Below are 56352 nucleotides of genomic sequence, written 5' to 3'. Positions count from 1 at the left end.
GCGCTCATCCGCAGGACGGCGGAGAAACCCGGGGAAGACCTCACTCGCCGCGCGACCACTCCTCCTGCAGGCGGTCGGCCGCCTTCTTCGGGGTGATCCGGCCATGGGCGACGTCGAGGATGACGTCACCCTCCACCCGCTCCAGGAAGGACTCGTCGGGGACGTTCAGGGAGCCGCCGTCCTTGACGAGCTCCTGGATCGCGGCGTAGCCCTCCTTGCCCTCCGAGTCGGCGAAGACGGAGGAGTCGATCCGGAAGTCCTCGCGCGCGGGAACGAGCGCCAGGTCTCCGACCCAGTCGGAGACCCCCTCGCCCACCGTCAGGAACTCGATCAGCGTGGCCGCCTCGGCCACGTGCTTGGAGCTCTTGGGGATGGCGAGCCCCACTTCGGCCGTACTGCGGACGGCGGGCTTGGAGCCCTGCAGGACGGTCGGGAAAGGTCCGGCGCCGATCTCCTTGACGGAGATCTTCGCGGTCTTGCGGTAGGACGCGGACAGCATCGGGCTCCGGCCCGAGCCGTCCACCAGGAACAGGGCCTTGCCCGAGCGGAAAAGCTCGGCCGGGCGGTCGCCCTTGAGCGCGAGTCCCGACTTCGCCAGTACGCCCCTGTCGAACAGCGACCTGTAGGCGGTCAGGGCCGAGACCACCTCGGGGCCGTTCCACGGCCTGCCGCCGGCCAGCAGTTCGTCGGAGAGGGTGGGGTGGCTCTGGCTCGCGATGGTGAACAGCAGCTCCTCCTGCCGGCGCGGCTCGCCGGAGAAGACGACCGGCCGGAGGTCGGGGATCTCCTTCTTGACCCGCCTCACGACGCTCTCCAGATCGGCGGCCGTTTTCGGGAAGGAGAGTCCGAGCTCGGACAGGAGGCCGGCGTTGTAGTACATGACCGCGCCGCCGTTGGACCCCATCGGGACGGAGTAGAGCGTGCCGCCCTTGGCTGCCTTCTCCGTCTGCTTCACCGCGTTCTTCTCAAGCTCGTCGACCCAGCCGCCGGAGACCTTGTCCTTCCAGTCGTCGACCGGGCGGAGCCGGTTCGCGACCGAGCGGGTCATCGTCGGGATCGGGAGGCCGACGACGTCGAGTTTCTCGTCGTCGGCGAGCGCCTTGGGGAGCCGCTTGCGGTAGTCGGCCTCGGCGAAGGTGCGCAGCTCGACCTTGATGCCGGGGTTCGCCTTTTCGAACGCGGCGACCGCCTTCTTCAGCGCGGCCTCGGGCGGGGTGAAGGTCCAGTACTTCAGCGTGACGGGTCCCGCCGGCTTCTCGGGCTTCTTGGTCTCCTCACCGGCTTTGGGGACGGCCTGCTGCACCGGCCGGGCGTCGGCCGGCCCGCCCGCGCTGCAGCCGGTCAGTCCGAGGGCGAGGGCGGCGGTGGTCAGGGCGAACGCACGAGCTGTACCACGCATGGCATACCTCCAGCAGAATCACGGTGCGGGTGACGGTGTTCAGCCCGGCGAGGTCGATCACGGTCATTCCGGTCGATCACGAAAAAAGATCTTATGGGGTCCTCTGCCGCGACAGGGGTTCGTCAAACTACCCGGCGGAGCCGCGGCTCCCGGTCCGAGGTGGTGCCCGGCGGCCCGGCGGTGTTCGCCTGTCCCCGCCCTCGGCCTTGACCTCGGGGAAAAGATCCACCACCCCTTTGACGATCATGAAACTCATGTCGGCGCGAACGGACGACACGGGAAGGCGGCGCGGAAGGACGGCACGATGTCCGCTTCGCGACAGACTTGTACAGGTATGTGATTTCTCGTCCATGTTTGCCCGTCTTTCTCGGATGACCAGGACAAAACACCGCGTTTTAGATACATTGCGCGAGCGTGTCGAGACTTCACGCTGTTCGGCTCGACGCTGTTCGGCTCGACACTGTTCAGGGATAAAGGGAGATCAATGAAAGCCCGGATCACGGGCGTCGCGACGTATCTGCCGGAGCGGACCGTGTCCAGCGCGGACGTCGAACGGCGGATCGAGGGTTACACGCCCCACAGGGGCGTCGTCGAACGGCTGACGGGAATCCGGCGCCGCCACGTGGCCAGGGACGACCAGCAGGCGTCGGACCTGGCCGTGGAGGCGGCCCGCGAACTCGACCACTCCGACGTCGACCTGCTCGTCTTCGCGTCGGCCTCGCAGGACATGATCGAGCCCGCCACCGCGCACATCGTGGCGGCCAAACTGGGACTCTCGTGCCCGGTGTTCGACGTCAAGAACGCCTGCAACAGCATGCTCAACGGGATCCAGATCGCCGAGGCGCTCATCCTGACCGGGGCGCACCGCAAGGTGCTGGTCTGCTCGGGCGAGATCCCGTCGCGGGCGATCCGGTGGCGGGTCAGGGACCGCGCACAGTTCGTCGACTCCTTCGCCGGCTACACGCTGTCGGACACCGGGGCCGCGGTCACGGTCGCCGCCGATTTGGAACGTGGCATTTTCTACCGCGACTTCGCGGCCGACTCCACGGCCTGGGCGATCGGCACCCTGCCCGGAGGCGGTTCCGCGCACCCCCGCGACCTCGAGTACTCCTACTTCCGTGGCGACGGGCGCAGGCTGAAGGACGCCTTCGAAGCGATCGGCCCGGACATCTTCCTCAACGCCCTCAAGCGCACCGGCCTGACCTGGGACGACTTCGCCGTCGTCGCGGTACACCAGGTGGCGATGCCCTACCTGCGCTTCCTGGCCGAGGTGCTCGACATCCCCGAGGGCAGGCTCGTGGTCAGCCTGCCCGAGCACGGCAACTGCGCCTCGACGACGCTTCCGCTCCAGCTCACCCTGGGCGACTGGCGACCCGGCGACCGGGTGGCGCTGCTCGGGCTGGGCGGCGGGATCAGTACCGGTGTGATGCTGGCGGAGATGTGATGGACCTCTGGGTGATCGTTCCCGCCTACAACGAGGCCCCCGGCATCGAGGCGACACTACGAGCCCTGGCCGAGCAGGACGACCAAGACTTCACGCTGCTCGTGGTGGACAACGCGAGCACCGACGGCACCGCCGAGGTCGTACGGCGGCACGGTGTCCAGGTGGTCGTCGAGACTCGGAAGGGCACCGGCGCCGCCTCCGACACCGGCGTGCGCCACGCCATCGCGCACGGGGCGACCCACCTGGCCAGGACCGACGCGGACTGCCTGCCCCGCCCCGACTGGGTGCGCAACATCCGGCGGGCCTTCGGCGACGGGCTGGAGATGGTCGGCGGGCAGCTGAGACCCAGGACCGACGAGTTCCGGCTGAAGTTCTGGGAGCGCCACCTCATCCCGTTCGTGGTGGAGGTGGCGGCGACCTTCGGACGCTTCCGGCCCGGCAACAGGGACCCGCGCTACCTGGGCCCGTACGTGATGATGCCCGGCGCCACCCTCGCCATCACCGCGGACCTCTACGAGCGCGCGGGCGGCTTCCCCAGGACCGCGATCGAGGAGGTCCACGAGGACCGCGCCCTGGTCAACCGGGTGCGCACGCTCACCCCCGCGTACGCCTCGCGCCGTGACGTGGTGGTCTTCGGCTCCGTACGCAGGCTGCGGGCGTACGGCCTCGCGGGCACCCTCGCCTGGTACGCCGACCACCACTACCGGCCGGAAGTGATCGACGTCCGGTGAACCACGAGACCCGCCTCCACCTGGCCGCCCACCCCTTCGCCTACCCGCTCATGCGGCTGCTGGCCCGGCTCGGGCCCGTGGTGCGCGTCCCCGGTCTGGGAGTGGTGGTCAACGACGCCGCCGTCGCGCGGGCCGTGCTGATGGACGAGCGGTTCCGCAAGGACGGACCGGGTTCGCCCGGCGACCTGTGGACGCCCGTGCTCGGCCCCTCCGTGCTGCTCAACATGGAGGGCCCCGGCCACCTCGCGCTCCGCAGGAAACTGATGCCGCTGTTCACCGCCGGGTACGTGTCCTCGCTGGTGGAAGACGTGCTCCGCGGGCCGCTCGACGATCTCTCCGCCCGCCTGGACAACGGCGAGACGGTCGACCTGGTGGACGCCATGCGGCTGATGGCCGGGGCGGTGATCTGCCGGGTGATCGGGCTGGGCGAGGTCTCCGAGGCACGGGCGAGGGAACTTTTCGCGGACGGGGAGCGGGTCGTCTCGATGGTCTCGCTGCGCTCGCGGCGGCTGTCCGACCGGCAGGTGGCCGTCGCCAGGCGGGTGCTGGACCGGATCGGGGACATCGCGCAGGCCGCCTACGAGGCCGGGGACGAGTCCACGGTGATGGGCCGGATGCGGGCGCAGGGGCTGTCCGTGGCCGAGGCGCGGGGCGCGGCGGGGGCGTTCTTCCTGACCGGTACCGAGACCGTCGCCACGTTCGTCCCCCGGCTCGTCGCCCTCCTGCACGACCACGGCACCCAGGTCGGCGACCTGGACAGGGTGATCGAGGAGGCGATGCGGGTCACCACGCCGACCCCGCTGATGCTGCGCTCGGTGGCCGCCGCCGCGCACGTCGGCGGCACGGCGGTACGCCCCGGCGACCGGATCCTGATCGTCACCCACAACTGCGCCAGGGCGTACGGCCCGTTCGACCCCTCCCGCGCCCACCCGCCCGAGCTGCGCAGGCTCTGGTTCGGCGCGGGCCCGCACTTCTGCATCGGCTACCCGCTCGCCCTCGCGGAGATCCGGGCGGTGGCCTCCGTCCTGCTCTCCCACCGGGTGCGCGTCGTGCGGCGACGGGCGGCCAGGCGGGTCCTCATTCCCACGTACGAGCATCTGTGGATCGGCCGGGCGGGAGCCTCGTGAACGACATCGTCAGCGGGATCATGACAATCGCCGGGCGGGAGCCGGGGCGTACCGCGATCGTCGACGGGCGGGGCCGCGAGATCACCTACGGCGAGCTGGCCCGTCGGGTGTCGGCGGTCCGCGACGCGATGGGCGGAGGCCGGCCGGGGAACGACACGCGGCCGGGCGAGCGGGCGCGGGCGGAGAACGGGACACAGCCGGAAGACCAGGCACGAGCGGAAGCCCCGGCCCGGCCCGAAGACGGGATGCGGCCGGGGGACGGGGTGCTGTTCGCGGTGCGGCCGGGGGTGGACGCGGTGGCGCTGGCGCTGGGGGCGGTGGCGGCGGGCGGGACGCTCGTCCTCGCCGACCCCGGCCTGGCCCCCGACGTGCTCGCGGCCCGCATGGCCGCGACCCGGCCCGCCTGGGTGATCAGCGAGTCCCTCCTCTACACCCTGAGCGGCCCGCTCAGGCGCCTCGCCCGCCGCCGAGGGCTGCTGCTGCCCGACCTCGCGGACCCGCTTCCCGGCCACCCCGTCCGTCACCTGTACACGGGCCCGTGGCTGCCGGGAGTGCCCCGCGGAGCGCTGCGGCTCTCCCGCGTCCTGCGACGATCGTCCGCCGTTCCCGGCCCGGAGGGGTACGGGGCGGATCCGGACCAACCGGCGGCGGTGATCTTCACCTCGGGGACCACCGCGCGTCCGCGAGGGGTGGTGCACACCCGGGGGTCGCTCGCGGCCGGGCTGGAGATGTTCAGGAGCGCGTTCCCGCTCGGTCCCGGTGACGTCGTGCACACCGACCAGTTGATGCTCGGGCTCCCCGCGCTGCTGGCCGGGGCGACCTGGTCCCTGCCCGGGGGCGGTGACCTCGCCGCGGAACTGGCCGCGCGGCGGGCCACCCACACCTTCGCCGTACCGGTGCACCTGGACCGGCTGCTGCGCGAGACCCCCAGGCTCCCCGGGACCCTCCGCTACCTCCTGCTCGGCGCCGCTCCCGCCCCGCCGGGCGTGCTCCGCCGCGCGATCGAGGCCGGGCCCGAGGTCCTCTCGGTCTACGCGATGACCGAGGCGCTCCCCATCGCGATCGCGTCCGCCCACGAGAAACTGGCCCAGGCCGAGGGGGATCTGCTCGGGGAGCCCCTGCCCGGCGTCGGGGTCCGGGTCGCCGAGGACGGCGAGTTGTTCGTCTCCGGCCCGCACCTCGCGCGGCGCTATCTCGGCGAGGAGCCGCTGCGGGAGGTCGCGACCGGCGACCTCGTCAGGCTCGAAGGGGACCGGCTGGTGCTGCTCGGCCGGAAGAAGGACATGATCCTCCGCGACGGGGTCAACATCTACCCGGGCCTGTACGAGTCCGGCATCGCGGCGCTGCCCGGGGTCGCCGAGGCCGCGATCGTCGGACTCTCCGACCCCGAGACCGGGGACGAGGAGGTCGTGCTGGCCGTCGTCCCCTCGGAGGGCTACGACGAGGGTCTGCTGCGCAGGGCGCTTCCCGAGATCGTGGACGCCGCGGCCCTGCCCGACCGTATCGAGCCGCTCGACGCCTTCCCCCGCTCGGGACGGGCCGACAAGCTCGACAGGGCCGCCCTGCGAGACCTGGTCGCCCGCCGTGCCTGAGCACCCCACCCTGCCTGAGCGACCCGCCGTACCTGAGCACCTCGCCGCGGCCGGGCGACCCGTCGGACCGGGTGGGCGGCCGAGGGTCGCGGTGACGGGCGCCTCCGGATTCGTGGGCGGCGCGGTCTGCCGGGCGGCCGTGGCGCGAGGCTGGACGGTGCGGGCCTTCGGCAGGCGACCCGCTGTGGACACCGGGCACCTCGGCGGCGCTCCGTACACGTCGTGGGACCTCCGCACCCCCCGGCCCGCGACACCCCCGATCGAGGTGGACGTGGTGATCCACTGCGCCGGGAGCGTCACGGACTGGGGATCGCCACGCGACATCTGGGCCGCCAACGTGGACGGCACCCGCAACGCCGCCGCGGCCTTCCCGGGCGCCAGGTTCGTGCACCTCAGCACGGCGAGCGTCTACGACCCGTTCCGGCCGACCGTGATGGCCGTCGAGGACACCGCCCCGGTCGGGCGGTACGCCAACGCGTACGGCGCCTCGAAGGCCGCCGCGGAGAGATGCCTGGAACGGGCGGTCATCCTGCGACCGCACGCGATCTACGGCAGGGGGGACACCACGCTGCTTCCCCGGGTCCTCCGCGCGGTCAGCGGCCGCAGGCTGCTCGCGGTGGGCGACGGGCGCCAGCGGATCAGCCTGACCTCGGTGGACAACCTGGTCCAGGCCTGCCTGCTCGCCGCGGAAGGCCCGGTCGACCACGGCGTCTTCAACGTGACCGACGCCGAGCCCGTCGTGCTCGACGACGCCCTGCGCGCGATCCTCGCGGAGCGCGGCATCGACGCCGAACCGCACTATTTGCCGCTCGCGCTGGTGGATCCCCTCGCCGCCGTCGCCGAGACCGTGTCACGGCTGCTCCGGCGCCCGCGCCCGCCCCGGCTCACGCGCTACGCCGCGGGCCACCTGGCAGTCGAGCGGACCCTCGACATCACCGCCGCGCGCACCCGGCTCGGCTATCACCCCTCGGAGACGTCCTTCGAGGGGTCCGCGGGCTGGTGACGACGGTCCTCGAGCACCGCGGCCGCGAACCTGGAACGGACGCGCTTTCCCTTGACGACGAAGGCGGTCGCCGCCACGAGCAGGCCCAGCGTGAAGAGCACGCGCAGGCCGTCCCTCAGGAAGGCGGTCAGCGCGTCGAATATCGCGGCCACGGCGGAGTACGACATGCCACCGGTGGCGGAGGCGGGCAGGTAGACGTTGCGGATCACGGACAGGACGACGGCCAGCGCGAGCATGCTCGTGGCCAGGCCGAGCCCGGCGCCGATCAGAGCGGCGCACCGGTCGCGGGGCAGGAGCACCCCCGTGACGATCAGTGCCGGTGACAGCCCCAGCAGGACCCACCTCAGCGAGATCAGCCTGTCGTAGGAATTGTCGATCACGAAAACGGCGGAGGTGGGCAGCAGCAGGGTGACCGGGTGCGTGCTGGGCAGGCGGGACGCCTCTCTCACGCCGACGGCCTTCAACCTCCGCTTGACCAGTTCGTACACCGGGGCGAGGTCGTAGCCGACGCCGTCGTCCGCCATGCCGGCATTCGGGGCGTGGCCCAGGATCGCGAGGAGCCTGCGGTGTGTCTGCCGGTTGACCTCCACCCAGGCGACGGCGAAGTCGTTGTCGACGCCGGACTTCACCGTCTCGCGGACGACCTCCCCGCCGACCGAGACGCCCAGCGCGCGCAGCCGCACGACGACCTCGTCGGTGACACGATCCGTGATGGCGTTCCTGACGTCCGGGTGAGCGGCCAGCGGGGCCACGTTCTCGATGTAACGGTCGGGGTCGGCGATCTCGTTCGCCGCCCAGTAGGCGGTGAGGGCGAAGGGGGCGAGGAGGCATCCGAGCACGATCAAAATCGAGCCGATCACCGTACGCACGGACTTCCCTAACCGCATTACCGGGAAATCCCCGCGTTTGCCAGGCAAAACCGGTTACGACCTATTTTTGACGTGAACTTGGAGATCAATGTCATCCCGACGGCGAAATCTGGTTTACAAACCTTGACCCGCCGCCCTCAGCGCGTCGAACAACCACATAGCCGATTCACCCGAAAACCGTTACTAACCTGCGACGTATTGGTCTGACGGACGGGAGATGTCACGGCTATGGCAGGCAATACGGGGCGAACAGGCGTCGGATCGAGCCTGGCACTGACACTGGGCTCAGCCGTTCTGTGGGGTCTGGCCCACGTCTGGGTGGGCCGCCGCCTGACCGGTGCCATCCTGATGGGCATCGAGTTGATCCTCGCCGCGGCCCTCGCGACCGCCGTGCTGACCGCCGGTCCCTCCCTGCTCTCCCTCGCCGTACAACCCTCCTGGCTCTGGGTCTTCGCCCTCACCGCGATGCTGGTCGCCGGCGTGACGGTCGCCGTGACCATCCGCTCCCACCTGCTGGTGCGGCCGAAGACGGTGTCGCCTGCGGCCCGCTACCTCTCCGCCGCGGCCGTCGGGGTGATATGCGCGCTGGTGGTCGCTCCGATGATCTACACGGCCAAACTGGCCTACATCTCGCACGGCGTCGTGACCTCGGTGTTCGCGGAAAGCGTCGCGCCGATCCCGGTGGACCCGTGGAAGGACGTGGACCGGCTCAACATCCTGCTCGTCGGCGCGGACGCGGCGGCCAACCGGATCGGCGTGCGTACCGACAGCATGACCGTGGCCAGCATCGACCCCAGGACCGGAGACACGGTGCTGTTCGGCCTGCCCAGGAACCTGGAGAACGTCCCGATGCCGCCGGGCCCGGCCCGCGAGCGCTTTCCCTACGGTTTCCAGGGCGAGCCACCGTACACACCGGGCATGCTCAACGAGATCTACCAGTACGCCGAGGACTATCCCGAGATGGTTCCCCGGCAGAGCAAGCGGCACCGCGGCCCGACGCTTCTGAAAAGAACGATCGGCGGCATCCTCGGCCTCGACATTCCCTACTACGCGATGGTCGACATGAGGGGCTTCGTGGAAATCGTCAACGCGATGGGCGGCGTACGGGTCCGCATCAAGGATCCCATCGTGTACGGCAGACAGAACGAGGGCCTGATCGAGGCGGGAAAACGGAAACTCTCGGGCGAGGAGGCGCTCTGGTACGGCAGATCCCGCACCTACAGTGACGACTACGTGCGGATGGGCCGCCAGAAGTGTCTGCTGAACGCCGTCGCCAAACAGGCCGACCCGGTGACGGTCTTCAGGAGCTTCGAGAAACTGGCCGCCGCCGCCGTCGACACCATCTCCACCGACATACCTCGGCAGTTGCTGCCCGACCTGGTCGAACTGTCGGAGAAGGTGAAGAACTCCAGGATCAGGAGTCTCCAGTTCGTCCCCCCGCTCATCTACTCGGGTGCGCCCGACTACCACCTGATCAGGCGCGAGGTCACCGCCACCCTGGCGGCGCCGCCCGCTCCGCCCCGCTCCGTATCCGCCGCACAGGCCGGAGACCCGGGGAAGGCGGGCGAATACGCGGAGACAGCCGAGACAAAGGCCGTCGTCCTCGATTCCGCCTGCCACTGACGAACCGGCCGAGACCGGAGAACTCGTTGGGCCCGAACGCTCCGGTGGAGCACAGGACCGGCAGGGCGACGAACCAGAGAACCGGCGAACCAGCGGATCGCGGGCTGAGGGCCGGCGGACCGAGAGACCGAGAGACCGAGGGCCAACGAACTGATACGCCGACGGCCTCACGGATGACAGGCCCAGCGCCGTGTCCGGCGCGTTGAGAGCGCCCACGAGGGCCGGAATGCTGTTATGGAGTGATTACTTAGTGTGACAACGGAGGTTAGAGGATGAAACACCACCTGGCGAGCGTGAGCCTGCTCGCCGCGATCGCCGCACCCGCTGTCGGATGGCCACTCGCCTGGGCCGATCCGGTCCCCTCGGTCTCCATCTCCCTCGACGACGGAGCGAGGGAGACCACGCCCGGCGCGGAGAACACCTACACACTCCGTCTCAGCAACCAGGGAGGCGACCGGTTGAAGCGCGTCCTCCTGGTGCAGTCCCTGCCGCCGTCGATGACCTTCGTGAAGGCCGACGCCGGAGGGCATGTGGAGCAGGGCAAGGTGGCGTGGACGGTGAACGTCCCGCCGGAGAAGGACACGATCGTCCACGTGAGCACCCGGGTGGGCGCGGTGGCCGGCGCGGCGGTGCAGAACCTGGCGACGACGGCCTGCGCTCGCAGGAGCGCCACCGGCCCCGTACTCGCCTGTGCCACGGACATCAACACCGTGGCCCCACCGGAGGAGACGGCCGCCTGGGTCCTGCCCGTCTCGCTGGCCGCCGCCGTCGCCGCCGGGCTGGCGACCGCCGCGCTCCTGTTCCGCCGCGGTCGCCGGGGCCGACCGGTCTGATCCGGCGCGACGAGCGCCCGGCCAAGGTCCGCGCCGGCCTCTACGCCGACCTCTACGCCGACCAAGGCCCGTACCCGGCTAGGTTCTCCCTGGCCGGGTACGCAGCCGCAGGGCCAGCCCCAGGCAGGAGAGCAGGAGTCCCACCAGGACCGGCCCGAGCGGCGGACCCGTGAACGGCAACGAGGGGCCGGCCGACACCTCGCGAGGCCCACCGGTGAGACAGGGGACCGAGAAGGATCGCCCCCGGCCCGGCACGCACGACGGGTCGGAGACCGGCTCCGGCACCCGCGCGGGCGCCGGTTTCCGATCCCGGCCGGGAACCGGAACCGGCGCGGACACAGAACCGGGAACGGAATCCGACTCGGGAACCGACGCCGGCCCGGAGTCCGACCCGGGAACCGGCACCGGCCCGGAGTCCGACCCGGGAACCCGCGTCGGCGCGGAATCCGCCCCGGAAAGCGGCACCGGCCCGGAGTCCGACCCGGGCGCGGGTGCCGAGCCGGGAGCCGGAACCGGCGCCGAGTCCGCCTCGCGATCCTCGGGCCCGAGCGTCCCGGTGCCCGTCGTCCTCTGTACGGCGACCCGCTGCGCGCAGCCAAGCCCCGTACCGGGGACGGGCGCGGCACGCCTCGCGGACCACGGCACCGGGTCCGGGCAGTTCGTCCCACCTCCGAGTGCCTGGACGGCGCTGTCCAGCACCCCGTCCCCGGTGGCGGAAGTACCGACGGTCACGCTGTAGGTGACCGTGACCGTCTCGCCCACCCGAATGTCCCCGGCCCAGTTCAGCTTCGGCGCGTCGTACGAGAGGGTGCCGCTCGTGGCCCGCGCGTCGCCGTTGTAGACCGCGTCGTCGAGGACCCTGGAGAGTTCCCCGGTGAGTGTGGCACCGGGATAGGTGGCGTTGCCGACGTTGCCGACGGTGATCGTGTAGGCGACCGTCTGGCCGGGGTCGGCGGTCTCGCTGTCTGCGGTCGTGAGGACGTACAGCAGCGGCAGGCCGATCCCGCCGAGGTTTCCGCAGGCGCGATCGGCCGACCCGGCCTCGCAGTTGGAGCCCTCGGGCCCGACCAGTTCGCCGGAGAGACGTAGGTCCCCCGCCGGGGGGTCGTTCACCGTGACGCCGTAGGTGACCGTCACCGTCTGCCCGGCGGCCACGTCGCCGGTCCAGGCCACCCTGGGCTCGGCGAAGGAGACCGTGCCCGACGTGGCCGACTGGTCGTGGCCGAAGCTCGCGTCGTCGAGCAGCCCCGACAGGTCGTCGGTGAAGGTGAGGCCCGGGTAGGCGATGTCACCGGTGTTGCGCACCTCGACGGTGTAGGTGACCTTCTGGCCGGGTTTCGCGAGGACGGGCGAGGCCGTCTTGGTGATCTTGATCTCCGGCTTTCCCACCCTCGCCGTACGACTCTCGCCGCCGAAGGCCCCTCGCGCGCTTCGCCTCCCCGCCACGGATGCGGGAGCCCGCCTTCCGGTCACGAACACGGGAGCCCGCCTCCCCGTCGTGAACACGGGAGCCCGCCTCCCCGTCGTGAACACGGGAGCCCGCCTCCCCGTCGTGAACACGGGAGCCCGCCTTCCCGTCACGGACGCGGGCGAAGACACCCCGTTCTCCTTCCCCGCGGATACGGACGAGGGTTCCCTCTTCTTCCTCACGACCCGCACGTTCTTCTCCACGACCCGCACGGCCGAGGACTTCCCGTCCATCGTCGTCCGGGGAACCGGGGCCTCCGCCCGGACGGACGGCGAGGACACCTCCGCCACCCCGGTCCGGGAGGCGGCGAGAGTGAGCGACGGCGTCACGAGCACCGCGAGCGCGACACTCCACGCGGCGAATCCACCGATCCTCCGCGGGGAAGACCTCCCGCGGGGAGACCACCGCTCGGAGAACCGCCGTTCAGGAACCCGCCGTTCGGAAACGCGACGCGACCAGGTACCGGTACGTGCCACCAGAGCCCCTTGCTGATCCTTGTCCACGATCTCGCCGGGGGGTCAAGATCAACCAACTCGGGAGGGGATACCCGGACTGGCCGGATCTCATCGGCGCCGATGGCAAACATCCGCCCCGCCGATCCCCAAGCCGGTTGTCGAGTCCGTACAGGAGACCGCGAAGCGGTAACAGCGGATCTTTGGCACCGGTCATGACATGGAAGGCGTTTCTCCTCACACCTTTCGCCGATATTTGTCATGAAAAATCACCTTTATTGGCATTTACCAGGCGAGCACGCCTCCCCCTCTTCCCCGCGATACGCGCCACGCGCCCCCGCCCGTCGTGGCATGATGGGCCCTCCGAGGTCTTGAAATGATTTTCATAATCAGATTGGATCGTTGCTGTGAGGGTGGCATTCGTCGGTAAGGGCGGCAGCGGCAAAACGACCCTGTCGGCGCTGTTCGCGAGATACGTGGCGAGCCGGGGCGGTCCCGTGGTCGCCGTCGACGCCGACATCAACCAGCACCTGGGCATGGCACTGGGGCTGGCCGAGAGCGCGCTGCCCAGGCCGATGGGCTCGCACCTGACCGAGATCAAGGAATACCTGCGGGGCGACAATCCCCGCATCTCCTCGGCCGCCGCGATGGTCAAGACCACCCCGCCGGGCTTCGGCTCGCGGCTGCTCCGACTCGACGAGGACGACCCGATCCACACCGGATTCTCCGTCGTCACGCCGGAGGGGCCCCGGCTGATGGTCACCGGGCCGTTCAGCGAGGACGACCTGGGGGTGGCGTGTTACCACTCCAAGGTCGGCGCCGTGGAGCTCTACCTCAACCACCTGCTCGACGGTGCGGGCGAGTACGTCGTGGTCGACATGACGGCCGGGGCCGACTCCTTCGCCTCAGGGCTTTTCACCCGTTTCGACATGACCTTCCTGGTGGCCGAGCCGACCCGCCAGGGCGTGAGCGTCTATCGGCAGTACCGCGACTACGCCGCCGACTACGGCGTGCCGATCGCGGTGGTGGGCAACAAGATCCACGGCCCCGGGGACGTGGCGTTCCTCCGCGATCAGGTCGGCGACGACCTGCTGGTCTGCCTGGAGCACTCCTCGGCGATCCGCGCGATGGAGCAGGGCCGCCCCTTCACTCTCCAAGACCTCGAACCGGCCAACTCCCAAGCCCTGGGCACGCTTCTCGACCGTCTCGACAGCCAGGAGAAAGACTGGTTCCGCTTCGGACGCCAGGCGGTGCAGTTCCACCTCCGCAACGCGACGGCCTGGGCGAACAGGGCGACGGGCGAGGATCTGGCGGCCCAGATCGACCCCGGCTTCGTCTTCGGGCCCACACGAGTGTCGCTCTCCCGCTAGGTGGAGCGATCGGTAGGCCCGACCTAGTGTCTGATGAATCCCCTTCTGTGAGGAGAACGCAGCATGTCGCTGACCGTTTCGAACGATCTTCTCGACCAGGCCAAGGCCGGTGAGGTGGACGACGCGGCATTCGTCACCTGTGTCAGAGACTCCCTTCCTTACGCCTGGTCGCTCATCAGCGGCCTGGTCAAGGAGCGCGAGGACACCGGTGCCGAGTTCGCCGACAACACGGTGCCCCCGCCGGACGAGGCCGCTCGCGGCCAACTCCTGCGCGCTCTCGCCAGCGACGCCATGCGCGGCGCCCTGGAGCGCCACTTCGGGGTGAGACTCGCCTTCCAGAACTGCCACCGGGTCGCCGTCTTCGACCCGACCGCCACCGGCGCCCACGCGGAGTTCGTCACCGCCAGGTCGCAGATCCTCAACCAGTCGCCCGAGCTCGTCGACTGCTGACGGCCTCGTTCCGAGGCGGACCGCCTTCCCCGGTCTCGTCCCGGCCTCCGGACCGGTCTCATCGCGTCCGGCCGGCCCCGGCCGGACGTCACCGGGCGGGCCGGAGGCCCTCAGACAAAGGGGCGTCTATCCGAAAAGCCCGAGTTGGCCCTCTCCGGCCAGCGGGTTGCGATGCCTCTTGAGGTGGCGCCACCGGGGAAGGTCGTCCAGATAGGACCAGGAAAGGCGGTGATGCTCCGTCGGGCCGAGGGAGGCGAGCGCCGCCTGGTGGACCGGCGAGGGGTATCCCGCGTTGTCGGCGAACCCGTACTCCTCGAAACCGAGTGAGGCCATGTAGGTGTCCCGCCGGACCTTGGCGATCACGGAGGCCGCGGCCACGGAGACGCAGGAGAGGTCGCCCTTGACCTCGCACCTGACCGGCCAGGGCGCTCCCAGATAGTCATGCTTCCCGTCCAGAACGACCACGTCGGGACGGACGGGAAGCCCGGCCAGCGCCCTTCTCGCCGCCCTGCGCAGGGCCTCGGTCATCCCGAGTTCGTCGATCTCCTCGTGGGACGCCTCGCCGTACCCGATACCGGCCGCCCAGGCGGTGATCTCGGAGACCATGGCGGAGCGGCGGGCGGGGGTGAGCAGTTTCGAGTCGGTGAGTCCGGCGGGCGGTTCCGACAGGTCGGTGACCACGGCGCAGACCGCCACCGGACCGGCCCAGGCTCCGCGCCCGACCTCGTCCACCCCGGCGACCAGTTTGGAACCGCCGTCGTTCAGCAACCGCTCAAGGGCGTAGGTGGGAGGCACGTGCCGACGTTACCGGGACGCGAGCCTCCGGGAGCCGTCTCGCTCGAACACCACCCCCACCAGACACCGTCCTGATCGGGACCCACCTTCGAGCGTCACACCAGCCGAGCCCTCGGAGTCCGGTCAGGCATCACCTCCGAACCTCACACCCGCCCGGGCCTTCGAAGCCCGGTCAGGCATCACCTTCGAGCGTCACACCCGCCCGGGCCTTCGAAGTCCGGTCAGGCATCACCTCCAAGCCTCACACCGGACAGACCTTCGGAGTCCGGACCCTCCCTGGACGCCGGCTCGACCCCCTCCAGGTCGGCGGCGAGGAGTCGCGCGGCGACGTGGACGGCCCTGAGGGTGACGGACACCGCGGGGCGGTGGACGCTGGACGATCGAGCCACGGCGTACACGACCCGGCCGACCGGCGGACCGGGAAACCGGCGGACGGCGATGCCGCGGACCCCCGCGGCCAGCGCCAGGGCGGGGACGGCCGCGATGCCGATGCCCTTGGCGACGAGGCCGATGATCGTGCCCAGCCCTTCGAACTCCCAGGTCACCGGCCGGTGCCCGCCGACGTCGGCCATCAGCCTGTCCACCGCCAGCCGGGAGGGCTCACCGTCCGGAGTGGCCATCCAGGGCTCGTCGCGCAGATCCCACAGGTCGACGGGGACGTCGGGGGAGGCGAGCCTGTGCCTGCGCGGCACCACGAGCACCAGCGGGTCGCGCAGCAGCGGGAAGACCCGCATCGTGTCGGGCTCGCGCATCCGGCCGTACCAGTCGTCGACCAGGGCGATGTCCACCTCGCCCGACTGCACCTCGCGCATGCCGCGTCCCGAGCGGGCCTGTCCCATCCGCAGGGTGAGCTCGTCGTGCCGTCGCAGCGTCCTGGCGAGCGCGGGCGCGAAGGCCACCGCGGCGGTCGGGAAGGCGGTCACGGTGACCCGCCCCGACGGGGTCGCGGCCTGTGCCGACAGGTCCGACTCCGCGCTCTCCACCATGGCCAGGATGCGCTCGGCGTGCTCGACCAGGCGGCGCCCCGCGTCGGTCAGCTCCGCGCTCCTCGCGGTCCTGTCGATGAGCACGGCTCCCGCCTGGCGCTCCAGCGCCGCGAGTTGCTGCGAGACCGCCGAAGGACTGTAGCCCAGGGAGGCCGCGGTGGCCGCGATGCTGCCACGACGGGCGAACTCACAGATCAGCGCGAGCCTGCGTAAATCAAGCATCAGTTTTCCTTACGCCCACCCACGACAACCGAAGCTTGTCCTGATGCCGTCCATCCCAGCAGGCTTGAAGACGTTCCACAACGTTCCACAGACGACCACGACGTACCGCTGCGTTCTGCCGCGCTCTGTCGCGCTCCGTAGCGTTTTCGTGGTGTTCCGCGACGAGGTAAGGACCCCGCGATGAGCGTCACCCTTTCCGCCACCCTGGCGGCCAACGAGGACATCGAACGAAGACGGCGCGCAGGTGAGCGCGTGCTGCACCTGGCCTTCGGTGAGGCGGGCCTGCCCGTTCATCCGGCCCTGCGCGAGCGGCTGATCGCGGCGTCCGGCCTCAACGGGTACGGACCGGTCGCCGGCGCGCCCGCGCTGCGCGAGGCGGCCGCCGGTTACTGGTCACGGCGTCACCTGCCCACCGATCCCGACCTGGTGGTCTGTGGTCCGGGAAGCAAGCCCCTGCTGTACGGCCTGCTGCTGGCGATCGGCGGCGACATCGTGCTGCCGATGCCGAGCTGGGTCAGCTACGCCGCCCAGACCGAGCTGGTCGGAGCGCGTTCCCTGCTCGTTCCGACGCCCCACGGCGAGGGTGGGGTGCCGGACCCCGAGCGTGTGGCCGCGGCGGTGAGGCGCGCCCGCGCCCAGGGGCGCGACGTGCGCTCACTGCTGGTCACGCTTCCCGACAACCCCGCCGGCACGCTGGCCAAAGCGTCCACGATCCGGCGGATCGCCGAGGTCGCCCGCGAGCTCGATCTGACGATCGTCTCCGACGAGATCTACCGCGACCTGGTCCACTCCCCGGCCACCGCTTTCCTCAGCCCGGCCGACGTCGCCCCCGAGCGGACCGTGATCACCAGTGGGCTCAGCAAGAGCCTCGCCCTGGGCGGTTGGCGGATCGGCGTGGCCCGCCTCCCGTCACCGCTGCTGCGCGACCGGCTCCTCGCGGTGGCGAGCGAGATCTGGTCCAGTCCCGCCGCGCCGGTCCAGCAGGCGGCGGCGTACGCCTACACCGAGCCGCCGGAGCTCGTCGAGCGGGTGGACCGGAGCCGTGAGCTGCACGGCGCGGTGGCGCGGGCGGTGTACGAGCGGTTCGTCCGCGCGGGGGTGCGGGTGGACGCGCCTCAGGGCGGTTTCTACCTCTACCCCGACTTCACCGGGCTCGACTTCGCCTCCTCCGCCGACCTGGCCGCGTACCTGCTCGACCGGCACGGTGTCGGCGTGCTTCCCGGCCACGCCTTCGGTGACGACCCCGAAGCCCTGCGGGTGCGGGTGGCGACGAGCCTTCTGTACGGCGAGACGACGTCGCTGCGGCTCGCCGCGCTCGACGCCGCGGACCCCCTGGAGTTGCCCTGGATCTCGGCCTCGCTGGATGATCTGAGCGAGGCGCTGACCGCCCTGCGCGCGACGCGTCGGGCATCTCGCTCCCCCGTGCGTCTCCCGCTCGTCACGGCTCCCGCGACGGGGTGATCGCACCCCGTCGCGGGAGGGTTCCCGCGACGGGTTCTCCACGGGGTTTCAGCGGCTCCCACCTGCGATTTCTCCGTGGAGGGGCCCACCCGTCACGGACGTCCCCCGATGCTCACCAAGATGTCTCGCACTGTTTGGCATCAGGCGTGGTGAGGAGCCCCCATGATGTGCTCATGCACGCTTTCGTCACCCTGTCCGGGCGCCTCGTGCGCCTGGAACCGCTCAGCCTCGCGGTCGTCGACGACCTCGTCGCCGCGGCGAGTGAAGACCGTTCCACCTATACCTTCACTCGTGTCCCCAATGGCCGGGACGAGATGGTCTCCTATGTGGAGGCCGCTCTGGCTGAGCAGGCGGAGGGCCGCACGATGCCCTTCGCCATCCGGTGGCTTCACACCGATCGCGTGGTCGGTGCCACCCGTCTCATGCACCTGGAGTACTGGCAGGGGCCCATGCCCTGGCCGCCGGGCGCTCGTGGGGCGGTGGGCGATGTCCCGTCCGTGGCGGACATCGGTTACACCTGGCTCTCCGCCTCCGCGCAGGGAACCGGTATCAACCGCGAGAGCAAGTATCTGATGCTCTCCCTCGCCTTCGAGACCTGGCAGGTCCACCGCATAACCCTCAAGGCCGACATACGGAACGTACGCTCCCGGGCCGCCATCGAAGCCCTCGGCGCACACCTCGACGGTGTGCGGCGGGCGGAGAGCCGAGGCGCCGACGACACGGTCCGAGATACCGCGTACTACTCGATCTTGAGCGCGGAATGGCCGGTCGTCCGAGAACGGATGCACGCGCGGATGGGCCTCGCCCAGGCCGCGTGAGACGGACGCCCGACAGGTGCGGGAATACGAGGAGAACGGTTGACCGAAAAGGCCATAGTTATATAACCAGAGCAAAACATTGCAAATAGCACTTTGGTCACTTAAAGGAACAAAAGGCCCGCCCGAATTTTCGGGCGGGCCTGGTGTTCGTCCGGTGCCGTACGCGAGTCGCGGCTCACATGATCACCGGGTCGAGCGGAGATCGCGGGCGGGGGAGGACGCTGGTATATGGATACCACCGGTACGGGCTACCGGATGGGTTCGCCGAAGACCTCTGGGTCACTCCTCGTCGTCGGAGTCGACCTCGTAGATGTAGTTCCACTTACCGCACAGCGTCTTCCTGGCCTGGTGCCTGTCCCAGTAGCAGACCCTGACCTGCAGGTTGTCGACCTCGTCCGCGACGTAGTGGAAGTTCTGGTAGCCGCTGGTGCCGCACTTGCGCGCCCAGGTGTAATCCTCGTCGCCGTCGTGGTTCTCGAACTTGAACTGGGCGTAGCCGCAGAGCCGGCTCGGCGAGTACTTGTCGTAGAGCCTGCCCTGGACGTGGAGGCGGTCGGCCCCGTCGACCCACACGCTCCCCCTCGCCTTGGCGCGGGAGTCGTCGTAGTACTTGGAGTAGTAGTAGCCCCAGGGCTCCGCGTCGTAGCCGCTTGAGGCGGTGAGAGTGGCGGAGGCGGAGGCGGGGGAGGCGAGGGCGGGAACGCCGATCGCGACAACGGCGGTGGCGGCGGCGAGACCGAGAAGTTTGCTGATCGAGCGGCGCATGATGGTTCTCTCCTTGAGGGGTGCGGCTCCTTTCTTTCTTCAGGAGCCATGGCTCATTGATAGGCGCGCATGCCTGCATCGCACTTACAGAGCCTTTATCCATGCCTGCAATCCGCTGACATGTCGGGCACGGCCGCCCCCGTATGGGGCCATGCCCGACAGCGCCAAGCATCCGCCGCAGGGCTCAACGGCCGATTGACGTGCAATCAACGTCCCGGCGAACAACCAACCCTCCGCCTACGAGGGAAGCGACGGAGGATCTATCATTTGGCCATAAAACTTTCCTTTGGGCGGAGATTCGGGAAATGGCTGTTCAGGGCAGCGGAGACGGACTGCGGTTCGCCGTGCTCGGTCCTGTCCAGGCATGGCGCGACGGCTCCGAGCTCGATCTGGGCACCCCACTGCAACGTTCCATCCTGGCGATGCTCCTGCTCAGGGAGGGTCGGGCGATCACTCCGGCCGAGATGATCGACGCGATCTGGGGAGACGACGCCCCGCCCCGCGCGCTCGGCGCCCTGCGCACCTACGTCTCCCGGCTGCGCACGGTGCTGGAGCCCGGCAGGTCCCCGCGCACCCGTCCCGAGCTGCTCACCTCCGTCGGCAGAGGCTACGCGCTGCGGCTGAACGACAACTCCTTCGACCTGCTCCTCTTCGAACGCGGCGTCCAGGAGGCCGAGGCGGCGCGCCGCGAGGGCGCCCTGGCCCGGGCCGCGGAGAGCCTGCGTGCGAGTCTGGCGCTGTACACCGGCGACCCGCTCGCCGGAGCCGTCGGCCCGTACGCCGAGCACCAGCGCGGACGGCTCGCCGAGCGCCGGATGAGCGTGCTCGAGGTCCTGATGGACCTCGACCTGGAGCTGGGCAGGCACGCCGACGTGCTGTCCGAGCTGATCGCGCTCACCGCCGACCACCCGCTGCGCGAGCGGCTCCGAGCCCAGCTGATGCTCGCCTACCACCGGTGCGGGCGCAGCGCGGAGGCGCTCGCGGCCTTCGCCGACACCCGCGCCACGCTGATCGAGGAACTGGGCATCGAGCCGGGCTCCGACCTGACGAGCATGCACCAGCGCATCCTCACCGGTGACCCGGCCCTCACGCCGACCCGGCCCGTCCCCGCCGGAGCCGACGAGGTCACGGCACCGTCCGCGCAGGAAACCCCCGAGCCGGATCCGGAGCCCGCGAGGGCGACGGCGACGCCCCCGGAGCTGCCGCGACCGGCGCAGCTGCCCGCCGCCGTGAACGACTTCACCGGCCGCCGCCAGATCATCGCGCGGCTCCGCGCGCTGCTGTCGTCCGGTGGCGGCTCCGAGGGCGTGCCGGTGGCGGCCATCTCCGGTATCGGCGGTGTGGGCAAGACGGCCCTCGCCGTGCACGTCGCCCACGCGATGCACGACCTGTTCCCCGACGGTCAGCTCTACGCCGACCTGCGCGGATACGGCGAGGAGCCGACCGCGCCCGAGTCGGTGCTCGCGGCCTTCCTCCGCGGGCTCGGCCTGCCCGCCGACGCCATCCCCGACGGCCTGGCCGAGCGGTCCGCGCTGTTCCGCTCGCTCCTCGCCGACCGGCGGATGCTCGTGCTGCTCGACAACGCCCGCGACGCCGACCAGGTGAGCGAGTTGCTCCCCGGCTCCGCCGGGTGCGCGGCGATCGTGACCAGCCGGGGCAAGCTCGCCGACCTGGCCTCGGCCAGGCTGATCGACCTGGATGTCATGGAGCCGGAGGAGGCCCTCGCGCTGTTCGGCATCGTCGCCGGCGTGGAGAGGGTGGAGGCCGAGCGCGCCGCCACCATGGACGTGGTCGCCGCCTGCGGCTTCCTGCCGCTCGCGGTGCGGATCGTGGCGGCGCGCCTCGCGGCCAGACCGTCCTGGACGGTCGCCTCCCTGGTGCCCCGGCTCGCCGACGAGCGCCGCCGCCTGGACGAGATGCGCGTGGGCAACCTCGCGGTGGAGTCGACCTTCGCTCTCGGGTACGGCCAGCTCACCCCCGCCCAGGCCCGCGCGTTCCGGCTGCTCTCCCTGCCGGGAGGCCCGGACATCTCGATCGGGGCCGCCGCCGGGTTGCTCGCGCTGGACCCGATGGACACCGAGGACCTCCTTGAGTCCCTGGTGGACGCCAGCCTGCTCGAAGCCCCGGCCCCCGGCCGCTACCGCTTCCACGACCTGCTCAAACTCTTCGCCCGCCGTGTCGCGGAACGGACCGAGAACGCGGCCGAGGAGAGCTGCGCCGCGGGCGAGACGAGGCGGGGCGAGCGGCGCGGATCCGGTGTGAGCGTGACCGTCGGCGGGGAGAGCGAGGCGGCACTGCGCCGGCTGCTCGACTTCTACCTGGCGTCCGCGCGCTCGGCGCACCGCCTCGCCTACGAGGGCAGCACGATGGCCGACCTGCTGGGAGTCACGGGGACCGGTCACGTCTTCGCCTCCGCCGACGAGGCGGTGGCCTGGCTGTCGGTGGAGGCGGAGTCGCTGTTCGCGTCGATCGCCCAGGTGACCTGCGCGGACGAGGCCGGCGACCTGCTGCCGGGGGCCGACCTGCTGCTCGCGATGGAGCCGCTGCTGGAGTCGGGGAGCCACGCCCGCGAGTTCGAGGGCCGGACGAGGGACATGCTGGCCGTCGCGCGGCGGCTCGGCGCCGTCTCCAGCGAGCTACGTTGCCGCTACGTGCTCGGGCGGGTGCTGTTCGGCGCGAACCGGCTCGCCGAGGCGGAGGAGGAGTTCCGTACGGCGCTGGAGCTGTCGGCCGGAGGCGATCGCATCGTCACCGGCGAGGCGCTCAACGCGCTCGCCGTCGTGGCCGGGCGCCGGCGCCGCCACGCGGAGGCCCTGGCCTGGTTCGACTCGGCGCGCGAGGCGTTCAGAGAGGTCGGGGCGCGGGGCGGGGAGGCGCTGACGCTCAGCTACTCCGCCCGCGACCACCTGTTCCTGAAGCAGCCGAAGGAGGCCATCGCCGCCGCCGAGCAGGGGCTCGCCCTGTTCATCGAGATGGGCTCCAGCGCGGGCACCGCGAGGGCCCGCTACCACCTGGGGATGATCCTGTCGCGGGTCGGCCGGCTGAACGAGGCGGTCCACCACCACGCCGAGTGCCTCGCCTTCTTCAGGGCCAGCAGGCAACGAGTCTGGGAACAGCGGGTCTGCTCCCGGCTCGCCGAGACTTTCATCAACGCGGGCCGTTTCACCGACGCGGCCCGTCACGCGGAGCAGGCGCTCACCGTGAGCCGGGAGATCGGTCACCCGTACGGCGAGGCGCAGGCCCTGGCGGTGCTAGGCACCGCGCTCAACGGGCTCGGCGAGGTCGGGCGTGGCCGGGGCTGCCTCGAACGCGCCTACGACCTGTTCGGCAGGCTCGGAGCGCCCGAGGCCGAGGATCTGCGTCTTCTGCTGGAGCGCGACCAGGTCGACAGCTGATCCCAGGCCGTCGTACAGGTCGTCGTCGAGACGCGTCATCCAGACGTGGTTGATCACCGGTGTTCCCCTCGAAGTCGGACCCCGTGTTTCGGGGCGGGTGTGGAGGTCCGGCCGGCCGTCTGACCCGGGCGACGCGTAGGGGGCCCGGTCATCCGGTGCGTCGCCCGCGGGTCGGCCGCCTCACTGTGACGGTCGGCCGGACGTGGCACGGACCCTTCACCCCCCGGGTCCGTGCCCCACGGCCAGAGCTTCGCCCACGGCGTTTGCCATCCGATTGACAAGTGATAGCGACGATATCCACAGGCTGTGGACAGTCACCCTGTGGATATGTGGAAAAACCCCTCCGCGATCAGCGGGCGAAGAGCCGCGGGGGCCTTTGTCCGCAGGTCATCGTGGTCCTCGCCGGTCAGTTCCGCGATCGCGGCGAGCAGCGGATCCAGTGGATAATCACCGTCGCAGACCCCCGCGAGCGCGGCTTCCACGGTCCCGACCACAGCCCTGCGACGCAGCCCCCCGCTCTGCCTGAGAACGATCCGCGCCGGGTCCTCCGCACCCGGCGGGCCGATCCTCTCCTCCAGCACCCCCTCGGCCACCGCGAGCCTGGAGCCGAGCAACTCGGCGTCACTCAGCCGGTGCGCTGCGGCGATCGCACCGAGCACCTCGTCCACATATCCACCGACCGGCAGTTCCACCGGCCCCCCGTACTCCTCCACCCGCACGACAGGATCGAGACTCCCGGAGTCGTTCAGCGTGATCCAGCCGAAGCCGATCCCGGTGACGTTCGCGGCCTCGAACCAGCCGAGCCAGTTATCGTAGAGTTCGCGGTAGCGCGGGGTGCCCTGCTCCGCGGCGTCCCTCAGCCACAGCTCGACGTACTCGGCGGGATCCTGGACGTCACGCTGCACCACCCAGCCGTCACAACCGGTCCCGGTGAGCCAGCCGCCCACCCGGTCGCGCCAGTCCTCCCCGTCGACGTGCAGCCAGTTCGCCAGCAGGTGGCAGGTGCCGCCGGGCGCGAGGTGACGAGGCACGCCCCGTACGAGATCACGGCAGAAGCCGTCGGCGTGGAAGCCGGACTCGCGGTAGGTGAACCGGCCGGCCGGGGAGATCACGAACGGCGGGTTGGAGACGACCAGGTCGAAGTGGTCCCCCTCGACGGGGTCGAACAGGGAGCCCAGCCGGACGTCGACGTCGACGATCCCGGACAGCGCCCAGCTGAGACGGGCCAGTTCCAGCGCGCGCGGGTTGACATCGGTGGCCGTGATCTCCTCCGCCCTGCCGGCCAGGTGGAGGACCTGCACCCCGCACCCGGTCCCCAGGTCCAGGGCACGCCCGACGGGACGGCGGGAGGCGAGCTGGGCGAGGTTCGCCGAGGCGCCGCCCGCGCCGACGACGTGGTACGGGCTCAGGGCCGGGTCTCCCGGCCTCACCTTGCGGTCGGAGACGACGTAGCCGCCGGGGGCGTCGGCGGCGGTGTCCCAGGGCTGCAGGTGGACCGCAGAGGTGACCCGGTCGCCCTCGACGGTCACCAGGCCCGCGACGGCCAGTTCCTCCACGGGCAGGGCCGTCGGCACCCGTCTCGCCTCCACGGGGACGCCGAGCCACCACAGTCGGATCAGGGTGGCGAGCGGGTCACCTTCCGCGGTGGCGCGCAGGGCGGGCACCGTCTCCTCGCGGGAGAGCGCGGTGGCGGCGACGCCGCCGAGACGCTCGCGGACGCCGTCGATGGTGTAGCCGGTGTCGAGCAGCAGCCCTCTGAGCCGGCCAGGCAGATCGTTCACGGGGCAATCTTCGCATCGGGCACGTCCGAACGCTCCCGGTGATGAGACTGTTACCCACCGAGGTAAGCGTTCTGCAAGCGGACTTCAAGCGATAAGCGGTACTTCTTGGTAGCCGCACCACACGCTTCAAAGGATCCTTGATGTTGATCCCCTGTTTCGCCTGCGAGACCCGTTTCCACCCCGACGAATACTTCCGCGCCTGCCACGACTACCACCGTGGCAAGGACCTGGTCGCATGGACCTGCCCGCGGTGCGGCAATCGGGATGAGTTACGGGTCTTTCCCGGAGAACTGGGGTTCGGCTACGCCCGGCGTGGCGGGTTCGACGTGTCCGACCGGGTGCTGGTGCCCGGCCTGCGGCGCCGGCGTCAGGACCTTCGGCTGGACATCTCACTGGACGAGGACGTCTGGCGGGTGTCGACGCGGACGCGTCAACTGGTGGGGGCGCGCTGATACCGCTCCGGCCCGGAAAAGCCCCCGTGATCCGGGCCGGAGTATCGGCGGCGCCACGACCTCAGGGGTTTCGCTGCCTCAGGCTCTGCCAGGCCGCGTCACAGAGACCGCTGATCTCGTCGGGGGTGGGCTGGTGCGCGCCGGCGAACCACAGACGGCACATCTCGGTGGCCGGCCCCAGCCAGAGCACGTAGCACATCGTCGGGTGAACGGGCTGGAGCAGGCCGTCCTTCATGTGCGGACGCCACCACTCGGAGACCTTCCTGAAGAACGCCCTGCGCGACTCCGACACCTCGGTGCCGCCCGGCTCGTCGCGCCTGGGCGGCCGCTCGCTGATGAGCAGGTGCGCCCGCTCGCGGTGCTCGCCGCTCCAGGACATGTGCATGGCGACGATGGCCTCGATGCCTCCCCGAGCGCTCTCGTGACGCTGGAGTTCGGCGAGGAACGCCTCCTGGTACATGTGCAGGGTCTCCGCGTACAGGACGCCGAAGACGTGTTCCTTGCTGGCGAAGTGGTGGTAGAAACTGCCGACGCTGACGCCGCTCTCCTCGCGGAGGCTCGCCAGGGTGGTGGCCGAGACACCGTCCTGGCTGAATCGGCGGAGAGCCCCCTCGACGATCCTGGTGCGGCCGTCGCGTCCGTTCTTGGCGGTCTTCACGGATCCATGGTGAGGCAACAGAACCTTGTTCCGCAAACTGCCCGGAACCCGGCTTGGACCATGTCGATCATACCGCCCGCCCTCGGGGCCGCGTCGTCGTCCCGGCGCCCGGCCACCCGTGCTCCCATACCTCCCGACCAGGGGCCTCCGTCCGGCGAATCCCGGTGGGGCCGGCACGGGAATCGGCCGTAAGAGTTCGGCGCCGCCGTCACCGTCGAGCCCGAACACCCCGCTCACATGGGAATCGGCCGTAAGAGTTCGGCGCCGAACCCGTACGGCGAACCCCGGTACGACCCGCACGAGGACCGGCCAGAGGTGGCGTTCAACGGAGAACCGGCGCGGTCACCTCGACCATGCCGCAGGAGGCTCGCATGGTCGCCTCCGGCCACATCCCGCGGACCATGGACAGGACCTCGCGGTTGTCCCCGAGCACGTCCATCCCCACCGTCACGGCGCCCCTCGCCTCCGCGCGGCGCATCAGGGTCCGGATGAGCCGGGAGCCGATCCCCATCCCCTGCCACTCGTCGCTCACCACCACGGCGATCTCGACGTCGACCTTCTCGCCCCGACAGCTCATCGCGTGCCCGACGAGAACGTTGCCCCGCACGGCGAGCAGGGCGTCGCGCCGCTCGTCCACCGCGAGCAGCGTCCTGACGAAGCTCGCACTCGGGCGGCTCATCCCGGCGAAGAACCTCAGCGCCCGCGTGCGCGGCGACAGCCCTCCGAGGAAGCGGCGGATCCCCTCCTCGTCGCCCGGCCGCGCGGGCCGGATCTCCACGGCGGCCTCCGACAGCACCGCGACGTCCCCCGAGGCCGCCCCGACACTCCCGGACACGTCCCCGGATGCGGCCGTGCCCGCTCCGGCCTCCCGTGTGACGTGCCCGGATGCGGCGAGGATGCCCCCGGCCCCCTGGGTGACGTTCCCGCACTCGACCGGGATACCGGCGGACCCCGGTACGCCACCCGCCGGCACCAGCTGAGTTCGCATCATGAACTCAGAGTCTCGCAGCACACCTGAGTATGTCAACTAGACTTAGACCAACGTTGGAGGTGGTGCGATGGCGACTTACGATTCGCACATGAATGCGGCGACTCCCGGCGAACTGCCCCTGCGGATGGACAACTGCTCCATCGAACGTGCCCTGGGCGTCGTCGGCGAGAAGTGGACGTTCCTGGTGCTGCGTGAGGCGTTCGGCGGCGTTCGGCGCTTCGCCGACATGCAGGCCGCCACGGGAGCGCCCAGGCAGGTGCTCAGCGCCCGGCTGACCCGGCTGGTGGAGGAAGGGCTGCTGCGCAAGGTCCCCTACCGCGAGCCCGGCCAGCGGCAGCGCGACGAATACCGGCTGACCCAGATGGGGCTCGACCTCTATCCGACTTTGATGGCCCTGATGTGGTGGGGCGACCGGTATCTCAGCGACGCCGCGGGACCGCCGCTGCGCATCACCCACCGCGACTGCGGCGCCCTGGTCGAACAGCACTTCCGGTGCGCGGAAGGGCACGAGGTGTCCGGCCCGAGAGAGGTCACTCCGGTGCCCGGTCCCGGAGCGCGCCTTCGCACCACAGCCCCCGCGTCTCCGGACCCGGTGCCGAAGCCTCCACAGGTCACGTCCCCCGCGTCGTCTCCAGCCTCCGCAGGCAGTGCCTGAAGCTGAGCACCGAGACCAGCGCCACACCGCCGAGCAGCACCGCGACCGCGGAGGTGCGCACCAGGAGATAGGTCTCCAGAGTCTGGCTGAGCAGCAGCCACAGGCTCAGCGCACCGTTCAGCAGTTGCGCGCAGCCCCACAGCACCGACTGCGACACGAAGAAGCGGCGCATCCGAGGATGCTCCATCACCTGGTCGGTCAGCGGCACGAGGTCGGCCACCACCCGCCGGATCAGCGGCCTCCGCAGCGGCGCGGTGAGCAGAAAACCCATGCTCACGCAGAACACTCCGAGGCAGGGCTGCAGGAAGAACACGATGGGGTTGCCCGTCGCCAGCGTCAGCGCAACCCTCACGGTGATCGTGCCCGCCGCCAGCAGCAGCGTGCCCGGGGCCTCACCGCCCTTCACCAACCGCCAGGCGACGCCGCCGTAGACCCACGCCGCCGCCACAGCCAGCGCGCCGTTCGCGTTGGTGAAGACCAACGCGACGTAGAAGACGAGAACGGGAAGGATCATGCTCTCGAACACCCTGGGGACGGCGTGCCGCAGCAGGACCCCGATGCGGGGGAGTACGAGCGGAGCCGGGGGGGCGGGCATGAGCACGGTCATCAGGGGCGGGCTCCGGAGGTGATGGAACATCCCGAGGGGAAAACTCAGACGACCGTATGCGATGCCCGAAGTGTCCGGTGAGCTTTCCTGACATCCGAGGATCAGGCGGTCCCGGGAACTTTACTACGCCCCAAGGCGTATCCGGCCATCCCCGGAGGCCCACTCGGAGGGCAGTCGGAGGGCAGTCGGAGGGCAGTCGGAGGGCAGTCGGAGGGCAGGGCGATGCCCCCGGTGCCTACTCTTGATGACGTGTACCGGTTCCTGCTGACTCCCCGATGGCTCGCTCTCCACGTGGTGGTGCTGCTGGTCATCCCCGCTTTCGTGCTGCTCGGCCAGTGGCAGTTCGGGCGTTTCGAGGAGAGATCCACCAGCAGCCACCAGATCACCGGCAACCTCGCCGCCGCCCCCGTCGCCGTGGAAGAGCTCACCTCACCCGGCGGCACCGTCTCCACGCAGGACAAATACCGCACCGTCCTGACCAAGGGGACGTACGACGCCGGCGCCCAACTCCTGGTCCGGCGCCGCGTCCAGGACAAGGCGGTCGGCTTCTACGTGCTGACCCCGCTGGTCACGGCGGACGGCACCGGCGTGCTGGTGAACCGTGGCTGGGTCAGGGCGGGCAGCACCGCCGACGCCCTCCCCGAGGTCCCCGCGCCCTCCTCGGGTGAGGTGACTGTCACCGGCAGGCTACGTCCCACCGAGACCGAGGAGACCTCCGGCATCCGCGACCGGGCGGGCCTGCCCGCGGGGCAGGTCCTGCTGATCAACACCGAGGCGATCGGACGCGGCCTGCCGTACCGGCTCCTCGGCGGCTACGTCGACCTGATCGAGCAGTCGCCCGCGGCCGCCGTCGCTCCCGCGCCCGTCCCCGCGCCGGACGTCGGCGAGGGGGGCGGCCTCAACCTGGCCTACGGCGTGCAGTGGTGGTTGTTCATCGGGGTCGCGATCGGCGGCTGGGTCCTGCTGATCCGCAGGGAGGCCGCCGACCTCAAGGCGGCCGCGACGACACCCGGCGAACCCGGGCCGGGCGAGCCCGGAGACGGAGAACCCGGGCCGGACGCACCCTCCAGGTCCGCAGCGCCCTCGGTGTCCTCGGTGTCCCCGGGGCCCCCAGGAAGGTCCTCCGCGCCCGACGACTCCTCCGACGAGCCCTCCTCGCCCGACGACTCCGCAGAGTCCGCCGAACCCGCTGCGTCCTCCCGGCCCGGCGAGTCCGCCGTGTCCTCCCCGTCCGGCGAGTCCGCCGACCTCCGCGCCTAGTTTCCGACGAGGTTCAGCAGGGAGCCGAAGGCCGACACCAGGCCGAGGGAGAGCAGACCGACTCCGATCGCCAGCAGGAAGCCCCGGCCGCCGCCCAGCCGCTCGCGCGGCGCGGGACGTCGCCCGGCCGCGAACCAGAGCGGGCGGGGTTCGAGCAGCAGGAACAGGAGCGCGCCCACCTGCCCGACGGTGAAGAGCCAGAGCCAGGCCCATCGGTTGCCCAGCCGGGGCGTCGAGCCGAGCATGATCAGAAACGCGAGTATCCAGCTCCCCATCAACCACGGGCCGCCGACTGCCCCCGGCATGTCGATGACCCAGCCGGGCACCCATGCCGCCCCGCCGGAGTGGACCCGCTCGATCACCATGGCCTGGCTCGACCCCAGGTCCTTCCTCAGTTCCGCCCACGTGTAGGCGGGCGAACCCTCCGCGGGCGGCTCCAGCCTGATCTCGCGCCAGAGCAGCGGGCCCTGGGCCCAGAGGACGTAGGAGATCACGCCGCTCCGTCCCTCTCCCGTGGCGTATTCGTCGTACTCGACGAGGGAGACGCGGTCGGCCGCGGCCGCGGCGCGGAGCTCGGCCCGCGTCCCCGGCAGGGGGGCGACGCTCAGCACGGTGATCAGGACGCCGAGGGCCAGAACGATCAGGAGAACCGAACGGACGGCCAACCCGGCGATCCGCCAGCCGCGACGGACCTCCGGCGTTTCACGGGTCATACCTTTATTTCTACTTTACGATCACGCGTTCACCATCGACAGGCCGAAAAGGAGCGCCACCGCGATCACGAACCCGCGTGTCCCGTCGATCCTGGCCGGCGCGGGCAGCGCCTCGTACGGAGCCCGCCACAGGGGTCTCGGCTCCAGCAGGACGTAGAGCAGCGAGCCGCCGGTGAGAAACATCCAGAACCACGCCCAGCGGCTGGCGTAGCGGGGGTTCGGCCGGGCCAGCATGAGCAGCCAGGCCAGGATCTCCGCCGCCACCGCCACCGGGGCGAACGGCTCCCACCACCGTCCGTAGGCGGGCGAGCCCGCCAGTGCCCTGAAGCCGTCGGTGCGCACGATCTCCACCGAGGGATCGGCGACGGCGCGCACCTGTGCCATGAAAGCCTCCTGGCGGCGTTCCAGGGCCTCGGGGACGAGGCGGGTGGTCTGGGGATCCCAGACGTCGTCCGGCTGGTCGAAACGGGCCTGACTCCAGGAGAGCGGCCCGTGCGACCAGGTCAGCGTGCCGTAGGCGGGCCAGTTGCCGTCGTAGACGATCTTCGTCACCTCGCCCGCCCGCAGGTCCGCCAGGAGTTCGACCGCGGGTCGCAGGGGAGGAGCCTGGTTGATGTGGACGATCACCGTGGAGAGCGCGAGCACGAACAGCAGCGCCACCCGCGCGACGTACGGGATGTCGTCCCGTGCCGGAATCACCACTCGCATCCCCGCCCCCATCGGCCCCCATCAGGCGAGGCCCGCCGCTGCATAGACTAAACGGCGGGTCGGGCTCGCGCGGGTGTACGACTCCCGCCATGCGGCGGGGACGTGCGGGGTTCTCGCCCACGAACCTTGAATATGGACAAAAAGAGCATTTTTCCCCTCAAGTATCAACTTATGAAAAATCCTGATACCGGGGCGATCCCTGGGTAGGCGCACCCCCGGGCCCGCCACGGGCGGCACCCTTCCGGCGGGCCCGTCCCGGGGCCGCCCTCCACCCCCCTCGGGTGGTCCCGGGCCGCGACACAGGACACCGCGGGAGGTGGCCGCGCGGGACGGCTGGGGAGGCGCCACGCGGGACGGTCGGGAGGCACCGTGAAAACGGTCGCGGCGAGTGTCGCGGAAGGCAGTTACGGAGCGTCATAAAAGGCGTGATGGGGACATCGCAGAAGACGTCACGAGAGACAGAGATACCAAGCGGAGACCTTGCGGCTTGATGAGTGTTATTCCAGCGGAATACGGTTGACCGTGTGACTACGCCGCTGCTCCCCGATCCCGAGCCAAGGCGGCGGGACTATGTGATCATTTCAGCCGACGACCACCTGATCGAGCCGCCCGACATGTTCGACGACCGGCTGCCGGAGAAATACGCCGACCTGGCGCCCAAGGTGGTCGAGACCGACTCAGGTCACCAGGTCTGGCGTTACGGCGGGGCCACCTACCCCTGCGCCGGGCTCGACGTGGGCGCCGGCCTGCCCCGCGAGCAGTGGACGCTCGATCCTGTGCGGTTCGAGCACATGCGTCCCGGCTGCCACGACGTCGAGGCCCGGATCGAGGACATGGACCGTGCCGGTGTCTGGGCCGCGCTGTGCTTCCCCGGCATGCTGGCCGGGCAGTCCGGCATGGTCTTCGCCAAGACCCGCGACCAGGAGCTGGGCCTGTCGGTCCTGCGCGCGTGGAACGACTGGCACGTGGAGGTCTGGGCCGGCACCTACCCGGAACGGATCATCGCCCTGCAGCTGCCCTGGCTGACCGACCCCGAGGTGGCCGCCAAGGAGATCCGCGACAACGCCGCGCGCGGTTTCAAGGCGGTGCTCTTTCCCGAGTTCCCCACCCGGCTGCGCCTGCCGTCCATCCACAGCGACCACTGGGACCCGTTCTTCCAGGCGTGCGAGGAGACGGGCACCGTCGTCTGCCTGCACGCCGGTGCCGGTTCCTGGGCTCCGGTCCCCTCTCCGGACACGCCGATCGAGGCGATCACCACCCTGATGCCCGCGAGCGCCATGTTCGCCTGCGCCGACTGGCTCTGGTCGGGCGTCCCGCTGCGCTTCCCCGCGTTGCGGATCCTGATCGTGGAGGGCGGCGTGGGCTGGCTGCCGATGCTGGCCGAACGGGCCGACTACGCGCTCGACCACCCCGTGGCGGGGGAGGCCTCGTGGGAGGGCGGCCTGAAGCCCAGCGAGGTGCTGCGGAGAAACTTCTTCTTCGGCACGCTCAACGACCATGCCCTGTCGGGGGTTCGGCTCGCCGTCGGGCTGGAGCACGTGCTGCTGGAGAGCGGCTACCCGCACTCCGACTCCACCTGGCCCGACACCCAGCAGGCCATCGCGACGAACCTGGGCAGCCTGCCGCCCGCCGACATCGCCCGGGTGGCCTACGGCAACGCCGCCCGCCTGTTCGGCCACCCGCTGCCCTCACGTGCCTGGCTCAGGATGGAACAGATCTGATCCCCTCGCGTCCGATCCCCTCGCGCTCCCAGTCGACGTAGCGCCCGCCCTCGCCGAGCAGGGAGCCCATCAGCCACAGGAAGACGCCGAAGTCGTCGGCCACCCCGACGAGGACCAGGAAGTCGGGGACGAGGTCGATTGGCGAGATGATGTAGAGAACGCCGAGACCCATCATGGCCAGCTTGCCCTTGGTCATGCCGGGATACCGCCCGTTCATGACCGCGCCGATCATCCTGGGGAGGGCGCGGAGACGGGTGCCGAGACCGGGCGAACCCGGCTTCGTCACCTCTCTGTATGCCCGCCACGTCTGCGCCGCGCGCGCCACCTTCGCCATGGAATCCTCCTCGGAACCACGTTCGTCTGGCTGCGTACTACCCCGCCGCCTCACGATATAACGTGTGATTTCCCCCTTGGGTTCCCGGACACCCTTGGCTTCCCGGACACCTTTGGGTTCCCGGACGGCGGACAGGACGGTCAGCGCATCGCCGTGTGCAGGAAGGGCCGTTCCTCCTCGATCTGGGCGGCCACCCGGACGAGCAGGTCCTCCCGCCCCGCGGCGGCGACCAGTTGGACCCCCACCGGCAGGCCGTCCGCCGTGCAGTGCAGCGGCAGGGAGATCGCGGGCTGCCCGGTGGCGTTGACGGGCGAGGTGAACGACACCGCGCGGTTGGTGCGGCCCCGCGAGGTGCTGACGTCGTCGGCGGGCAACCGGCCGAGGCGGAAGGGCGCCACCCCCAGGGAGGGCATGAGCAGCAGGTCGTGCGACTCCCACCAGGCGGCCATCCGCCGCCTGAACCCGTCGATCCAGTCGCGCGAGGTCACGTAGCCGACCGCGTCGAGCTTCCTGCCCGCCGCCCCCAGGATCCGGTTGCGCTCCTCCAGTTCGTCGAACTCGACGGGCCTGCCGCGCCAGCGCCCGATGTCCTCCAGATCGGCGGCCACGTGGGCGGCGACGATCGTGCCGAAGTGCGTGGCGAAGCCGTCCTCGGCGAGCGCGGAGGGTCCTCCCGGCTCGACGTCGTGACCCAGCGCCTCCAGCAACCCGGCCGCCTCGGTGACCGCGGCCACCAGGTCCGGCTCCGAAGGGACGTCCCCGTCCGGGTGCTCGGTGAGGAAACCGATCCGCAGCCGCCCGGGATCCGCCCCGACCTCCTCGGCGAGCGGGCGTCTCCAGGCGGGCGCGCCGTACGGGTCGCCCGGCATCGTCCCGGCGATCACGTCGAGGGTCGCCGCGCTGTCCCGCACCGTACGGCAGAGCAGGCCCGCGGACGAGAAACCGGCCCAGGGCTCGCCCGCGGACGGGCCGGAGCTCACCCTGCCCCTGCCGGGTTTCAACCCGACCAGCCCGCACATGCTCGCCGGGATCCGGATCGACCCGCCGCCGTCGCTCGCCGTGGCGACCGCGACCATGCCCGACGCCACCGCCGCGGCGGACCCGCCGCTCGATCCTCCGCTGCTGTAACGAAGGTCGTACGGATTGCGGGTGGGGCCGAACGCCACCGGCTCGGTGGTGATCGCGGTGCCGAACTCGGAGGTGTTGGTCCGTCCCAGGATCGTGAACCCCGCCTGGCGCAGCCTGGTCACCGCGTACCCCTCGCGCTCGGCGAAGATCCCGTCGAGGGTGCGCGATCCCGCGCGGTACGGCTCCCCGGCCATGCTCCAGCCCAGGTCCTTCAGCAGCGTCGGCACGCCCGCGAAGGGGGCCTCGGGATCGACCTCGCCCACCTCGGCCAGGGCCCGTTCGAACCTGCGGTGGACGACGGCGTTGATCGCGCCGTCGCACGCCTCGATCCGCGCGATCGCCGCCTCGGCGAGCTCCCTCGGGGAGATCTCCCCTTTCCGCACGGCTTGCGCCTGCCCGAGGGCGTCGAGCTTCAACAGGTCGTACAAAGGGTCACTCCTCGACGGGGGCCAGATCTCGTACGGCCTGGGCGATCGGGACCCCGCCCCCGGGAATGGGAGCGAGGATCGGGGTGTCCAGGCCGTTGCGCACATACTCCCGGATCCGGCTCCGGCACGTGGCCGCGTCGCCGTGCACGATGAGATCGTCCACGACCTCGTCGGGGATGGCCTTGAGCGCCGCCTGCCGGTCTCCGGCCGCCCATGCCTCGTGCATCGGCCGCAGCACCTCGCCGCGCCCCAGCCAGTCGTGGAAGGCGGCGTAGACCGGGACGGTCAAATAGCTCGCGAGCATCCAGCGCCCGAGCTCGCGCGCCTTCTCCGCGTCCTCGCCGACGCACACGAACAGCCGGGCGATCAGCTCGGTCTCCGGGCCGACCTCGGCCCGCACCTTCCGCACGTCCTCGGGCGAGAGCCAGTTGGTGATCGCGCCGTCGGCCTCCTCGGCGGCCAGACGCAGCATGCGGGGGCGGAGCGCGGCGAGCACGATCTTCGGCGGAATCTTGGGGGCGCGCTCCAGCTTGAAGCCCTTGACCTCGAACGTCTCGTACCGCTCGCTGATCTTCTCGCCCGCGAGGGCTCCACGCAGGAAGCGCAGGGTGTCTCTGGTCCTGGCGAACGGCTTGACGAACTCCCCGGCGTTCCAGCGTTCCACGATGGCCGGCGAGGAGGCCCCGATGCCCAGGACGAAACGTTCGGGGGCGAGGTCGGCGAGCGTGGCGGCGGACATGGCGAGCAGGCCGGGCCCCCGGGTGGAGACCGGGACGATCGCGCTGCCGAGCCGCATCCCCGGGGCCCACTCCGAGGCCATCGCGAGGGGTACGAAGCCGTCGACACCGTTGACCTCGGCGGACCAGGCGTCGGTGTAGCCGAGTCCGGGAAGCTCGGCGATCAGGTCCTTGGAGGCGGCGAGCGAACGGTCGTAGAAGGGAATCGTCATACCCCAGCGTGGGCCTGTGGTCATCGTGCCGCCTCCGTGTTCTGCGATCGCAGCCGGGAACCCTCCCTCGAAACGATATTCCGAGGGAGAATCCGGCCCGATCCGGGTGCCGTCAATGGCCTCGACCGTACCAACCAGACGGTATGTGACCAAAAGAATGATCCACACCGACCGGCCACTTAACACCCCATCACTTTCCGTATGATGTTAGAAACCTTGGGTGACGAAACATCGGCGGATGAGCCGGCGACGGGGCCTGCTCAGTGTGGCGGCCCTCATGAGCTGCATGACGATTCCCGTGCTGACCTGGACGCACCCCAGTTGGGCGAAAGACGGGACGGGATCGCCCGTCCCGCGAGACACCCCGCATCTCCGGATGTCGCACGCGGCCCTGAGCCCGACCTCCGGCCGATCTCCGCTCCCCGAGCCAGGGCCGTCCTCCTCGCCCCTCCTTCCATCCGGCCTTCCATCCGGCCCTGACCGTCGACCGCAGCCGGAAACCGGGCGCTCGACCGCTCCGCACCCCGCGCTGAAGCCCGAACCGGACTATCCGACCGCGCCACCGCCGAGGCTCGACGTCAGGGAACCCCCCTGGTGGCACTGGTGGCACTGGTGGGAGCCGAAGCCGGATCACCCGGCGGACATACCGGCCAAGCCGAAACCCGAGCCGGAGCCGAAACCAGCGCCCGAGCCGGAGCCCGAACCGAAACCCGAGCCGACGCCAGTGCCCACACCGGAGCCCACACCGGAGCGGCCGACCCCCACCGCGTCCTCTTCACCCATCTCCGAGCCCTCCCCGCCCCCCAGACCTCGGCCTCTCCCCGTTTCCGCCCCCGAGACGGTCGTCACACCGACGCCGAGTCGCACTCCTCGGCCCAGGGCGACGCCCTCCGGTGCACCTCCCCTCCTGCGGCAACGACTGGTGCTCGATCGCTACACCGAGCGGCGCAAGGGGACCGACAGGAAGCTGGTCCTCCTGGTGATGTTCACCGGGGTGATCTCGGTCAGCGCGGTCACCGCGCTCAACCGCAGGGGGCGCGGATAGCCCGGCCGGTGGCCGGACCCGCAGGCGATGCAGCCCACCGTGGGAGATCCACACGGTGTCCCCGACGCTCGCCCTCACGGTGAAGCCCACCGTGGGAGATCCACACGGTACCCCCGACGCCTGCCCGAGGCAGGGACCGCCCTCACGGTGAAGCCCGCGCGGGAGATCCACGCGGTGTCCCCGGCGCCCGCCCGAGGCGGGCCCGCACGTACGTGAAGCCCGCCGGTGAGAGATCCACCGGCGGGCTTCCGCGCCGTCGTCAGCGCCGCATCCGCGCCAGGCCGGATCCGCGCCGAGCAGCGACCGGACCGGACACGTTCGCACCGGGCAACGGCCCACGACCGGACCGGTGACGGGAAAGAAGGGCTACGGCTGCGCGGGGAAGTGGCCGTCGATCTGGTCGTACTGTCGCTGCGCGCTTTCGAACGCGTCGGGGTCGACGGCACCGAGCCCGCTGAACGGGTGGCTGATCAGGATGATGAAGCACACGCCGATGACGACCACGGCCACCCGGACCAGGTCGGCGATGATCGACGAGGCCGTGGGCCGCACCCCGAGGGTCCAGGGCAGCGCGATCACCAGGAGGCCGGAGAGGATCATTGAGATCACGAAGATGCTCTCCAGACTGGCACTCGCGTCGTCACCCCGTATCACGCGGGCGTGGGAGACCTCGGAGATCCGGTCGAGCGTGTCCTGCTGGAGGTTCTTGCTCTCGTCGCCGATCGGGCGGAGCCTGAGCACCGTGGCCCGCATGTCCGCGAGGGTCTGCCCGGGGATCGGGGACATCTCGCTGTCGGCCATGAGCGGCCAGTCGAGGGCGATGCTCTGCGCGGTGTACTGCCGGATCTGGGAGCGGACGGGGGCCGCCTCGGGGATGGGCGCCACCGACCAGTACATCTCGGTGAGGCTCTCGGCCTCGGCCTGGACGTCGGCCTCCGACACCGAGAGCGCGTCCCGGCACAGGACCGCGGCGTAGGCCAGCACCAGCAGGTAGACGGCGAGGGCGAGGTTGGCGGAGAAGTCGACGGACGACGCGCCGTGCTCGCCGTCGTCGTACCCCTTTCTCCTGAGGACCCTGAACGCGATCAGCGCGATCGCGACGGACACCACCACCAGCACGGCTACCCAGCCCATGAGACTCCCTTGAAGCGGTCATCGAATAAGCTACTCAGAGTAATCAGATCGATACCGTTGTTCATGGAGTTCCATGGAGTTCCTTTGGGGTTCAGCGCGGTTTCGTGAAGTCCCAGGGGGCCTCAGGGAGTTTCGTGGGATTCATTCGCGAAGTTCGTGAACCCCCGCGATGAAGTCACGGGCGACCCCGCGCAGTCCGGGCAGGTGCGAGAGCCCCACCAGGCGGTCCACCAGCGGGACGGTGAGCTCGATGAGCCGGTGTGTCCGTCGGCACCCCTCCGACTCGTCGTGCACCCAGAACAGGACGACGCCCATCGACATCAGCCAGAGCAGCTCGGGAAGCTCGGCCCGCAGCTCGCTGTCCATCCGGTCGGAGGACCCTTCCACGACCCGCCGATAGATCGCGATCGACGCGTCCCGGGAGGGTGAGGACTCGGCGCTGAACGGGTTGAGCGGGTTGTTCGGCTCGGCCGCGTGCTTGAAGAACTTCACCGCGAACTCGTGGTACGGCTCGGACACCCGTACCCACTCCCGCAACACCCCAGCCAGCCGCGCGGCGAACCGGTGCTCGGTGGCCAGTAGTTTCTCGCACGCGGCCTCGTGCTCGGCCTGGGCCCGGTCGTAGTACGCCTGGACCAGGATCTCCTTGGAGGCGAAGTAGTAGTAGGCGTTGCCCACCGAGACCCCGGCCTCGGCGGCGATGGCCCGCATGGTGGTCGCCTCGTATCCACGTTCGCGAAAAAGCCGCAGGGCCGTCTCCACGATGACCTCACGGGTCCTGTCCGATCCACGGGTTCTCGGAGTCGGCTCGGTCATAGGGCGCTCGTCACCTATCGATTGGAGCTGGGAGAACGTGCTCATCCGGTCTTTCTCCACTGGACGAACCCTAGATCATCCGTCCCGCACCGCCGGGGATGAGCCCAGGGAACGACCTTAAGCGCGCCACATTGCCCCCGCCACTCATATCCGTGATTGCTCCGTCACTCTCGCCGTCGCGCCACCCCGTCCCCGTCCGGCGCGCTCCCCGCCAAGGACGCGATAGTGGCGCCATGCACGACAAATACGGATATGTCACTTATCGCCGAAAACGCCGTCTCAGCAGGTCATCGAGCTGCCCGATCATTCCCACTACCGGGCAAAAATCACTCTTCGTGAGGGATCATCCGGGTTCGGGGGTGGGATTGATCCTTTTGGCGGAAGGGCTCCCGCGACAAGGGATACATAAATGGGGACATGTCCCTGTAAGCAGCGGGCTGCCCGGTTCACCACCGGAGCACTGCTCGCTCTGCAGCTGTCTTTCATCGCATCGGCCCCGCACCACAGCGCGACCGCGGAGAGCGGGAACGCGTCGGCCGACGCGGCGATCGTGAGCCGGCCCGTCGCGGCCGGCCCGGCGGAGGTACGCCGGTCCACGATCATCGGAGTGTACGACATCGCCACCCTGGAAACCTCCCGGCGCTACCTTCGGGAACTGTGTCATTCGATCGCCGTTCAGCACGGCCGGGAGCCCACGGCCCCCCTCTGGCCCGAGGAGGCCACTCCCGCGGACGCACCGCCCCGGCCCTCCGGAACCACCGCACGAACACGCACCGCCGCCCTGACAGGCGCGGTCGGGAGACAGACGCCCCCCCGAACCGAGGAAGCCACCCTCCGGAGCGGAGGAAAGGCCGCGGTGGAGGCCGAAGAAAACGCGCGGGCACCGGTCGCGGCCGCTTCTGAGGAGCAGGTCTCCGCCGTCCTCGAAAAGCCGTCCGAGGCGAGGCCCGCCCAGCGGCAACAGGCGCAAAAGGCCCAGCAGCCCATACGGCTCCAGCAGACGGACGCCAAGCGGCTCCTGCGAGAAGCTGGCCTGACCTGGTTCTCCTCGGGTAAGTGCGCGAACCGCAACGGACCGCACTGCACCTCGCTGGAGGCCGTACGATCCGCGACCGTCTCCAGCGCCATCGAGCTGAAGCGCCACAGCGGTTGCCCCCTCGTCGTCACCGGTGGCACCGAGGTGGGCCACGCCCCCGGCCCCTACAGCCACTACGAGGGCTACAAGCTCGACATAAAGCCCAACGCATGCATCAACCGCTACATCACGAAGAACTACCCACTACAGGGCGTGCGAGGTGACGGAGCCCGCCTGTACGGCCAGTCGGCGACCTCGGGGCCCCTCTTCGCCCGCGAGGCGGACCACTGGGACATTCTCTTCCGCTGATGGAGGTCACCGGGTCAGCTGATCGGGCAGACTCGGTGCCCGGTAGCCGCCGGTGAGTGAGCACCTTCATCCGCTGGACCGATGTTCGAGTCCCGAGGTCAGTGGCCTTGATCACTGATGGGATGTCTGACCGGAATTCCACTCGACCGGGCCGTTCAACCAGGCTGTCACCGGTATCCGTCCCGGAGCCGGGGTTCCACCGGGTCTGCGCTCCCGTCGGCCGGGCCACCGCCGCTCCTGACCCGCGCCGGCCCGGCTGATCCCGCCGGTCCTCGATCCGCGACCGTACGGATCCCACCGATCCCGCGGCCACGCGGATTCCGCCGGCCCGCAGGATCACCGACGACTCACCGCCGCGCGGGATCCCGTCGCCCGAGGTCCGAGCCTTCAGGACCGCGAAGGCCGTGCGGCGGCGTGACGTCGCAGGACGTCACGCCGCCGTACGGCCAGGGAGAAACTACGCGAACTCGGCCGCGACCAACTCGGCGATCTCCGCCGCGTTCAGGGCGGCGCCCTTGCGGAGGTTGTCGCCGCAGACGAACAGGTCGAGCGTGTTGGGGAAGTCGAGCGCCTGGCGGATCCTGCCCACGTAGGTCGGGTCGGTGCCGACGACCTCCGCGGGGGTCGGGAAGACGCCGTTGGCCGGGTCGTCCATGACGACCACGGTCGGGGCGGCCTCAAGGATCCGGTGGGCGTCGGCGACGGTGATCTCACGCTCGAACGTCGCGTGCACGGCGAGCGAGTGGGTGGTGATCACCGGGACGCGGACGCAGGTCGCGGAGACCTTCAGGTCGTCGATCCCGAGGATCTTCCGTGACTCGTTGCGGAGCTTGATCTCCTCGGAGGCCCAGCCGCCGTCCTTGAGCGAACCCGCCCACGGCACGACGTTGAACGCCACCGGCGCCGGGAACGGCGACTCCTCGTCCCCGAGCCTGTTCTGCAGCGCCTTGCGCACGTCACCGGCGGTCTGCCCGATCGTCCGGTCACCCGCGAGGGCCTCGACCTCGTCGTAGAGGCGGGCCGAACCCGCCACGCCCGCGCCGGAGACCGCCTGGTAGGAGGCGACCACCAGCGCCCGCAGGCCGTACTCCTCGTGGAGGGCGCCCATCGCGGCCATCATCGACAGGGTCGTGCAGTTGGGGGTGGAGATGATCCCCAGCGGCCGCTCCCGCGCGGCCTCGGGGTTGACCTCCGGCACGACCAGCGGGACCTCGGGGTTCATCCGGAAGGTGCCCGACTTGTCGATGACGACGGCCCCGCGCTCGGCGGCGATCGGCACCCAGGTCGCGGAGACCTCGTCCGGCACGTCGAAGATCGCGATGTCGACACCGTCGAACACCTCGGGGGCCAGCTCCTGGACGACGAGGTCCTCGTCACGGACCCGCAGGACCTTGCCGGCCGAGCGGGCGGACGCGACGAGCTTGATCTCGCCGTAGACGTCCTCGCGGCCGGAGATGATGTCACGCATGACGGTGCCGACGGCACCGGTCGCCCCGATCAGGGCGAGAGTGGGCTTGCGGCTCATCGCCCGCTACCTCCGTAGATCACGGCTTCAACCTGGTCCACATCGAGATCGAACGCGCGGTGCGCGGCGCTGACAGCCGTGTCCACCTCGTCCTGCCCGACGATCACCGAGATACGGATCTCCGAGGTGGAGATCATCTCGATGTTCACCCCCGCGTCGGCGAGGGCCGCGAAGAACGTCGCGGTGACGCCGGGATGCGAGCGCATGCCCGCCCCGATCAGCGAGATCTTGCCGATCTGGTCGTCGAAGAGCAGCGACTCGAAGCCGATGCGCTCCTGGATCTTCTTCAGCGCGGTGAGCGCGGCCGAGGCGTCACTCGTGGGCAGCGTGAAGGAGATGTCCGTCCGGCCGGTCGTCGCCGCCGACACGTTCTGCACGATCATGTCGATGTTGATCTCGGCGTCGGCGAGCGTTTTGAAGATCGTCGCAGCCTCACCGACCTTGTCGGGCACCCCGACAACCGTGATCTTGGCCTCGCTCCGGTCGTGCGCGACGCCGGAGATGATCGGCTGCTCCATCTCTGTTCCTTCGCTGTCGGGGTCGGAGACGACCCACGTGCCTTCCTTGGTGCTGAACGAACTTCTGACGTGGATCGGCAGGCTGAATCGGCGAGCGTACTCGACACAGCGCAGGTGCAGGATCTTCGCACCGCACGCCGCCATCTCCATCATCTCGTCGTAGGAGATCTTGGGGATCTTGCGGGCGGCGGAGACGATGCGGGGGTCGGCGGTGAAGACACCGTCCACGTCGGTGTAGATCTCGCACACGTCGGCGTTCAGAGCGGCGGCGAGCGCGACCGCCGTGGTGTCGGAACCGCCCCTGCCGAGCGTGGTGATGTCCTTGGTGTCCTGCGAGACGCCCTGGAAACCGGCCACGATCGCGATCTGGCCGTTGTCGAGCGCCTCGCGGATCCGGCCGGGCGTCACGTCGATGATGCGCGCGCGACCGTGCGAGGAGTCGGTGATCACCCCGGCCTGGGACCCGGTGAACGAGCGCGCCTCCTGACCCAGGTTGGCGATCGCCATCGCCAGCAGCGCCATCGAGATGCGCTCACCCGAGGTGAGCAACATGTCGAGCTCGCGGCCCGGCGGAAGCGGCGAGACCTGCTGGGCGAGGTCGAGCAGCTCGTCCGTCGTGTCGCCCATCGCCGAAACGATCACCACGACGTCGTTGCCGGCTTTTTTCGTCGCGACGATCCGCTGCGCGACCCGCTTGATGCAGGACGCGTCGGCGACGGACGAACCACCATACTTCTGAACAACGAGCGCCACGAGATGTCTCCGAAGCAATCTAGGGCTGTGGAGCTCACAGTCTACTGGCGCCCTCGCTGAGACCCTCGGGTCAACCCAGCATGTGGACGATCACACCGTTGTGCGCTCCTCCGCGACATCGAGCCGCGTGTGGGCGACAAGCGCCTGAAGTGCTCGCATCGCCGCTCCTGCGTGGTTGCCCCAGGTGTTGAAATAGGAGTACTGCCACCACCAGAGCGCCTCAAGAGGACGCCCCGCCCTGTGATGCCGCAACCCGTGCAGGAGGTCGGCGGCCACCGCCGTCAGGTCGTCCGACAGGCGGTACGGGGTGACCACGGTGTCCTTGTAGGGGTCGAAGACCTCGGCGTAGTCGTCCACCGGCTTCAGCCTCTCGGCGAGGGCGGTACGGACGACGTCGACGTCCGGGTCCTCACCCAGGTGCGGCTCCCAGTTGCCCGACAGGATCACGTCCTGGCTCGCGCCGAGCTGCGCGCCGGCCGAGCTGACCTGCGCGACCTCCACCAGCAGCAGCGGCAGGATGGCGTCGCCGCCCTCTCCGCCCGCCAGACGGGTCAGTCCGTCGATGTAGTTCTTCGCGTGCTCCGCGATCCGTTCCGCGAGAGCGCTCCACGCATCGTCAGACATCAAGGAGCCTTCTTCCTTCGAACGCGCGGCCCAAGGTGACCTCGTCCGCGTACTCAAGGTCACCGCCTACCGGCAGACCGCTGGCCAGTCGTGTCACTTTCAATCCCATCGGCTTGACCAGACGGGCGAGATAGGTCGCCGTCGCCTCCCCCTCAAGGTTGGGGTCGGTGGCGAGGATCAGCTCGGTGACCTGGCCGTCCGCCAGGCGGGCCATGAGCTCTCTGATGTTCAGGTCGTCGGGGCCGACGCCGTCGATCGGGCTGATCGCCCCGCCGAGCACGTGGTAGCGACCCCGGAACTCGCGGGTCTTCTCGATGGCCACGACGTCCTTCGACTCCTCGACGACGCAGATCACGTGAAGATCGCGCCTGGTGTCGCGGCAGATCCGGCACTCCTCCTCCGCGGCCACGTTGCCGCAGACCCGGCAGAAGCGGACCCTCTCCTTGACCTCGAGCAGGGCGTGGGCGAGCCGCTTCACGTCGGCCGGCTCCGCGGCCAGCAGGTGGAACGCGATGCGCTGCGCGCTCTTGGGACCGACCCCTGGAAGCATGCCCAGCTCGTCGATCAGATTCTGGACGACCCCTTCGTACATGCCTAGAACCCGGGAAGCTGGCCGAGCCCGCCCCCGCCGCCCAGCCCCTGGGCGAGGGGACCGAGCTTCTCCTGCTGCAGGTCGGCGGCGGCGCGCACGGCGTCCCGAATGGCCGCGATGACCAGGTCGGCGATGGTGTCGGCCGTCTCCTGGGGATCGCCGGGATCCACGGCCTCAGGACTGATCTTGAGTTCGAGCAGCTCGCCCCCGCCGTTGACCGTGGCCACGACAAGTCCGCCGCCCGCGGAGCCCTCGACTTCCGCGTCGTTCAGCTCCTGCTGGGCGCTCACAAGCTGCTGCTGCATGAGCTGTGCCTGCTCCAGCAGCTGCTGCAGGTTGACATCCCCTGGGTTCACCGTCGTTGTGCTCCTCGTCCGTGACATCGGTCGTCACGAGCCTACGGGGTCCGGGCCGGGTGTTGTGTACTCGACTGAGCACGCGTTCCCCCTGGATGGGGATTAAACCCCCCGTCGGGCCTCGGTCCCCCCTCCAGACGCCCGAGACCCGACGCGACACGCGCCGGAGCGGCCGCACACGGCGTCGTGTGCTCGGAAGGTAACCCTCCGAAGGTTGCACACACGTTGCGGTCGTTCACTCACTCTTCGCACACCCTCTTTGGCCGAACGGGTTGCGAGCGCAGGCCCGACCGCCGATGCTTCGGCCATCGGCTCTATTCCGGGGGGATATGTGCGCGACGGCCACCGTGGAGCCGTCCAGACGGCCGACCTCGCCTCCTACTCGTCACGGCTGCGACGTCTGCACGAGACCTTGATCAGGGGCGAGCGGCCGACGGGCGAGGGACCCAGAAGCGTGATCTCCGCCTCATGGCGGCGATCGCTGGACGCCGGTGTCGACCCCGACACCGGGTCGGCCCCCATCGCCTTCGAGGGCGAGGACATCCACGAGGTCCGCTCGGCGCACCCGATGAGCGGGCTTCTGCCGGTCATCACCGGGACCCTTCTGGAGGCCGTCGACGCGGACGACCAGATCCTGCTCGTCACCGACGCCCTCGGCAGGGTGCTCTGGCGCGACGGCAACCGCCGGACGATGGACAGCGCCGACGAGGTGGGACTGGCCGACGGCTTCGACTGGAGCGAGGGCGCGATCGGGACCAACGGCCTGGGCACCGCGCTCGCCACCCGGAGGCCCCTGCACGTCTTCTCCGCCGAGCACCTGGTCAGGGCGCTCCACTTCTGGTCGTGCTCCGCCGCGCCGATCGTCGACCCCGACAGCGGCGACCTGCTGGGCTGCGTCGACGTCAGCGGCACGACTCGCGTCATGCACCCGGCGAGCGTCGCCCTCGTCGAGGCCGCGGCGCGACTGGCCGAGAACCACCTCACCCTGCGCATGCTCGAACGCGACGAGCGGCTCAGACGCCGTCACGAGCGGCACCTGAGCACGCTGCGCGGCGAACCGGGCGCCCTGGTCACCGCGACCGGGCGGATCATCGCCGGTGACGACGCGCGCCAGTGGGGTGCCCGCGTACGCCTGCCGGAGACGGGCGACCGGGTGATCCTGCCCGACGGACGGAGCGCCTTCCTGGAGGGACTCGGCGGCGACGGCTTCCTGCTCCGCCTCTCCGGCCCGGCCAGGGGCCCCGTGCTCACCCTGTCCTTCCTCGGCGCGGAACACCCCACGGCGCACCTCGAAGGGGCCCGCCTGTCACTCTCCCTGCGCCACGCCGAGATCCTCACGATGCTCGCCCTCAACCCCCGGGGCATGACCGCCGCCCAGCTCTCCTTCCATCTGTACGGCGACGCGGGCAACCCGGTGACCGTCCGCGCCGAGATCCACCGGCTCCGCGCCCAGCTCGGCCGTACGATCGCCGCCAAGCCGTACCGCCTCACCTGCGTGGTGGAGGCCGACTTCCTGGAGCTCAAGCGGCTGCTCGCGGCCGACGAGGCCGCCCCGGTCGCCCGCGCCTACCGCGGCCCCCTGCTGCCCCGCTCCGAGGCACCCGCCCTGCGCCTCGAACGGGAGGAGCTGGAGGGGCAGGTACGAGCCCGCCTGCTGCGGCGGGGAGGCCCCGAGGACCTGTGGGCCTACGCGGAGACCGAGCACGGCAGGAACGACATCCAGATTCTCGAACGCCTCGTCGTCGCGCTGCCCCGCCACGACCACCGCGCGGTGGCCGCCCGGATCCGTCTCGGCGGCGTCGGCCTGCCCTGAGCCCGCCGTGTCCGGTGATCCGATTCGCCCCGGAACCCGCCGGCACGGCCGATCTCGCTCCGCACAGGGTCCGGTTCCGCACAGGGTCCGGGGACGTGATCCCGCTTCGCCGAGGGGTCGGGAGACTGACTCGCTTCCCGGCCTGAGGGCCGGAGCACCGCGGAGCGCCATGGAGCACCGCGGACGACTTCGGTGGCGACAGCGGCCGGGCAGCGGATTGGCAGCGGACCGGCAGGGCATCGCCGGTGACGCCCCGTGCGACGGGATCCCTTCCGGTGGTGCCGGTTCCGTGGTGCCGGCGCCGTCAGGTGTGGTCGATCTCGCCGATCACCTGGCCCCCCAGCTCGCGCTGGAGGAGGGCCATGCCGCTGAGCGCGTCGACGTCGGCGTCCGCGTCGTTGAGCGGGTCGACCTCGTCGGCGTCGGGTGCGGTGCCGCGATCGCCTCGGGGAGGCACCGCGTCAGGCCAGGCCGCCGCCTTGGCGCCGGTCTTGGCCCTTGGGCCGGCCTGAGCCGCCGCCTTCGCCGCGGAACGGGCCGCGGCCAGACCGGGGCTCGACATGGAGCTGGGCGGGGGAGGTGAGCCGGGGTCCTCCGGCATGGGGGCGTCCGGCCAGGACTCGTCCGTCGCGGATGGGGCCTGTCCTGACGGAGCCTCTCGCGAGACCGCCGACGACGGCCCGGAGGCGGGCGCCTGGCGTGCGGGCGCCTGCTGTGACCGTGCTGCCTGGCTCTGGGCGGCCTGGCTCTGGGAGGTCTGGTCGGCCTGGGGTGCGGGGTGCTGGGGGGCCGGTGGGTGCCTCGGGGCCGGAGGGCGGCTCCCGCCGGAGGGAGGGGGCCCGTTGCCGACGACGGCCTCGACCTTCCACGTTCCGCCCAGCACCTCCTGCAGCACCGCCGCGACGACCGCGTCCTTGCCGCCACCGGTGAAGTTCTTCATCGCACCGACCTGGGCGAACCCGAGGGTGACGATCTTCCCTTCGACCCCGACGACCTGGGCGTTGGTGTTGACGTTGGCCCACACGACGATGCTGCGCCGCTTGAGCGCCGCGAGCACCTGCGGCCAGGCCTGCTGTACCGCTCCGGTTCCGGCTCCCGCCTCCGAGACGGACGCCGTCGCCTGGCCGGCCGGCACGAAGGCGCCCGCGGCCTCGGGAGCCTGCTGGACGGGCGCCTGAGGCTGTCCCTGCCGCCCCTGTCCCTGGCCCGGCGCGCCGGGCCTGGCCGCCGCGGGCCAGTCGTCGCCCTGTCCGGCGGACCCGGCGGCGGCGGGCGCGCCGGCGGGTGTCGCCGTCCGCGAAGGGGGCGCCGGGTTGACCGCCGGTGCGGGATCTCGCTGCGGGAGGGCGACCGGAGCGGGAGCCGGGACGGCTCCTCCCTTCTCCAGCCGCTCCAGGCGGGTGAGCAGCGCGGCCTCACCCTGGGCCGCGCCGGGAAGGAGGATTCTCGCGCACATGAGTTCGAGCAACAGTCGTGGCGAGGCCGCCCCGCGCATCTCGATCAGGCCCGCGTTGAGGATCTCCGCCGCGCGGGTCAGCTCCGCCGGCCCCATGGAGGCCGCCTGGACCTGGAGCCGTTCCAGCTCGTCGCCTGGCCGGTCGAGCAGCCCGCTGGTGGCCGCCTCCGGCACATTCGCGAGGATCACCAGGTCCCGGAAGCGCTCCAGCAGGTCCATCGCGAACCGCCGGGGGTCGTGGCCGCCCTCGATCACCCGGTTCACCACCTGGAACACCTGCGCGCCGTCACGACCGGCGAAGGCCGCGACCACGTCGTCGAGCAGGTCGCCGTCGGTGTAGCCGAGGAGGGAGACCGCGCGGGCGTACGTGATGCCCGCCTCGTCCGACCCGGCGAACAGCTGGTCGAGGATCGAGAGCGAGTCTCGGGCCGAGCCCGCACCGGCCCGCACCACCAGCGGGAGCGCGGCGGGCTCGAACGGCACCTTCTCCGAGGTGAGGATCTCCTCCATGAGCGCGCGCAGCGCGGCCGGCGGGATCAGCCGGAACGGGTAGTGGTGGGTCCGGGATTTGATCGTCCCGATGACCTTCTCCGGCTCGGTGGTCGCGAAGACGAACTTCAGGTGCGGGGGAGGCTCCTCGACGAGCTTGAGCAGCGCGTTGAAACCCTCGCGGGTCACCATGTGCGCCTCGTCGATGATGTAGATCTTGAAGCGCGAGGACACCGGCGCGAAGAAGGCCCGCTCGCGCAGGTCGCGGGCGTCGTCCACACCACCGTGCGAGGCGGCGTCGATCTCGATGACATCGAGGTGGCCGGGGCCGGTGGGCGCCAGCGCCACGCAGGACTCGCACTCCCCGCACGGGTCGGGGGTCGGGCCCTTCTCACAGTTCAGGGAGCGGGCCAGGATGCGCGCGCTGGACGTCTTGCCGCATCCCCTGGGCCCGCTGAACAGGTAGGCGTGGTTGATGCGCCCGCTGCGCAGTGCCTGACGCAACGGGTCGGTGACGTGCTCCTGACCCTTGACCTCGGCGAAGGTCCCGGGCCGGTACTTGCGGTACAGCGCAAGACTCATGCGACGATCCCACCTGCGAGGGGTCTCAACGAAGAGACCCCTCGCACACCCGCCAGAGCCCGCTTATCCTTGCTGCCTTCCGGCCCTGGGGAGGTTCACAGGATGACGCCGCGCGAGGGGTCGACCCTCAGTCTAGCCTCAGATCCGAGTGGTCGGTGTCGGAAAACAGTGGTCCGCGCCACTCGGAAAGTTCGGTAAGCTTCTCCACGGAGGATTCGCCTAGTTGGCCTAGGGCGCACGCTTGGAAAGCGTGTTGGGGGCAACCCCTCAGGAGTTCGAATCTCCTATCCTCCGCCACCCCGTAAGGGCCGGACCGCATCCGCGGTCCGGCCCTTACGGCTTTCCCTTCCGGATTTGCTCCGATAAATGGGCATGTAACGCAATAAGCCATCACCTCCCCCTGCACCTACCGGCATGTTGGGACACTCCCAGGGCAGGGGAAGCGCCCCAAGCGGATCGAAGGGACATCGGGCGATGGATTTCAAGGATGACGCCCAGCTGGACAGCTCTCAGGTCGAGAGCCGTGGCGGCGGGGGGAGGATCCCCGGGGGTGGTATCGCGATCGGCGGCGGCGCGGCGGGAATCATCGCGCTCATCGTGGCCCTGATCTTCGGGATAAACCCCGGTGACATCACCGGCGGCTCCTCCCAACCGGCCCCGGTGGGCACGGGCTCCGACCTCACCGCCCAGTGCAGGACCGGGCAGGACGCCGACCAGAACGAGGAGTGCCGGGTGGTCGGCGTGGTCAACAGCATCCAGGACTACTGGCCGAAGGCGGTCCAGGGGTACGAGCCGGCCAAGACCGTCATGTTCTCCGGCCAGGTCGACACGGCCTGCGGCGCCGCCGACTCCTCCGTCGGCCCGTTCTACTGCCCGGCCGACCGCCAGGTCTACCTGGACCTCAGCTTCTTCAAGGAACTGGAGAGCAAGTTCGGCGCCAAGGGCGGCCCCTTCGCCCAGGCGTACGTCATCGGTCACGAGTACGGTCACCACGTCCAGAACCTCCTCGGCACCAACGCCAAGGCCCAGCAGGGCCCGCAGCAGGGTCCGGAGAGCGGCTCGGTCCGGCTGGAGTTGCAGGCCGACTGCTACTCGGGCGCCTGGGCCAAGAACGCGTACGAGACCGGCCTGTTCGAGAAGCCGTTCACGAAGACGGACATCGAGGAGGCGCTCAGCGCGGCCTCGGCCGTGGGTGACGACAGCATCCAGGAGCGGACCCAGGGGCGGATCAACCCCGAGGGCTTCACCCACGGGACATCAGCGCAGCGTGTCAAGTGGTTCACCACCGGTTACGAGAGCGGCGACCCGGCCAGATGCGACACCTTCGCCGGCAGCATCTAAAAAAGGCCTGTGAGCTGCGACGATGGGAACCCGCCCGGCGGAGGGCGGGATTCTCTCCTAAACTACGTACTGTGATCTTCAAGTTGGTCGGCGACGGACGGCCCTATCCAGAACACGGCCTCTCGCATCGCGAGTGGGCGCAGATACCGCCGCGGCAGGTCCGGCTCGACACCCTGATCACCACGAAAGCGGTGCTCGACCTCCACTCCCTGCTCGCCAAGGACTCCACGTTCTACGGCGATCTGTTCCCGCACGTGGTCCAGTGGCGCGGCGACCTCTATCTGGAGGACGGCCTGCACCGGGCGCTGCGTTCCGCCCTGCACCAGCGCTCGGTCCTGCACGCCCGGGTCCTGGACCTGCCCACCGAGAGCTGACGGGACATACGAAAAGCCCCCGGGGCGCTCACGCGCCCCGGGGGCTTTTTCTGTGGCGGTGGAGGTGGGATTTGAACCCACGGATAGGTTGCCCCATCACACGCTTTCGAGGCGTGCGCCCTCGGCCACTAGGCGACTCCACCGCGGAGCAGCTTACCGGATAACCGCTATTGCTCGCGCATCCGGCGAGCGGTGAAGAACTCGGTGAGAACCGCCGCGCATTCGTCGGCCAGAATTCCGCCGAGCACCTCCGGCCGGTGGTTCAGGCGGCGGTCCCTGAGCACGTCCCAGAGCGACCCCGCGGCGCCGCCCTTGGGGTCCGCGGCGCCGTAGACGACCCGATCGACCCGGGCGAGCACGGCGGCCCCCGCGCACATGGTGCAGGGTTCCAGGGTGACCACCAGCGTGCAGCCGCTCAGCCGCCACTGGCCGCGGGCCTTCGCCGCCTGCCGCAGGGCGAGCATCTCGGCGTGCGCGGTGGGGTCGACGGAGAACTCCCTGTCGTTTCCCGCGCGTGCCAGCACGGAGCCGTCAGGGCCGAGGACGACCGCGCCGACCGGCACGTCTCCGCGGGCTCCGGCCTCGGTCGCCTCCGCCAGCGCGAGCCTCATCTCCGGGACGTAGCCCACCGGTGTCAGGCCGGTCATCACACGTCCCCCGGCGCCGAATCGGCGCGTACGCCCGTCGGCGCCCGACCGGTCGTCGCACGCCCGCGCCGGGCCGGTGTCCCCGAAGCCGTGCCCGTGAGGCGCGGATCCGCAGCGGTCACAGCGCGCCCGTCGGCACCGGGCCGGGCACGGCGCCCCGTCACCGCAGCCGGTCGAGCTCGTCGCCGAACGCCAGCCGTTCGGCGATCACCGAGAGCGTGTCCGCGGGCAGCGCGCCCTCCTCCATGCTGAGCTCGACGAGCTCCTCGGAGCTCAGCCCGAGGTCTTCCAGCAGCTCGAAGTCACCCGCGGGCCGCACGCCCAGGTCGGGGGTGTCCTTGTCCACCGCCACCCCGGCGAGCTCGGTGAAGAGCTCTCCCAGGTCGTCGGAGAGACCCGCGTGAGCGTCGGACAGGAAGGTGCGCGGCTCCAGGTCGCCCTGGTATCGAACGATCGCGAACCACTCGTCCTCCACCTCCACGCACAGCAGGGCGAGCTCGTCACCGGTGAGTCCCAGGTGCTCCTGGACGGCGTCGCCGAGATCGTCGACGATCTCCGCCTCGCCGAGGTCGATCTCCGCACCGTTCCAACCGTCCGCCGTACGGACGAAGGCGGCGGAGAACACACTGCTGGATGGTCTGGAGGGCATGGCCGATCTCCCGAGGTCAGCCGAACACAGAGTCGATGGCGCGTTCGAACGGCTCGGAGAACCCCAGCCGCGCGGCGATGCTCGACAGGACGTCCTCGGGGAGGAGGTCGATATCCCCTGACAGGATGCCGAGCTCCATCTCGTCGAGGCCCAGGTCCGCGAAGATGGAGAGGTCTCCCGCGGGGAGCGCCGTCTCCTCGTCCTGGAGGATCGCGTCGAGCTCGTCCTCGTCGGGAACCGGCACGTCCAGGTATTCCAGCGCCTGCTGCGCGAGCGGGAAGTCCCAGGACGCGGCGATGTCGGAGAGGAAAACCTCGACTCTCTCACCGAACACCCGTAGCGCCACGAAGAACTCATCCCCAACGGCGACAAGGCCAATCGTGCCGTTCGTGCTCGGCTGCTGGCGCAGGGCGTGGATGAGGCCCTCAAGGTCGGAGGTGAGCGCCACCGGGAGCATCTCCGCCTCCCAGCGATCGTCCTCGCGGTAGATCACGATGGCAAAGTCCAGTGAGTCTTCGTCTGACATGGCCATCCCCACCGAATGCTTTCTCTACGGAGGTCAATGCTTTCAGAAGCGAAGCACCGACGTGGGCCTCTCCGACCAAATTGTGATCAAATCCGAAGTGAGCGGACGATGTCCGACGAGTGGCCCGTCGTCCCCCGGCTCATCGCCGCCCGCCGGTCCAGGATACCTTTGACCACCATGGAAACCCTGGTCGTCGACCATCCCCTGGTGGCTCACAAGCTGACCGCGCTGCGGGATGTGAACACCGACTCTCCCACCTTCCGGCGTCTCGCCGACGAACTGGTGACCCTGCTGGCCTACGAGGCGACCAGGCAGGTCCGCGTCACCGAGTGGTCGGTGGAAACCCCCGTGGCCCCCGCCGAAGGTGTGCGGCTCGCGCACCCGTACCCGCTGGTGGTGCCGATCCTGCGCGCGGGGCTGGGCATGCTGGAGGGGATGACCCGGTTGCTGCCGACGGCCGAGGTGGGCTTCCTCGGGATGATCCGCAACGAGTCCACGCTGGAGGCGGAGACCTACGCCACCCGCCTGCCCGACGACCTCTCGGGCCGTCAGGTCTACGTGGTCGACCCGATGCTGGCCACCGGTGGCACCCTCGCCGCCGCGATCAAGTTCCTCTTCGACCGGGGCGCCGACGACGTGACCGCGCTGTGCCTGCTCGCCGCGCCCGAGGGAATCGCTCATCTCGACGAGGTCTTCGCCGGCACCGGCAGGCCGATTCGCCTGGTGACGGCGGCTCTGGACGAGCGGCTGAACGAGCACGGCTATATCGTGCCCGGCCTGGGCGACGCGGGAGACCGTCTCTACGGCGTCGTCTGAGACCCCCGCCACTCCCCGTACGGCGCCCGCCGGAACGCTCCGGGAACCGACCCGGCAATTCCAGCACCATCCTTTTCCCTTGAAGGATGGTTCTTCTACTCACCGGCCGTTACATAATGCGGTTGTCCGGGTACGAAGCGTGGCGAAGATATCTCTTCTGTGTCCCCGGTCCGCCGAGGCCGCGGGCGCACACCAGGGAGAACCATGAGCGAGCGAATCATCCCGGACACCGAGCCGGACCCGTACGCGGACTTCAGTGCCGCGCTCAGGGACGAGTTCTCGGAGATCCATCCGGCGGCCACGGTGACCCGCTGCATAGAGGCGGCCCACTACGGAGCGCTGGAGGTCGTCGGTCACGCCCATCCGGCGCTGGTCGAACGGATCGCCCGCAAGCACCTTGAGGTCCTCGCGCTGGTCGCGAGTGAGCGCGGGTGACGCGGGCGACAGGGGATGGCGGGTGCGTCGGACGGTAGGTGCTCCGCGAGGACCTTCGAGGGGTTTCTCGCGACGCTTACAAGACCGCATCGATCGATATCGGCCGATGCGCTTTACCTCGGCATGGCCCTGGGTAATGTATATGCGGGTGCAGTGGGTGAGCGGTAGTAGGAGGCCAAGGTGCAGGTCAAGAAGGTCCTAACGTACGGTTCCATTGGATTTGTGGCGTTTTACCTGTTCACACGACCAGGTGACGCGGCCAGTGCGGTGAAGGGTGCCATGGACACGGTTTACACGGCGGCCGATTCTCTGGCCCAATTCGTCTCACATCTGTCATGAGGCTCGTGACCCACGGGGATTCCGCCCCCTCGTCGGTCAACCGCTACTTACTCCCCCACGAACACCAGGTCATCATGGTGCGGCGCCACCCGGCCGTGCTGCTTCGCGCGGTCGCCGAGGTCTTCGGCGGCCTGATCCTCGCGGGACTGCTGAGCAAGTGGTTCGGTGACCAGGGCGGGGGCGGCGTGCTCGTCGTCGTCTGGTGGGCCTGGCTGCTGCTGCTGATCCGCTTCGTCTGGAAGGTCGCCGAGTGGTCCGTCGACTACTTCGTCGTCACCTCCAAGCGGATGCTGCTCACCACCGGGCTGATCACCCGCAAGGTCGACATGATGCCGCTCGGCAAGGTCACCGACATGAGTTTCCAGCGCTCGATTCTCGGCCGAATGCTGGGATACGGCGAGTTCGTCCTGGAATCGGCCGGTCAGGACCAGGCGCTGTCGAGAGTCAACTACATCCCCTACCCGGAGACCCTCTATCTGGAGGTCTGCCAGATGCTCTTCCCCGGGGGGAACGACTCGGACGACTGACGTCCATGTCAAGGGCGCAGGAGCCGTTGACACTTTCCGGTGAGGATTTTTCACTCGGGGTTACCTGATTCGGCAGCTTCATGCAATCATGGCGAGGAACATTGACCATCCTTCGCCCTGAGAGATCAGATGCCGAGTCAGGGAACCATCGGTGACCGCGTCCGCGGACTTCGCCTGAGCAGGCGCATGTCCCAGGCCCAGCTCGCAGGGCCGGACCTTTCCGACAGTTATGTCTCCCTCATCGAGTCCGGCAAGCGGACGCCGACCCCCGTGGTCGCCCGTCTGCTCGCCGAGCGACTGGGATGCACCACCGAGTTCCTGCTGCACGGGATCGAGCCGCGGCAACGCATCGACACCGAACTCGGCCTGCGCCACGCGGAGCTGGAGCTCCTCCACGGCGACCCATCCGTCGCGGCTGACCGCTTCGGCGAGATCGTGAAGGTCGCCGGCGAGGAGAACGTCATGCTGGCCGCGCACGCGCGGTTCGGCCGCGCACGCGCGCTGGAGGTCCAGGGCGAGATCGGCCCGGCGGTGAAGGCGTTCGAGCGGCTCCGGCACGAGGCGGCCGCCCACCCCGAGCGTCTGGCCGACCTGCCGCTGGCGGTCGCGCTGAGCCGCTGCTACTTCCTCGCCGGAGACATCCTTCGCGCCCGCGACCTCGCCGTCCACGCGCTCGGCGAGGTCAACCGGCTGCCCCTGTCGCAGGGAGAGATCGCCGTCGAGCTGGCCGTCTCCCTGATGGAGATCACCGGCACTCGAGGGGCCGACTCGCCGGGCATGTCCTACGTTCGGAACATCCTCTCGGTCAACGGTGTCCCCGCCGCGGTCAACCGCACCGCGGAGATCCACGCCCTCTGGCGGGCGAGCGTCACCGCCGCCGACGGTGAGGACTCGGCGCTCGCCGTCCGTCTCGCCGACGACGCGATCGCGACCGGACGCCCGGCGCGGATGGCCTCGCAGCTCGCCCTCGTCGCGATGGGCTGGGCGCGTCTCGCCGCCTCCACCGGTGACGAGCCGCTCGACGAGGCCCGCGAGCTCGCGACCGCCGCGAGTGCGGTCTTCGCCGTATTCCCCGAGCACGCCCAGGAACACGCCAGGAGCCTTGTCGTACGCGCCCACGTCCAGCTGGGGGTCGACGACGCCCAGGGTGCGGTCAGCCTGGCCAGAACCGCTCTCGACATGCTGGACGGCCAGGCGGGTCCCATCGGGGCGACCGCGCAGCTGGTTCTCGCCCGCGCCGCGCTCTCCCGGGGTCACGACGTCGAGGCCACGATGGCCCTGGACACCGCGAAGCTGTCGCTGAGCGACGTCCGGCACGAGTTCTCCTTCACCGGCCGGGAGGCCGCCCGGGTCTGGCGTGACCTCGGAGACCTGTACGGTCAGGCCGGTGTGGTCGAAGAGCAGACCGGTGCGTATCGTAAGGCTCTTGAGGCTGCCGGAGTGCGCGATGCGATGGTGGGCGTGACGGTCGATTCGGCGCTGGTCCGTTAAGACGTTCCCGCTCCTGGAGTTCCAGATTTGTTTTTGCGCCTCCGGAATAACTAGGGTCTACCAGTCATTGATTCGTAGGATGATTGGTTTCTCCGGAGGAGGCGGACGGTGAGTCTGCGTACGGCGCAGCGAGCATCCCTCGTCGACCAAGTGATCGATCAACTCAAGGAGCAGATCACTTCTAACTCCTGGCAGATGCACGCGAAGATTCCTACCGAGACCGTGCTCGCCGAGCAACTGGGGGTCGGGCGCAACACCGTGCGTGAGGCGGTGCGCGCCCTCACCCACGCCGGCCTGCTGGAGTGCCGCCAGGGCGACGGGACGTACGTCCGTGCCACCAGCGAGCTCTCCGGGGCCATGCTGCGGCGGCTGCGCACCGCCGAGCAGCTCGAAATCCTGGAGGTGCGACGCGCGCTGGAGGTGGAGGCCGCCAGACTGGCCGCCACCAGGCGCACCGACGCCGACATCGCCGCTATCGAGGCGGCGCTGGCCGAGCGGGAGCGAGCCTGGGAGCTGGGAGAGCCCGACGCGTTCGTCGAGGCCGACCTCGCCTTCCACATGGCGGTCGTCCGAGCCACCCACAACCTGGTGCTGATCGATCTCTACGAGGATTTCTCGGCGGCGCTGCGTGCCAGCATCACTGCCGCGGGAACCTCGCTGAACAGCACCCTGAACAGCACGTACATCCCGCACGAGGCGATCGCCCGCGCCATCGCCGTCGGTGACGCCGCCGCCGCCGAGCGCGCGGGCCACGCGTGCATGGAGCACATCCTGATCGCCCTGACGGAGGAGCAGGAGCTCCCTCTCTGACCCCCGTCTCTTCCTCTCATGTCGCGGGCTCCCTCACCAGATGGTGAGGGAGCCCGCGACATGTGTGCGCCCGGCCGGGGAGAGGGGACCCGCGAGGCGGGGGCGGTGTGGGTTGTCGGGCG

General features: G+C 70.1%; 52 protein-coding genes, 2 tRNA genes and 1 other RNA gene. 27 read left to right on the top strand and 28 right to left on the bottom strand.

The genetic code is table 11. The features are described 5' to 3' along the window. Nucleotides 1-40: 40 nt before the first annotated feature. On the bottom strand, nucleotides 41-1399 hold the full coding sequence (locus AB0B90_RS16580; RefSeq protein ID WP_350941732.1) for an extracellular solute-binding protein: 1359 nt from the start codon (nucleotides 1397-1399) through the stop codon (nucleotides 41-43). 484 nt (nucleotides 1400-1883) lie between these two features. Between AB0B90_RS16580 and AB0B90_RS16575 the strand changes: the two genes are divergently transcribed. From AB0B90_RS16575 to AB0B90_RS16555, 5 genes are read left to right on the top strand one after another with little or no spacing between them, the layout of a single operon-like run. Further along, nucleotides 1884-2843 (top strand): ketoacyl-ACP synthase III, encoded by a 960-nt coding sequence (locus AB0B90_RS16575; protein WP_350941734.1) that lies wholly within the window; start codon nucleotides 1884-1886, stop codon nucleotides 2841-2843. Further along, nucleotides 2843-3574 carry a glycosyltransferase gene (locus tag AB0B90_RS16570; protein WP_350941736.1) on the top strand — a complete coding sequence of 244 codons (732 nt, stop codon included), beginning with the start codon at nucleotides 2843-2845 and terminating at the stop codon, nucleotides 3572-3574. Before AB0B90_RS16575 ends, AB0B90_RS16570 begins: the two co-directional genes overlap by 1 nt. Next, on the top strand, nucleotides 3571-4701 hold the full coding sequence (locus AB0B90_RS16565; RefSeq protein ID WP_362923196.1) for a cytochrome P450: 1131 nt from the start codon (nucleotides 3571-3573) through the stop codon (nucleotides 4699-4701). The genes AB0B90_RS16570 and AB0B90_RS16565 overlap by 4 nt, the downstream gene beginning before the upstream one ends. Beyond that, nucleotides 4698-6293, top strand: coding sequence for a class I adenylate-forming enzyme family protein (locus AB0B90_RS16560; RefSeq protein WP_362923194.1), 1596 nt, complete (start codon nucleotides 4698-4700; stop codon nucleotides 6291-6293). Before AB0B90_RS16565 ends, AB0B90_RS16560 begins: the two co-directional genes overlap by 4 nt. Further along, complete coding sequence (locus tag AB0B90_RS16555; protein WP_362923192.1) at nucleotides 6286-7296, top strand: NAD(P)-dependent oxidoreductase; 1011 nt, start codon at nucleotides 6286-6288, stop codon at nucleotides 7294-7296. Before AB0B90_RS16560 ends, AB0B90_RS16555 begins: the two co-directional genes overlap by 8 nt. On the opposite strand, the gene AB0B90_RS16550 is transcribed toward AB0B90_RS16555, so the two are convergent. Further along, on the bottom strand, nucleotides 7254-8165 hold the full coding sequence (locus tag AB0B90_RS16550; RefSeq protein WP_362923190.1) for a hypothetical protein: 912 nt from the start codon (nucleotides 8163-8165) through the stop codon (nucleotides 7254-7256). The genes AB0B90_RS16555 and AB0B90_RS16550 overlap by 43 nt on opposite strands. A 228-nt stretch (nucleotides 8166-8393) precedes the next feature. Between AB0B90_RS16550 and AB0B90_RS16545 the strand changes: the two genes are divergently transcribed. Together AB0B90_RS16545 and AB0B90_RS16540 are read left to right on the top strand one after the other, a co-directional pair. Beyond that, on the top strand, nucleotides 8394-9788 hold the full coding sequence (locus AB0B90_RS16545) for an LCP family protein (protein WP_362923188.1): 1395 nt from the start codon (nucleotides 8394-8396) through the stop codon (nucleotides 9786-9788). A 272-nt stretch (nucleotides 9789-10060) separates the two neighbouring features. After that, a complete protein-coding gene (locus tag AB0B90_RS16540; RefSeq protein WP_350941748.1) occupies nucleotides 10061-10621 on the top strand; it encodes a hypothetical protein in 561 nt (186 codons plus the stop codon). A 78-nt stretch (nucleotides 10622-10699) separates the two neighbouring features. On the opposite strand, the gene AB0B90_RS16535 is transcribed toward AB0B90_RS16540, so the two are convergent. Next, on the bottom strand, nucleotides 10700-12067 hold the full coding sequence (locus AB0B90_RS16535) for a hypothetical protein (RefSeq protein WP_362923186.1): 1368 nt from the start codon (nucleotides 12065-12067) through the stop codon (nucleotides 10700-10702). 881 nt (nucleotides 12068-12948) lie between these two features. Between AB0B90_RS16535 and AB0B90_RS16530 the strand changes: the two genes are divergently transcribed. Further along, on the top strand, nucleotides 12949-13911 hold the full coding sequence (locus AB0B90_RS16530; RefSeq protein ID WP_350941752.1) for an ATP-binding protein: 963 nt from the start codon (nucleotides 12949-12951) through the stop codon (nucleotides 13909-13911). A 63-nt stretch (nucleotides 13912-13974) separates the two neighbouring features. Next, entirely contained in the window at nucleotides 13975-14361 is a 387-nt protein-coding gene (locus AB0B90_RS16525) for an SCO5389 family protein (protein WP_350941753.1), read from the top strand. 126 nt (nucleotides 14362-14487) lie between these two features. Here the strand turns inward: AB0B90_RS16525 and AB0B90_RS16520 are convergent, their stop codons facing one another. After that, nucleotides 14488-15156, bottom strand: coding sequence for a ribonuclease HII (locus tag AB0B90_RS16520; protein ID WP_350941754.1), 669 nt, complete (start codon nucleotides 15154-15156; stop codon nucleotides 14488-14490). Between the two features lie 221 nt (nucleotides 15157-15377). After that, nucleotides 15378-16364 carry a LysR family transcriptional regulator gene (locus AB0B90_RS16515; protein ID WP_350941755.1) on the bottom strand — a complete coding sequence of 329 codons (987 nt, stop codon included), beginning with the start codon at nucleotides 16362-16364 and terminating at the stop codon, nucleotides 15378-15380. 180 nt (nucleotides 16365-16544) lie between these two features. Here AB0B90_RS16515 and AB0B90_RS16510 point away from each other — a divergent pair, with 180 nt between their 5' ends. After that, nucleotides 16545-17825 (top strand): pyridoxal phosphate-dependent aminotransferase, encoded by a 1281-nt coding sequence (locus AB0B90_RS16510; RefSeq protein ID WP_350941756.1) that lies wholly within the window; start codon nucleotides 16545-16547, stop codon nucleotides 17823-17825. Between the two features lie 173 nt (nucleotides 17826-17998). After that, entirely contained in the window at nucleotides 17999-18643 is a 645-nt protein-coding gene (locus AB0B90_RS16505) for a GNAT family protein (protein ID WP_350941757.1), read from the top strand. Nucleotides 18644-18922: 279 nt separating this feature from the next. Here the strand turns inward: AB0B90_RS16505 and AB0B90_RS16500 are convergent, their stop codons facing one another. After that, on the bottom strand, nucleotides 18923-19408 hold the full coding sequence (locus AB0B90_RS16500) for a hypothetical protein (protein ID WP_362923183.1): 486 nt from the start codon (nucleotides 19406-19408) through the stop codon (nucleotides 18923-18925). 305 nt (nucleotides 19409-19713) lie between these two features. Here AB0B90_RS16500 and AB0B90_RS16495 point away from each other — a divergent pair, with 305 nt between their 5' ends. Further along, complete coding sequence (locus AB0B90_RS16495; RefSeq protein ID WP_362923181.1) at nucleotides 19714-22803, top strand: BTAD domain-containing putative transcriptional regulator; 3090 nt, start codon at nucleotides 19714-19716, stop codon at nucleotides 22801-22803. Between the two features lie 314 nt (nucleotides 22804-23117). Here the strand turns inward: AB0B90_RS16495 and AB0B90_RS16490 are convergent, their stop codons facing one another. After that, entirely contained in the window at nucleotides 23118-24584 is a 1467-nt protein-coding gene (locus AB0B90_RS16490; RefSeq protein ID WP_350941760.1) for a class I SAM-dependent methyltransferase, read from the bottom strand. A gap of 140 nt (nucleotides 24585-24724) precedes the next feature. Between AB0B90_RS16490 and AB0B90_RS16485 the strand changes: the two genes are divergently transcribed. Next, nucleotides 24725-25036, top strand: a complete 312-nt coding sequence (locus tag AB0B90_RS16485; protein ID WP_350941761.1) for a hypothetical protein — start codon at nucleotides 24725-24727, stop codon at nucleotides 25034-25036. A gap of 61 nt (nucleotides 25037-25097) precedes the next feature. On the opposite strand, the gene AB0B90_RS16480 is transcribed toward AB0B90_RS16485, so the two are convergent. Next, a complete protein-coding gene (locus AB0B90_RS16480; protein WP_350941762.1) occupies nucleotides 25098-25694 on the bottom strand; it encodes a TetR/AcrR family transcriptional regulator in 597 nt (198 codons plus the stop codon). Between the two features lie 322 nt (nucleotides 25695-26016). Then, entirely contained in the window at nucleotides 26017-26685 is a 669-nt protein-coding gene (locus tag AB0B90_RS16475; RefSeq protein WP_350941764.1) for a GNAT family N-acetyltransferase, read from the bottom strand. A gap of 88 nt (nucleotides 26686-26773) precedes the next feature. Here AB0B90_RS16475 and AB0B90_RS16470 point away from each other — a divergent pair, with 88 nt between their 5' ends. Further along, nucleotides 26774-27340, top strand: coding sequence for a helix-turn-helix domain-containing protein (locus tag AB0B90_RS16470; protein WP_362923178.1), 567 nt, complete (start codon nucleotides 26774-26776; stop codon nucleotides 27338-27340). Here AB0B90_RS16470 and AB0B90_RS16465 read toward each other — a convergent pair. Further along, nucleotides 27297-27947 carry a VC0807 family protein gene (locus tag AB0B90_RS16465; protein ID WP_362923176.1) on the bottom strand — a complete coding sequence of 217 codons (651 nt, stop codon included), beginning with the start codon at nucleotides 27945-27947 and terminating at the stop codon, nucleotides 27297-27299. The genes AB0B90_RS16470 and AB0B90_RS16465 overlap by 44 nt on opposite strands. Nucleotides 27948-28178: 231 nt before the next feature. On the opposite strand from AB0B90_RS16465, the gene AB0B90_RS16460 reads away from it, so the two are divergent. After that, the gene (locus AB0B90_RS16460; RefSeq protein WP_362923174.1) at nucleotides 28179-29207 is read left to right on the top strand and encodes an SURF1 family protein; all 1029 of its coding nucleotides are present in this window, start codon (nucleotides 28179-28181) and stop codon (nucleotides 29205-29207) included. Here AB0B90_RS16460 and AB0B90_RS16455 read toward each other — a convergent pair. After that, the gene (locus AB0B90_RS16455; RefSeq protein WP_350941769.1) at nucleotides 29204-29920 is read right to left on the bottom strand and encodes a hypothetical protein; all 717 of its coding nucleotides are present in this window, start codon (nucleotides 29918-29920) and stop codon (nucleotides 29204-29206) included. The two genes, AB0B90_RS16460 and AB0B90_RS16455, sit on opposite strands and share 4 nt — an antisense overlap. A 21-nt stretch (nucleotides 29921-29941) precedes the next feature. Then, on the bottom strand, nucleotides 29942-30628 hold the full coding sequence (locus tag AB0B90_RS16450) for a hypothetical protein (protein WP_350941770.1): 687 nt from the start codon (nucleotides 30626-30628) through the stop codon (nucleotides 29942-29944). A 524-nt stretch (nucleotides 30629-31152) separates the two neighbouring features. Here AB0B90_RS16450 and AB0B90_RS16445 point away from each other — a divergent pair. Then, nucleotides 31153-32349: an amidohydrolase family protein gene (locus tag AB0B90_RS16445; RefSeq protein WP_350941772.1), complete on the top strand. Its 1197-nt coding sequence runs from the start codon at nucleotides 31153-31155 to the stop codon at nucleotides 32347-32349. Here AB0B90_RS16445 and AB0B90_RS16440 read toward each other — a convergent pair. The 3 genes from AB0B90_RS16440 to AB0B90_RS16430 all read right to left on the bottom strand — a co-directional run bounded on the left by AB0B90_RS16440 (nucleotide 32330) and on the right by AB0B90_RS16430 (nucleotide 35212). Continuing rightward, complete coding sequence (locus tag AB0B90_RS16440; RefSeq protein ID WP_362923171.1) at nucleotides 32330-32683, bottom strand: YkvA family protein; 354 nt, start codon at nucleotides 32681-32683, stop codon at nucleotides 32330-32332. The two genes, AB0B90_RS16445 and AB0B90_RS16440, sit on opposite strands and share 20 nt — an antisense overlap. A 140-nt stretch (nucleotides 32684-32823) precedes the next feature. Then, complete coding sequence (locus AB0B90_RS16435; RefSeq protein ID WP_362923169.1) at nucleotides 32824-34239, bottom strand: amidase; 1416 nt, start codon at nucleotides 34237-34239, stop codon at nucleotides 32824-32826. A gap of 4 nt (nucleotides 34240-34243) precedes the next feature. Further along, on the bottom strand, nucleotides 34244-35212 hold the full coding sequence (locus AB0B90_RS16430; protein ID WP_350941777.1) for an LLM class F420-dependent oxidoreductase: 969 nt from the start codon (nucleotides 35210-35212) through the stop codon (nucleotides 34244-34246). Nucleotides 35213-36110: 898 nt separating this feature from the next. Between AB0B90_RS16430 and AB0B90_RS16425 the strand changes: the two genes are divergently transcribed. Further along, complete coding sequence (locus tag AB0B90_RS16425) at nucleotides 36111-36233, top strand: hypothetical protein (RefSeq protein WP_350941779.1); 123 nt, start codon at nucleotides 36111-36113, stop codon at nucleotides 36231-36233. Nucleotides 36234-36599: 366 nt separating this feature from the next. Here AB0B90_RS16425 and AB0B90_RS16420 read toward each other — a convergent pair whose 3' ends face one another. Beyond that, nucleotides 36600-37367, bottom strand: coding sequence for a hypothetical protein (locus AB0B90_RS16420; protein ID WP_350941780.1), 768 nt, complete (start codon nucleotides 37365-37367; stop codon nucleotides 36600-36602). A gap of 141 nt (nucleotides 37368-37508) precedes the next feature. Beyond that, nucleotides 37509-38183 (bottom strand): TetR family transcriptional regulator, encoded by a 675-nt coding sequence (locus AB0B90_RS16415; protein ID WP_350941782.1) that lies wholly within the window; start codon nucleotides 38181-38183, stop codon nucleotides 37509-37511. An 856-nt stretch (nucleotides 38184-39039) separates the two neighbouring features. On the opposite strand from AB0B90_RS16415, the gene AB0B90_RS16410 reads away from it, so the two are divergent. Continuing rightward, nucleotides 39040-39567 (top strand): hypothetical protein, encoded by a 528-nt coding sequence (locus AB0B90_RS16410; RefSeq protein ID WP_350941784.1) that lies wholly within the window; start codon nucleotides 39040-39042, stop codon nucleotides 39565-39567. 457 nt (nucleotides 39568-40024) lie between these two features. Here AB0B90_RS16410 and AB0B90_RS16405 read toward each other — a convergent pair whose 3' ends face one another. The 5 genes from AB0B90_RS16405 to AB0B90_RS16385 all read right to left on the bottom strand — a co-directional run bounded on the left by AB0B90_RS16405 (nucleotide 40025) and on the right by AB0B90_RS16385 (nucleotide 43935). Then, nucleotides 40025-41092: an aspartate-semialdehyde dehydrogenase gene (locus AB0B90_RS16405; protein ID WP_350941785.1), complete on the bottom strand. Its 1068-nt coding sequence runs from the start codon at nucleotides 41090-41092 to the stop codon at nucleotides 40025-40027. Beyond that, nucleotides 41089-42363 carry an aspartate kinase gene (locus AB0B90_RS16400; RefSeq protein ID WP_350941786.1) on the bottom strand — a complete coding sequence of 425 codons (1275 nt, stop codon included), beginning with the start codon at nucleotides 42361-42363 and terminating at the stop codon, nucleotides 41089-41091. The genes AB0B90_RS16405 and AB0B90_RS16400 overlap by 4 nt, the downstream gene beginning before the upstream one ends. Nucleotides 42364-42453: 90 nt before the next feature. Further along, nucleotides 42454-42987: a DUF5063 domain-containing protein gene (locus AB0B90_RS16395; RefSeq protein WP_350941788.1), complete on the bottom strand. Its 534-nt coding sequence runs from the start codon at nucleotides 42985-42987 to the stop codon at nucleotides 42454-42456. Then, nucleotides 42980-43579, bottom strand: a complete 600-nt coding sequence (gene recR / locus AB0B90_RS16390; RefSeq protein ID WP_350941789.1) for a recombination mediator RecR — start codon at nucleotides 43577-43579, stop codon at nucleotides 42980-42982. The genes AB0B90_RS16395 and recR overlap by 8 nt, the downstream gene beginning before the upstream one ends. Nucleotides 43580-43581: 2 nt before the next feature. After that, the gene (locus AB0B90_RS16385; RefSeq protein WP_329087916.1) at nucleotides 43582-43935 is read right to left on the bottom strand and encodes a YbaB/EbfC family nucleoid-associated protein; all 354 of its coding nucleotides are present in this window, start codon (nucleotides 43933-43935) and stop codon (nucleotides 43582-43584) included. Nucleotides 43936-44266: 331 nt separating this feature from the next. Between AB0B90_RS16385 and AB0B90_RS16380 the strand changes: the two genes are divergently transcribed. Then, nucleotides 44267-45748: a GAF domain-containing protein gene (locus AB0B90_RS16380; RefSeq protein ID WP_350941791.1), complete on the top strand. Its 1482-nt coding sequence runs from the start codon at nucleotides 44267-44269 to the stop codon at nucleotides 45746-45748. 304 nt (nucleotides 45749-46052) lie between these two features. Here AB0B90_RS16380 and AB0B90_RS16375 read toward each other — a convergent pair whose 3' ends face one another. Together AB0B90_RS16375 and ffs are read right to left on the bottom strand one after the other, a co-directional pair. Continuing rightward, nucleotides 46053-48275, bottom strand: a complete 2223-nt coding sequence (locus AB0B90_RS16375; RefSeq protein WP_362923166.1) for a DNA polymerase III subunit gamma and tau — start codon at nucleotides 48273-48275, stop codon at nucleotides 46053-46055. 29 nt (nucleotides 48276-48304) lie between these two features. Continuing rightward, an RNA gene (gene ffs / locus AB0B90_RS16370) (signal recognition particle sRNA small type) lies at nucleotides 48305-48400 on the bottom strand. An 83-nt stretch (nucleotides 48401-48483) separates the two neighbouring features. On the opposite strand from ffs, the gene AB0B90_RS16365 reads away from it, so the two are divergent. From AB0B90_RS16365 to AB0B90_RS16355, 3 genes are all read left to right on the top strand, one after another. Beyond that, a tRNA-Ser gene (locus AB0B90_RS16365) sits at nucleotides 48484-48572 on the top strand. Between the two features lie 177 nt (nucleotides 48573-48749). After that, nucleotides 48750-49616, top strand: a complete 867-nt coding sequence (locus tag AB0B90_RS16360) for a neutral zinc metallopeptidase (protein WP_350941794.1) — start codon at nucleotides 48750-48752, stop codon at nucleotides 49614-49616. 71 nt (nucleotides 49617-49687) lie between these two features. Next, a complete protein-coding gene (locus AB0B90_RS16355) occupies nucleotides 49688-49990 on the top strand; it encodes a type II toxin-antitoxin system VapB family antitoxin (RefSeq protein WP_350941795.1) in 303 nt (100 codons plus the stop codon). 53 nt (nucleotides 49991-50043) lie between these two features. Here the strand turns inward: AB0B90_RS16355 and AB0B90_RS16350 are convergent. The 4 genes from AB0B90_RS16350 to AB0B90_RS16335 form a co-directional block, all read right to left on the bottom strand. Then, a tRNA-Ser gene (locus AB0B90_RS16350) sits at nucleotides 50044-50133 on the bottom strand. Between the two features lie 24 nt (nucleotides 50134-50157). After that, on the bottom strand, nucleotides 50158-50637 hold the full coding sequence (gene tadA, locus AB0B90_RS16345) for a tRNA adenosine(34) deaminase TadA (protein ID WP_350941796.1): 480 nt from the start codon (nucleotides 50635-50637) through the stop codon (nucleotides 50158-50160). Between the two features lie 160 nt (nucleotides 50638-50797). After that, the gene (locus AB0B90_RS16340; protein WP_350941798.1) at nucleotides 50798-51286 is read right to left on the bottom strand and encodes a tRNA adenosine deaminase-associated protein; all 489 of its coding nucleotides are present in this window, start codon (nucleotides 51284-51286) and stop codon (nucleotides 50798-50800) included. 16 nt (nucleotides 51287-51302) lie between these two features. After that, on the bottom strand, nucleotides 51303-51812 hold the full coding sequence (locus tag AB0B90_RS16335) for a tRNA adenosine deaminase-associated protein (protein WP_362517691.1): 510 nt from the start codon (nucleotides 51810-51812) through the stop codon (nucleotides 51303-51305). Nucleotides 51813-51989: 177 nt separating this feature from the next. Here AB0B90_RS16335 and upp point away from each other — a divergent pair, with 177 nt between their 5' ends. The 5 genes from upp (at nucleotide 51990) to AB0B90_RS16310 (ending at nucleotide 56230) form a co-directional block, all read left to right on the top strand. After that, nucleotides 51990-52628: a uracil phosphoribosyltransferase gene (upp, locus tag AB0B90_RS16330; RefSeq protein ID WP_350943520.1), complete on the top strand. Its 639-nt coding sequence runs from the start codon at nucleotides 51990-51992 to the stop codon at nucleotides 52626-52628. Nucleotides 52629-52832: 204 nt separating this feature from the next. After that, nucleotides 52833-53063, top strand: coding sequence for a hypothetical protein (locus AB0B90_RS16325; protein WP_350941801.1), 231 nt, complete (start codon nucleotides 52833-52835; stop codon nucleotides 53061-53063). 335 nt (nucleotides 53064-53398) lie between these two features. Then, nucleotides 53399-53929, top strand: coding sequence for a PH domain-containing protein (locus AB0B90_RS16320; RefSeq protein ID WP_344742919.1), 531 nt, complete (start codon nucleotides 53399-53401; stop codon nucleotides 53927-53929). A 129-nt stretch (nucleotides 53930-54058) separates the two neighbouring features. Continuing rightward, nucleotides 54059-55420: a helix-turn-helix transcriptional regulator gene (locus AB0B90_RS16315; RefSeq protein WP_350941802.1), complete on the top strand. Its 1362-nt coding sequence runs from the start codon at nucleotides 54059-54061 to the stop codon at nucleotides 55418-55420. Nucleotides 55421-55528: 108 nt separating this feature from the next. After that, nucleotides 55529-56230, top strand: coding sequence for an FCD domain-containing protein (locus AB0B90_RS16310; RefSeq protein ID WP_350941803.1), 702 nt, complete (start codon nucleotides 55529-55531; stop codon nucleotides 56228-56230). The last annotated feature ends 122 nt before the right edge of the window (nucleotides 56231-56352 follow it).

The sequence above is a fragment of the Streptosporangium sp. NPDC049078 genome, from assembly GCF_040648855.1.
In the GTDB taxonomy this organism is placed as follows: Bacteria; Actinomycetota; Actinomycetes; order Streptosporangiales; family Streptosporangiaceae; genus Streptosporangium.
Note: the sequence above shows the minus strand (reverse complement) of the source record. Positions and strands in the feature narration are given on the sequence as shown.

Coding starts and splice junctions, on each gene's coding strand:
- AB0B90_RS16580 (WP_350941732.1), bottom strand. CDS start 1,399: ATGCGTGGTACAGCTCGTGCGTTCGCCCTGACCACCGCCGCCCTCGCC.
- AB0B90_RS16575 (WP_350941734.1), top strand. CDS start 1,884: ATGAAAGCCCGGATCACGGGCGTCGCGACGTATCTGCCGGAGCGGACC.
- AB0B90_RS16570 (WP_350941736.1), top strand. CDS start 2,843: ATGGACCTCTGGGTGATCGTTCCCGCCTACAACGAGGCCCCCGGCATC.
- AB0B90_RS16545 (WP_362923188.1), top strand. CDS start 8,394: ATGGCAGGCAATACGGGGCGAACAGGCGTCGGATCGAGCCTGGCACTG.
- AB0B90_RS16540 (WP_350941748.1), top strand. CDS start 10,061: ATGAAACACCACCTGGCGAGCGTGAGCCTGCTCGCCGCGATCGCCGCA.
- AB0B90_RS16525 (WP_350941753.1), top strand. CDS start 13,975: ATGTCGCTGACCGTTTCGAACGATCTTCTCGACCAGGCCAAGGCCGGT.
- AB0B90_RS16515 (WP_350941755.1), bottom strand. CDS start 16,364: ATGCTTGATTTACGCAGGCTCGCGCTGATCTGTGAGTTCGCCCGTCGT.
- AB0B90_RS16510 (WP_350941756.1), top strand. CDS start 16,545: ATGAGCGTCACCCTTTCCGCCACCCTGGCGGCCAACGAGGACATCGAA.
- AB0B90_RS16505 (WP_350941757.1), top strand. CDS start 17,999: ATGCACGCTTTCGTCACCCTGTCCGGGCGCCTCGTGCGCCTGGAACCG.
- AB0B90_RS16500 (WP_362923183.1), bottom strand. CDS start 19,408: ATGCGCCGCTCGATCAGCAAACTTCTCGGTCTCGCCGCCGCCACCGCC.
- AB0B90_RS16495 (WP_362923181.1), top strand. CDS start 19,714: ATGGCTGTTCAGGGCAGCGGAGACGGACTGCGGTTCGCCGTGCTCGGT.
- AB0B90_RS16485 (WP_350941761.1), top strand. CDS start 24,725: ATGTTGATCCCCTGTTTCGCCTGCGAGACCCGTTTCCACCCCGACGAA.
- AB0B90_RS16475 (WP_350941764.1), bottom strand. CDS start 26,685: ATGATGCGAACTCAGCTGGTGCCGGCGGGTGGCGTACCGGGGTCCGCC.
- AB0B90_RS16470 (WP_362923178.1), top strand. CDS start 26,774: ATGAATGCGGCGACTCCCGGCGAACTGCCCCTGCGGATGGACAACTGC.
- AB0B90_RS16465 (WP_362923176.1), bottom strand. CDS start 27,947: ATGACCGTGCTCATGCCCGCCCCCCCGGCTCCGCTCGTACTCCCCCGC.
- AB0B90_RS16455 (WP_350941769.1), bottom strand. CDS start 29,920: ATGACCCGTGAAACGCCGGAGGTCCGTCGCGGCTGGCGGATCGCCGGG.
- AB0B90_RS16450 (WP_350941770.1), bottom strand. CDS start 30,628: ATGCGAGTGGTGATTCCGGCACGGGACGACATCCCGTACGTCGCGCGG.
- AB0B90_RS16440 (WP_362923171.1), bottom strand. CDS start 32,683: ATGGCGAAGGTGGCGCGCGCGGCGCAGACGTGGCGGGCATACAGAGAG.
- AB0B90_RS16430 (WP_350941777.1), bottom strand. CDS start 35,212: ATGACCACAGGCCCACGCTGGGGTATGACGATTCCCTTCTACGACCGT.
- AB0B90_RS16420 (WP_350941780.1), bottom strand. CDS start 37,367: ATGGGCTGGGTAGCCGTGCTGGTGGTGGTGTCCGTCGCGATCGCGCTG.
- AB0B90_RS16415 (WP_350941782.1), bottom strand. CDS start 38,183: ATGACCGAGCCGACTCCGAGAACCCGTGGATCGGACAGGACCCGTGAG.
- AB0B90_RS16405 (WP_350941785.1), bottom strand. CDS start 41,092: ATGAGCCGCAAGCCCACTCTCGCCCTGATCGGGGCGACCGGTGCCGTC.
- AB0B90_RS16395 (WP_350941788.1), bottom strand. CDS start 42,987: ATGTCTGACGATGCGTGGAGCGCTCTCGCGGAACGGATCGCGGAGCAC.
- recR (WP_350941789.1), bottom strand. CDS start 43,579: ATGTACGAAGGGGTCGTCCAGAATCTGATCGACGAGCTGGGCATGCTT.
- AB0B90_RS16375 (WP_362923166.1), bottom strand. CDS start 48,275: ATGAGTCTTGCGCTGTACCGCAAGTACCGGCCCGGGACCTTCGCCGAG.
- AB0B90_RS16360 (WP_350941794.1), top strand. CDS start 48,750: ATGGATTTCAAGGATGACGCCCAGCTGGACAGCTCTCAGGTCGAGAGC.
- tadA (WP_350941796.1), bottom strand. CDS start 50,637: ATGACCGGCCTGACACCGGTGGGCTACGTCCCGGAGATGAGGCTCGCG.
- AB0B90_RS16340 (WP_350941798.1), bottom strand. CDS start 51,286: ATGCCCTCCAGACCATCCAGCAGTGTGTTCTCCGCCGCCTTCGTCCGT.
- AB0B90_RS16335 (WP_362517691.1), bottom strand. CDS start 51,812: ATGTCAGACGAAGACTCACTGGACTTTGCCATCGTGATCTACCGCGAG.
- upp (WP_350943520.1), top strand. CDS start 51,990: ATGGAAACCCTGGTCGTCGACCATCCCCTGGTGGCTCACAAGCTGACC.
- AB0B90_RS16325 (WP_350941801.1), top strand. CDS start 52,833: ATGAGCGAGCGAATCATCCCGGACACCGAGCCGGACCCGTACGCGGAC.
- AB0B90_RS16320 (WP_344742919.1), top strand. CDS start 53,399: ATGAGGCTCGTGACCCACGGGGATTCCGCCCCCTCGTCGGTCAACCGC.
- AB0B90_RS16315 (WP_350941802.1), top strand. CDS start 54,059: ATGCCGAGTCAGGGAACCATCGGTGACCGCGTCCGCGGACTTCGCCTG.